Raw genomic sequence first — 54426 nt, 5'->3', positions numbered from 1 at the left:
TCGCCAAGCTGACGGGCGACTCCCCGGCGGCCGAGTTCGACGGCACGGGCAAGCTCCCCTCGGACGGCGAGTTCGACGGCAGCGGCGTCTGGATCCCGCTGGCCACCGGCGACACCTCGCACGTGCCGGGCATGACGGCCGACGAGGTCTACGTCTTCACCCGTCTGGCCGGTGACAAGGTCGGTGCCACGAAGATGGACCGCCCGGAGGACGTCGAGCCCTCGCCGCGCACCGGCCGGGTCTACATCGCGCTCACCAACAACACCGACCGGGGCAAGGCGGGCAAGGCCGGCGCGGACGAGGCCAACCCCCGCAACGCCAACAAGCACGGCCAGATCCTCGAACTGGCGGAGCACTGGGACGACCCGGCGGGAGACGGTTTCGCCTGGCGCCTGTTCCTCGTCGCGGGCGACCCGGAGGACCCGTCGACGTACTTCTCCGGCTTCCCCAAGGAGAAGGTCAGTCCCATCTCCTGCCCGGACAACGTGGCCTTCGACGACCACGGCAACCTGTGGATCTCCACGGACGGCAATCAGCTCGGCTCGCACGACGGGCTGTTCGGCGTCGCCACACAGGGCGAGCGCCGGGGAGAGCTCAAGCAGTTCCTGACCGTGCCCACGGGGGCCGAGACCTGCGGTCCGGTGATCCAGGACCGTCGCGTCCTGGTCGCCGTGCAGCACCCGGGCGAGGTCGACGGAGCCTCCGTGGAGAAGCCGGCGAGCGTCTGGCCGGACGGGCCGGGCAGGATCGTCCGGCCGTCGGTCGTGGCCGTGTGGCGCAAGGACGGCGGCGACATCGGGGTCTGAGCCGGACCCTCCTCCGGACGTGCCGGTGCGGTGCGGGACCGGCTGCCGCCGTCCGGACGCATGCCGGTGAACGCAGGCGTGTTGTCGCCCGCGTGACCGGCCGGTGGTCCTGATGCCCTGTCAGGGCCACCGGCCGGTACACCGGCGCCCACGGAGGACCACCGCAAGGGGACGGCGGGCTCGCGGAACCCGCCTCGCGGCCTGTCCCGCCGGTCGCCCGAAGGCGGCCTCGTGCGTCTCGCCGGACCGGGAGGGACACGAATCACCTGATCCGGCGAGCACGTCCGGGTCGGAGGCTGCTCCGGGTGCGGGCGGGAGACGGACTGCTGCCCCGTGTACGGACATATGCCCTGTGTCCGAGGGCATCGGGGACTTCGCTTCCCGGCCCCGTCCGCGGCGCCTCACCGCATTAGAGTCGGACGCATGGTTTCCGGTGAGGCGCCGCAGGCGGAGGGAAGTGTCCGGGTCGATGCCTGGATCTGGGCGGTCCGGCTGACGAAGACCCGGTCGCAGGCGGCTGCCGCCTGCCGCGCGGGGCATGTGCGGGTCAACGGCGAGCGGGCCAAGCCCGCGCAGGCCCTGCGCACCGGCGACGAGGTGCGGCTGCGGCACGCGGGCCGGGACAGGATCGTCGTCGTCTCCAGGATCGTGAAGAAGCGCGTCGGGCCGCCGGTCGCGGCGGAGTGCTTCGTCGACAACAGCCCGCCCCCGCCGCCCCGCGAGGCGGCGGTCCAGGTGCCGGTCCGCGACCGGGGCACGGGGCGCCCGACCAAGCGGGACCGCCGCGAGATGGAGCGCCTCCAGGGGCGGGGCCCCGACCAGGGCTAGGTCTCCCGCCCCCGGCCGCCCCGGGGTGGTTGCTCGGCCCTGCGGCCTCAGGCCCGGTCCAGGTCGGACAGGTCCAGGACGAACCGGTAGCGCACGTCGTTGCGGCCGAGCCGGTCGAGGGCCTCGTTCACCCGGGCGGAGGGGAGTACCTCGATCTCGGCGGTGATCCCCTTCTCGGCGCAGAACTCCAGCATGGCCGCGGTGGCGGGCCGGCCTCCGCTCCCCGCCGAGCTGAGCTTCTTCCGGCCGATCAGCAGGTCCATGGTGTTCACGGTGACCGGTCCGAGATGCCCGAGGTGGCTGAGAGTGCCGTCCAGGGCGACCAGCCGCAGGTACGGGCCGAGGTCGTGCGGGGCGGAGACGGTGTCGATGACGACGTCGAATCCGTCCCGGGCCGCCTCCATCTGTGCCTCGTCGGTGGAGACGACGAGGCTGTGGGCGCCGAGGCGGCGTGCGTCCTCGGCCTTGTCCGGGGAGCGGCTGATGACCGAGGTCGTCGCGCCCAGGGCCACGGCCATCCTGACCGCGAGGTGGCCCAGGCCACCCAGCCCGGCCACGCCCACGCTGCTGCCGGGGCCCACGCCCAGTGCGTGCAGGGGCTCCCAGACGGTGATGCCGGCGCAGAGCAGGGGTGCGGCGCCGGCCGGGTCCAGCCCGGGCGGCAGCCGGTGGGCGAACGCGTCGCGGACGACGTACTCGCGGGAGTAGCCGCCCAGCGTGACGGTGCCGTCCTGCCGGTCGGTGCCGCCGTAGGTCAGGGTCGGGAAGGCGCGGCAGAAGTTCTCCTGGCCGGCCAGGCACATCGGGCAGGTGCCGCAGGAGTCGACGATGTTGCCCACCGCCACCGGGTCGCCGACCGCGAACCGGGTGACGGCGGATCCGGTGCCGGTGACGACGCCGGTGAATTCGTGTCCCGGTACGAGCGCGGGTTCCTCCGCGTCCCCCCGGTCGCGCCAGGCGTTCAAGGCGTGCAGGTCGGAGTGGCAGACGCCGCAGTGGTCCACGCGGACCGCGAGGTCGTCGGGGCGCAGGTCGCGGCGCTCCAGTGAGGTGAGCCGGAGTGCTCCCGTGGACCGGTCGGCCTGCCAGCCGGATGTCGTACGCACAGTGGAGCTCCTTCAAACAGACTGTTCTGTCTATTCGACAGTAGGCGCACCCCTCGCGAGAAGCAAACAAACCGTTCTGTCTGGTAACGTCACGGGCATGGTGGACCAGCCCATGACCTCGCGTGGCGCCGCGACGTACCAGCGGATCCTGGACGCGGCGACGCAGGAGTTCGCCGCGTACGGGATCGCCGGTGCGCGCATCGAGCGGATGGTGGCCGCCGCGCAGACCAACAAGGCGCAGCTCTACGCCTACTTCGGCAACAAGGAGAAGCTCTTCGACGCGATCTTCTTCGCCTCGCTGGAGCGCATCATGAACGTCGTCCCGATCGATGCGGACGATCTGGCGGACTGGGCGGTGCGCCTCTACGACGAGTACCTCCTGCGCCCCGACCTCATCCGGCTGGCCACCTGGGCGCGCCTGGAACGCCGGCCGGCCGGCCCCCTCGCGCCGGAGAGGCGTGGCCTGGAGGACCGCAAACTGGGTCTCATCGCGGAGGCTCAGGAGGCCGGCCGGGTGCGGCAGGGGGATCCGTTCGACGTGATGGCCCTGGTCATCGCCATGTCGATGGCCTGGTCGCCGGTCAGCAATGTGTACGCGGCGACGGCCGACGAACCCGCCGAGGTGCACGAACAGCGCCGCACCCTCCTGCGCGCGTGCGTGCGGCAGGCCACCGCGCCCGAACAGCCGGGTCCGGGGCAGGGTGTCCGGGCCCCGGGCCCGGCCTGAGCGGGAGCGTCCGAGGTCCGCGCGGCGGCCGTCCGTGGGTCGCCCGGGGGGCGGGGAGGCTGAGGGCCCGTCCCGATACGGCGCCGTCGACCGTGCGCATTCGCCGCGTGCGATCCGAAGCCACCTCCGCCGACGTGGGATGCGCGCCGAACCGGTCGTCGCTCGTCAGGCCGCGCTCCGCCGTGCCGCCGTTCCCGTGGGGAGCCGACGCCGAGGGGGCTCTGCTACCGGATCAGGAAAGGGAAACCTGGGAGGCTCCCCCGGACCGTACCTCGAAGGGATTACTTCGAGTGACAGAATCGCCATGATCCGTCACTCTGTGTATATGGTCGAGGTGGAATCGTCACCCCCACCTGGAGATGCCATGGCCCGCTTCCGTACCCGTCTCGCCCTGTTCAGTTCGGCCGCAGCCCTCGCCGCCGTCCAGCTCGGCGGTGCCCAGCCCGCGGCTGCCGCTGATCTCCAGTGGGTCGCTCTGGGCGACTCGTACACCGCCGGTGTCATCCGCGCCGCGGGTGACATCTTCGAAGTCCCTCGTGACGGCTGTGAGCGCACCGACCGGTCCTACCCCCTGGTCATCGAACGCGACTTGGGCGGCCTCTTCGACCTCACCGACGTCAGCTGCGGCGCCGCCACCATCGAGAACGTCACCGACACCCCCCAGAACCCGATCGGCCGTCACCTGCCGCCCATCTCCGAGGACCCGGACTATCCCTTCCCCGCAGTCGCTCCGCAGTCCGAGGCAGTGGGCCCCGACACGAACGTCATCACCGTCGGCGTGGGCGGCAACACCCTCGGCTTCGCCGACATCCTCGCCAAGTGCCCGGAACTGGGCGGCGAGAACGACGGCAGGGGAACCCCGTGCAAGGACGCCCTGGGCTCCGGCATCCAGGCCCGGCTGGACAGGGTGAGCAAGGAGTACGACCGCATGCTCACCGTGCTCCACGAGCGCGCGCCGAAGGCGAAGATCCTGGCCATCGGCTACCCCACGATCGTCCCCGAGGACACCACGAAGTGCGCCTACGGCGACATCACGAAGTTCGGCACCATCACCCAGGGGGACCTGGCGTGGCTGCGCACCGACATCCTGGAGCCGTTGAACAAGGCCATCGAGAAGTCGGCCGGCACACAGGAGGCCGCGAGCTTCGTCGACCTCTACACCTCTTCCAGGAACCACAGTGTCTGCGATGACGCCAAGTGGGTCGAGGGCTTCGTCACCCTCCCCGACCAGTTGTCCTTCGTCCATCCCAACGCCCGCGGACACCGCAGTGCCGCCGACCACGTCGAAGAGGCGATGCTGAACACCATCGCCTGAGCCGACCCCCGACGCACCCCTGGGGCGATCCGGCAGCGAGACGGCCTCCGGCGCCGGCCGGAGGCCGTCTCACGTTCCAGGCCCCCCTTGGACCCGGCGCCCCACGTCCCGGAGAACTGACCTAGCTCTGGTAGCCCTCGACCTCGTCGGCCGGGCGCACCCTGGCCTCCGACGGGTCCTCGCCGTACTCGCTGAGCGCGCGGCGCTGGCGCAGCAGGTCCCAGCACTGGTCGAGACGGACCTCCACCTCGCGCAACCGTGACCGCTCCTCGGAGGAGAGGCCCAGCGCCGCGGTGGAACGGGCGCGCAGGGTGCGCTCCTCGCTGATCAGCCGGTCGATGTCCTCGAAGATGTCCTGGTCGGCCATGAGCCTCTCCCGGTCGGGTGTTCTTCGTGCCTGTCAGATGACGAAGACGGTCTTGCCGCGCGCCCCGCCCGCACGGTTCTGGGCGAGTGCCTGCGGAGCCTTCTCCAGGGGGAGTTCCATGTCGACGGGGACTCCCAGCTCCCCACGGGCCACCTCCGCGGCCAGCTCCTCCAGCAGCACGGCGCTCGGGGCGAGCCGGAAGTCGGTCCAGGCGACGCCGGGGGGTGCGGGGACACCCCGGGTGGTGACCGTGACCCCGCCGTCGCGCACCAGGGAGGCGTACGCGGCGAACGACGCGGCGTCCGTGGAGACGAGGTCGACGAGGGCGTCGACGCCGTCCGGGTACAGGTCGCGCACCGCCGCTTCCATGGCCTGCGCACCGGCCGTCGTGTCGACGGTGGCGGTGGCGCCGAGCTCCCCCATCCGCCGGCCCTCGTCCCCCCGTACGGCGGCGACGACACCGGTGCCGCGGGCGGCCGCGAGCTGCGTCAGGAAGCTGCCGACACCGCCCGTGGCCCCGACGACCAGCAGGCTCAGCCCGCTGCGCACGGCGGTGCTCGACAGGATCTGGGCGGCGGTCGTCCCGGCCGAGGGGAGCGCCGCCGCGATCCGGAGCGGCAGGTCGGGCGGGACCAGGGCGATCGGGGAGCGCTGGGGGACGCACACGTACTCCGCGTACGCCCCGCACCTCCCCAGAGGCGGTGCCGTGACCCGCCCGAAGACCGGGTCGCCGACCCGGAAGATGTTGTCGCCGCTGCCGATCATGTCCACGCGGCCCGCGAAGTCGGTGCCCAGGACGAGCGGGAACACATGCGGGACGGCGCCGCCGGGCGGGCCGTCGGCGGTCTGCCAGTCGAGCGGGTTGAGCGCCGCGTACTCCACTTTCACCCGCACCTCGCCCGCCTCGGGATCGGGCTTCGGGATCTCGACGAGACAGGGCTCCGCACAGAACGCGCTGACAGCGATGGCTCGCATACGGCAGACCCTCTCAGTCGCCCCCTGCACTCACGCATCCCACTGTCGCCCGGCCCACGCACCCGCGCATGTCGGGCCCGTACCGCGGGTTCGGCCGCTGCGGCACGCACCTCGGGGCGAGCGGGCCGGCACCGCTGGTCACGCGGGGGTCCTGGCGCGGCGGGCCGCCACGACCCGGCCTGCACGCACCTCGGGACGAGCGGGCCGGCACCGCTGCTCACGCGGGCGCCCCTGCCGCGGCGGACCGCCACGACCCGACCCGCACGCACCTCGGGGCGAGCGGGCCGGCACCGCTGGTCACGCGGGGGTCCTGGCGCGGCGGGCCGCCACGACCCGGCCCACGATGCCGCCGACGACCAGGACCGCGCCCACGAGCAGCACGATCCACGCCGTCGTCCGCAGGGAGGACGTCAGGGCGTCGAAGACGGCGGAGGCCCCGTCCTCGTCGGTGCCCGGCACCTCGTCCAGCACCCGGTCGCGGCCGACGGCCACGGCGATCCGCAGCAGGGCCGCGCCGAGCACGAGACCGCCGCCGACCACGGCCGTGGTCGTCATGAAGGCCCGCAGGCCGCCGCGCACCAGGGAGAGGCCCAGGACCAGGACGAGCAGCACGACCGTCCCCACGGCCGGCCAGACACTGCAGTACCGCAGCCACTGGAAGGAGGACCGGAGGTCGTCGGCGCGGTCGGCGGGCAGCACGGTGATCGAGGTCTCCTGGACCGGGATCTGATCGGCGAACGGCACCCCGCTGCTGACCAGTTCCTTCTTGACCTCCTCGATCACCGGCGCCAGATCGATGGTGACGGCCTGCCCGTCGTCCCCGTGCAGCGAGTCCGTCACGGCCTGGTGCGCCGCGCGGTTCGCGCTGTCCCAGACACGCTGGAACGCCTCGGTCGTGGTGAACGACAGGGCGGTCTCGTGCAGGAACTTCCTCACGGTCTCCTGGAGCGGCCCGGCGTCGATGTTCTTCATCGCCTCGTCGGTGACCAGGGTTGCCACGGTGTCCTGCACGTCCGCGTCGGAGGCCAGCGGGGAGACGGCGGCGAGATACCGGTCGGTGTCGTCGAGCTCCAGGTCGACCCAGGCGGAGAGCGCGCTCAGCGGCACCAGCACGGCCAGCAGGACGAGCAGTGCCGCGGACAGGGCCACCGAGAGACAGTTCCGCACAGGCACCAGCCAATCCCGTCCGGGGGCACAGAGCCGGGGACCGTACGCCATTCGAGTTGCCGGGTGGCCCGGCCGGGTGTGCGCTGGAGGAACACGGGGGCGACGGAAGGAGCTGTGCGCCATGGCCACACACGCAACGATGCCGACGCGCCGACCAGCGCGGGCCCCCGCCCCCGAACGCCAGGTCCACGGCCACACCCCGCTCGCCTGGGCGACGCCCCTCGCGCTGGGTGTGATCCTCGGCTTCTGGGCCTTCTTCATCAAGCGGGACGGCGGAGCGACCACCGGTGGGCAGATCTGGCTCGGTGTCATCTCCGGGGTCGCCTTCGCCGTGCTCTGCTACGCCCTCGTGCAGGTGAGGTGGGCGCTGCCGCGCGAGCTGCGCGCCGCTGCGTTCGGCGTGCTGGCCGGAGGTGCGGTCGGCTTCCTCTACAGCCTGCACGGCAACAGCGTGCTGGCCTCGGGCCTGCTCGGACTGGTGGTCGGAGCGGGGATGTTCTGCACGATGTTCTACCTCTACTACACGCGCGAGAACTGACCTGGAGGTCCTCGCAGGAGCGAGGGGCGCGGGGCAGGGTCACCCTGCCTCGCGGGGCCGACGACGCGCCCCGCACCGCCCGCCCGGCGCGGAGGCGCGCGCGAGCGCGGTGCGGGCGGGGACGGATGCGGGGCGGCGTACGGTCAGTCGTGGACGACTGTGACCGGGCAGGTCGCGTGCTGGGTGACGTGGAGGCTGACCGAGCCGAGCAGCGTCGCCTTGAAACCGCTGTAGCCACGGGCGCCGACGACCAGCAGATTCGCACCCTCGGAGCGGTCCAGCAGGGACTGGGCGGGGTTGCCGATCACCACGATCTTCTCGACGGCCGCGGCGCCCTCCGCGCCGAGGGCCTCCTCCAGCGCCTCGGTGAGGGCCACGGTCGCCACCGCCTGCGGGTCGAAGTCCTCGGGCATGCCCGGCATCATGGACGCCCAGCTGGTCGAGGGGTACTCCCAGCTGTTGACCGCCTCGACGGTGTCACCGGTCAGCTCGGCCTGGCGTACGGCCCAGCGCAGTGCCTTGACCGACGCGTCCGATCCGTCCACGCCCACGACGATCCTGCCCATGTCTGCCTCCAGCTCGTTCGGACTTTTCCGGCATCTCATGACAACTCTAGTCACGGTGGTCGTCCGGAGGTCCGGTGGTCCCGAACGTCAGGCGGCGGCGACGGCCTGTTCGACGAGGGTCACGGAGGCTCGCGGATCGGCGGTGCCGACGACGAGGCGGCTGTACGGGGCGCCCTCGGCGAGTTCGATGACGACGGTGTCGGCCGGCTTCCGCACCGCCCAGAAGACGAGTTCCCCGTTCCGGCGGAACCGCCCGGCCGTGATGACGCCGGGCATGTGGGTGCCTCCGAGCTTGGCGCCCTTGCGTTCGTGGGCCATGCCGGGGTCGTGGGTGGCGCCCCGCACCAGGGCGAGCGGCACCTCGACCCGGCCCTTGAGCGCCCACAGCCTGTCGAGGCCGGTCAGTCGGACGGTCAGCGTGCCGCGTACGTGGTCGACGGCGATCAGAGCCATGTCAGTTCCCCTGCGGAGTGGTCGGACGGGCGCGCAGGCGGAGCCGCGTGCCGATGACGGTGGAGGTGACGTGGGCGGCGTCGTCGGGGTGGGTGGCGCGAAGGGCGTTCTCCAGCGCCGTGAAACCCTCCGCGACCAGTTCGGCGACCTCCGGGTCCTGCGGCGCGCGCTCGACGGCGGCGAGGAGGAGGAGTCCGGCCGCCGGGCCGCCGTCGAACGCGGCGGTCGCCGACGCCCGCGCCTGCCCGGCATCGGTGAGGGAGCCGACGGCGGCGGCGCCCGGAAGGATCTCGTGGTCCATATGGGCACGGAGGGCGGCCAGGTAGAGGCCCCGCTTGGAGCCGAAGACGTTGTACAGGCTGCCGCGGTGCATGCCCGTGGCGGTGGTGAGGTCGTCGATGGAGGTGCCCTCGTAGCCGCAGGTGGCGAAGAGGGCGGCCGCGGCGCCGACGGCCCGGTCGGTGTCGAATGCACGGGGTCGTCCCATGTCCCGACGGTACACAGTTTGAGAACGATCGGTCAAGAATGATCGTTCTCAAACTGCCGGGGTGTCTGCCGTCAGCTGATCCGCAGCTCCGCCAGCTGCTGTGCGAACGGCACGACCGTGTCCTCGCCGTCGTCGAGGGTGAGGGTCCGCGAGGCGCCGGAGACGGTCCGTCCCGTGACGGCGGAGGCGAGCTCGCCGCCGGCGCGCCGGATGCGGGAGGGCAGGCCCTCGGTGTACTCGTCGCCCTGCGAGCCCCAGTCCTCCGACGCCGCGTACACGGAGGTCGGGAGGACGACGGCCCGGAGGTAGGCGAAGAGCGGGCGCATCGCGTGCTCCAGGACCAGCGAGTGCCGGGGCGTTCCGCCCGTGGCCGCGATGACGACGGGCTTGCCCGTCAGTGCCGTGTTGTCGACCAGGTCGAAGAAGGACTTGAACAGGCCGCTGTAGGAGGCGGTGAAGACGGGCGTCACGGCGATCAGGCCGTCGGCCCCGGTCACCGCGTCGATCGCCTTCTTCAGGCCGGCCGGCGGGAAGCCGGTGACCAGGTGGTTGGCGATGTCGACGGCCAGGTCGCGCAGTTCGACGACCTCGACCTCGACGCGGCGGTCCTGGGTGTCCGCCAGTCGCTCGCGCGCCGCCTCGGCGAGCCGGTCGGCCAGCAGCCGGGTGGAGGAGGGGCTGCTGAGGCCGGCGGCGACGGCGACGATCCTCAGGGGGGCGGTGACGGGCACGGTGCTCAGAGCTCCTTCGGGTCGGCGGTGGCGGCGGCGCGTGCGGCGGCGACCGCGGGGTGGACGGGGGCGTCCGGCACTCCGGCCGGGCGCAGGCGGGCGAACTCCTTGCGCAGGACGGGCACGACCTCCTCGCCCAGGATGTCGAGCTGCTCCAGGACCGTCTTGAGCGGCAGGCCCGCGTGGTCCATCAGGAACAGCTGGCGCTGGTAGTCGCCGACGTCCTCGCGGAAGGAGAGGGTCCGCTCGATGACCTCCTGCGGGGAGCCCACGGTCAGCGGGGTCTGCTGGGTGAAGTCCTCCAGCGAGGGCCCGTGCCCGTAGACCGGCGCGTTGTCGAAGTACGGGCGGAACTCCCGCACCGCGTCCTGCGAGTTCTTCCGCATGAACACCTGGCCGCCGAGTCCGACGACGGCCTGTTCGGCGGTGCCGTGGCCGTAGTGGGCGTAGCGGCGCCGGTAGAGGTCGACCATCTTCCTGGTGTGCTCCATGGGCCAGAAGATGTTGTTGTGGAAGAACCCGTCGCCGTAGTACGCCGCCTGCTCGGCGATCTCCGGGGAGCGGATGGAGCCGTGCCAGACGAACGGCGGGACGCCGTCCAGCGGCCGCGGGGTGGAGGTGAAGGACTGGAGCGGGGTGCGGAACTTCCCCTCCCAGTCGACGACGTCCTCACGCCACAGCTTGTGCAGCAGCGCGTAGTTCTCGATCGCGAGCGGGATGCCCTGGCGGATGTCCTTGCCGAACCAGGGGTAGACCGGCCCGGTGTTGCCGCGGCCCATCATCAGGTCGACGCGGCCGTCGGCCAGGTGCTGGAGCGTGGCGTAGTCCTCGGCGATCTTCACCGGGTCGTTGGTGGTGATCAGCGTGGTGGAGGTGGAGAGGATCAGCCTCTCGGTGCGGGCGGCGATGTAGCCGAGCGTGGTCGTCGGGGAGGACGGGACGAACGGCGGGTTGTGGTGCTCACCGGTCGCGAAGACGTCCAGGCCCACTTCCTCGGCCTTGAGCGCGATCGCGAGGGTCGCCTTGATCCGCTCGTTCTCGCTCGGTGCCGTCCCGGTCGTGGGGTCGGTGGTGACGTCCCCGACGGTGAAGATCCCGAACTGCATGGCGCCCGCCTCCAGAGTATTTGTTGAACGTTGAACTATGTGAACACACCCTACAACGGGGTGCCCCCCTTCTCTATTCCGTCCGTCGCCGGGTCCGGCACAGCGGGGGCGTGTGGACCCGTTCTACGCCGACGGTCGCGCCGGCGGGTAGCTGATCAGCGCCGGGCGGTTGCCCGTGCGTGCACGGTCGTGGCGGTGAGCGGTTCCCGGTCCGCCCGTGCCCTTTTCACCGGCCCGGGGAGCCGGTGCGCGCTAGACTCGCCGCATGACCTCCGTACCGTGCCGTACCTGGTGGCGCTCCTCCTAGGAGCGGCCACCCCACCTGCGCGGAACCAGGGCCGTTCGATCTTCGGACGGCCCTTCCTGTTGCCCCGGTGCCCCCGGCGGGCCGTCCTCCACGCGTACACCACCAGCGAGGAGAGCCCCGTGACCACGACCACCGACCTGCCCGCCACCCCTGCCGCACGCCGCAGCGCCGAGCTGGAGCGACAGCTCGCCGAGGACCCCGGCCGCTTCCGTGTCCTCACCGGCGACCGGCCCACCGGGGCCCTTCACCTCGGGCACTACTTCGGCACCCTCCACAACCGGGTGCGGCTCCAGGACCTCGGCGTGGACGTCTTCGTCCTCGTCGCCGACTACCAGGTCCTCACCGACCGGGACGTCGCCGAGCGGCTCACCGAACACGTGGAGGGTCTGCTCCTGGACTACCTCGCCATCGGGATCGACCCCGCCCGCAGCACCGTGTTCAACCACAGCGCGGTCCCGGCCCTCAACCAGCTGATGCTGCCGTTCCTCTCGCTGGTCTCCGTCGCCGAGCTCGGACGCAACCCCACCGTGAAGGACGAGATCGCGCACTCCCGGCAGTCCGCCGTCAGCGGTCTCATGTACACCTACCCGGTGCACCAGGCCGCCGACATCCTGTTCTGCAAGGGCAACCTCGTTCCCGTGGGCCAGGACCAGCTGCCGCACCTGGAGATCACCCGCACCGTCGCCCGGCGCTTCAACGAGCGGTACGGACACGTCTTCCCGGAACCCGACGCACTGCTCTCCGCCGCGCCCCTGCTGCTCGGCACCGACGCCACCAAGATGAGCAAGAGCCGGAACAACTCCATCGCCCTGCGTGCGAGTGCGGACGAGACCGCCCGGCTGATCAGGGGCGCGACCACCGACGGCGACCGGCACATCACCTACGACCCCGAACTGCGGCCGGGGGTGTCGAGCCTGGTCCTTCTGGCCGCGCTCTGTCTCGACCGCGATCCGCACGAACTCGCCGACGAGATCGGGGACAGCGGTGCGGCCGGTCTGAAACGGACCGCCACGGAGGCCGTCAACGGCGCGATGGCCCCGATCCGCGCCCGGCGGGCGGAGTACGCCCAGGACATGGGCTACGTACGGGACGTGCTGCGCGCCGGGAACGAGCGGGCGAACGCCGTGGCCGAGGCGACCCTCCAGGAGGTGCGGGAGGCGATGGGCATGTTCCGTTAGCCCGGCAGGTCACGGGCCGCCGCACCGGCGGCCCGTACGCCTCCACCCGAGGCCGGGCCGTCCGCCTCCACCCGGGGCCGGGCGGCCCGGCCCTGCCTCACTTCCGCCAGAACAAGTGGTGCGTCACCCCGCTCGGGCTGGGGACGACGTCCTGGTGGAACCGGTCGAGCAGCTCGTCGGGGGACTCCCACAGCCGGGCCCCCGAGCCGAGCTCCGTCGGCAGGACCACCACGTGCAGGGTGTCGACGAGGCCGGCGTCGAGGAACTGCCGGATGACGGTGGCCCCGCCGCCGAGCCGGACGTCCTTGCCCCGGGCGGCCTCCTTCGCCCGTGCGAGCACCGCGGCGGGCTCGCCGTCGACGAAGTGGAACGTGGTGTCGGAGAGCGTGAACGACGGACGCCCGTGGTGCGTCATGACGAACACCGGCGTGTGGAACGGCGGCTCCTCACCCCACCACCCCTGCCACGTGTGGTCCTGCCAGGGTCCGCGCTGCGGCCCGAACTTGTTGCGGCCCATGATCTCGGCGCCGATGTTACGGGCGTGGTCCCGCGTGAAGTAGTCGTCCACTCCCCGGCTGCCACCGGCTCCGGAGCGGGGGACGGGCGGGTGTGCGGTGGCCATGGCCCAGGCGAACATGTCCCCCGGATCGGCGTGGCCGAACGGCGTCTCCAGGCTCTGGCCCTCGCCGGCGCCGAACCCGTCACCCGAGACGGTGAAGCTCTGGACCCGCAGTAGCTGACTCATGGTTCTCCTTCTGTTCGGTGCCCTCGGACGACGGGCGAAGGGTGGACCGGCCGGGCCGGCGGAACTCGTCGCCGTGCCGGGTCCTTCCCGTCGAGCATGTACGGCAGCCGAGGGCCCACGGTGCGGGCGTCCCCCGCCGTGGGTTGCCGCTCAGCGCCGGATCACCGACCGCTGCCCGCGCAGCAGTTCGGCCAGACCGCGCCGGGTAGCGGCGATGACCACGCGGTCCTCCCGCCGCAGCACGTAGCCCGGGTGCAGGTCCCACACCAGGCCGCCGTGCCGGTCCGGGGGCCCGCTCGCCGCCGGGTCGAGCGGGTCGTACGGCGGAACGGCCGCCAGGTCCGGGAGGCGGTCGGCAGGCGGGGTGGCGTCCAGGGCCAGGACCCGCCAGGCGCCGGCCCGGAACGCCTGCTCGACGGTCCGGCCCTCCAGCTGGGGGTGGCCCTCCACCAGCAGGGCCGCGAACAGCATCACCTTGCGCTCGACCGGGATCGCCCCCAGGATCTGGCGGCCCATCATCGCTCCTGCGAACGCGGGGGCGGCCAGGTGGGACACGGACCGGGAGCGGGTCACCGCCCCCGGATGGGCGGTGCGCAGGGTGCGGTAGACGGCCGTGGCGAACTCGTCGTCGTACAACCGCAGGGCCACGTGCAGGTCGGAGACGACGGAGCGCGCGTACAGCGTCGCTTCGAGGTTCGTGGTGTCGACGCTCGTGAGGGCGAGGAGGGACCGGGCCCGGTGGATCTTGGCCGCTTCCAGGACGCCCTCCTGGGTGGCGTCGCCGATGACCGTGGGGACGCGCAGGCTGCGGGCCAGCGGGATGCCGCGCGCCTCGGGGTCCTCCTCCACGACCACCACGGGGATGCCCATCTCCCGCAGCCGCACCAGCACCCTGGTGCCGACCTTGCCGAGGCCGAGCAGCACCACGTGGCCGGACAGTCCGCGCGGCGGGCGGCGCAGCGAGGACGCGCCGCGCAGCGTGCCGAAGGCCTCCAGGACGGCGGCGACCAGCAGGGGCAGGAGCAGGAGTCCCGCCGTGCCGGAGAGGAGCTGGATGATCTGCCGGGACACCGGGGCCCCGTCGGCCGCCGGGTCACCCATCGCGAACAGGTCGAGCAGGGTCAGGTAGGTGGCGTGCAGCGGGCTGTCGCCGGTGGTGACGACGGAGGCGACGGCCAGCCCCAGGACGGCCGAGAAGACACCCGCCGCCGACCAGCGCAGCCTGCGCGAGAAGATGTGGCCGAGCGGTGCGCCCCGGCCGCCCATGTGCCTGGGGCCCCGGTCGGCCCCCGCCGTGCTGACGGTCTCCAGGACGACCGTGCCCCGGCCGGTGGCGGCCGCCACCGTGGCCCGGTCCGGGAGGAGCTGGGGGCCGTCGGCGCCGCTGCTGTCGGAGCCCTCGGCGCCGGCCGGGTCGTGGGAGGTGGAGGAGAGCAGGGCCAGGGTGCACAGCCCGGGGTCGGCGAGCTCCCCCGGCCGGGGCGGGGTGCGCTCGGCGGCACGCAGCAGGAGTCCCTCGGCCTGGATGACCTTGCTGCTGCCGGTCACGGCGGTGGCGGCCAGTGCCGGGGCCGCGGTGTCGGCGTCGGACAGGACGGTCGTCGACGCGTCCAGCGCCGCCTGGTCGATGCCGGGCGCGGCGAGCGCCGCCGCCTGGTCGAGCAGCGTCTCCAGGTGCTGGCCGAGCTTGCGGTTGTAGAGCCGGATGACGAGCCGGAGGTGCGGATTGAGACGGCGGGCCGTCAGGGCGGCCCGGATGTTGCGTTCGTCGTCGTCGTGGACCAGGGCGAGCGCCGCCGCCCGGTCGACGCCCGCCTCGGTCAGGACGTCGTCGGACGGTTCGGGTGCCTCCATGATGCGGACGGATTCCACCCCGGCGTTCGTGTCGCCCTCGCCGGGTGCGCCGTTGCGGTTCATCGCCGCCGACATCCGGCCGAAGAGAGCGGCGGCGCGGGCCCGTTGGGTCAGCGGAAGCTCGGGACGGGCGGTCTCGCCGCCCGGCGGGATCACCAGCGTGACCCGCTCGCCGTAGACGTAGCGGAGCTCCACGGCCAGTCGGCGGGCGAGGGCGTCATCACCGCAGACGACCATGTGGCCCTCGGACGGCGGGCGTTGGGGCGGCTGAGGGAGTGGGGACACGAAACCCAGCATGCCTGGTGCTCCTTCCGGTGTGGCCGTGAGGGGGTGTCAGCACTCCCGTGGCCCGGGAGTGGGAGCGGTGAGCAGCCGGCGCGGGCCGGCCGCGCGCTCGACGGCCGTCTCGACGGCGGCGATCCGGTCGGCGAGCAGTCCGGCGCCCCGACCGCCCGGGCGGCGGGGTCGCCGTCCGGGCCGCCGAGCGCCTGCGTGCGCACGTGCGCGGAGGTGATCGCACTCCAGCGGTCGGACTGCTCCGGTGCGAGCGTGCCCCGCAGGGCGGGCCGGCTTCAGCAGGTTCGTCTCGGCGCCGACGGCCTGGGCGACCGTGATGACGTCCTCGACGGTCTTGTCGACCCGGACGAAGAAGGTGATGTGGACGTCCGCCCGGTTGTTGTCCTGGCAGATCAGGCCCTCGCGTCCGGTTCGCCGGATCTCGATGGTCTTCACCGAGATGTCCATGGTCTCGGCCTTGTGCAGCACTGGCAGGACCACGGCGCCGGTGAAGGTGACGTCGACCTTCTTTGTCTTGGAGATGATCAGCGCCTTCCCCTGCTCGACCTTGCGGAAGAGCCGGGTGATGACGAAGAGCAGAGCGACGGCGATGAGCACGCCGATGCCCCAGGAGAGGGCATCCATGTCGGTCCTTGGCGGCTGGTGGGACGTACGAAGCGGGAAGGGGCCCGCACGACTGCATGCGGAACCGGGGCCCGGGGGCCCGGAAGGCGATGAGCGGGGGTCAGCCCGCGGTGCGTGGCAGCGGGCGCGGGGCGAGCGCCGCGTCGTACGGCGAGACCCAGAAGAACTCGCCGTCGGCGTCGTACGCGTAGAGGAGTCCCGTGCTGCCGGAGGTGAACACCTCGGCCGGTCCGGACACCCGCAGCGGCTGCCGCACCTGCACGACGGCGGTCGATCCGTCGGCCGCCGCGACCTCGGCCCGGCCGAAGTCGGTGCTGACGGACCCCGTGCGGATCGTGCAGACCTGGCCCACGAAGTCCTCCCGGGACGGTGGAGGCTCCGCGGGGAAGAACCGGCGGAATCGGCGTACGAGCATGCGGACCACCCCCCAGGCGACCAGAAGCGCACCGGCCAGGACGGTGAGGTGGAGAGCGGCCCGCACGGTACCGGTGGCTCCGCTGCGGAGCACCAGGACCGAGCCGGTCAGGCCGGCGAACCAGGCGAGGACGACGAACAGCGACACCGACACGGAGACGGGCACCCCGCCGAAGCCGACCGCGTCGCTGTCGAGGTCGGTGTCGAAGGAGTCGGGTGCGGCGGCTCCGGCCAGCACCAGCAGCCAGAAGCAGACGACGACCACCAGGGCCGCACCGAGGACGACGGCCGGGAAGGCGACTGCTGCGGAAAGGAATTCGGTCATCCGGCCCACCCCCTGTGGCACGTCACGCTGTACGGTCCGGGGCAGGGCGACGGCGGCGGGGCGCCGGCGCTGCGACACCGCGAACGGTCCCGCAGCAACCGGTTCCTTCCCCCGTGATCCCCCGTGATCCCCCGTGCTTCCCCCGTGTGTTGCTGGACCGATGGTGACAGTCGGAGCCTCCTCGGCGCACTGCCGGAATCCGGCAGGCTTCGCGGGTGCCGGCTGCCGGGCACTGGAAGCCGGTCGTGCGCGTTGGGGAGATGACGGAGCAGAGGTACGGAGGAGTGAAGCGTGGAGCCCGAGATCCCCGAGAGGTTCCTGGAGGGGTACGCCCGCGTCCTCGCCGAGGTCGCGCAGACCGGCCGTCGGCTCACCCGGGACGAGCTGGAGGCGCGGCGCACGCTCGGGCGTGAGGCCGCGGAGGCCGGGCACCAGCTGCGTGCCCTGGTGCGCCGCCATCTCTCGGAGACCCGCGCAGCCTGGTCGCGTGCCGTGCCGGGGGTCTCCGGCGCCGATGCCGTGCTGGGGGCCGTGGAACAGGCGGTGGACGCCTTCGCGGAGGGCTTCGAGGGTGCCCAGCGCCTCACCGTGCGGCGGGAGGAGGCGGCGCGGCGGGAGTTCATCGACGACCTGCTGTACGGGCGCAGCGACCTCGGCAGGCTCGCGGAGCGTGCCACCCGGTTCGGGTTGAGGCTGTCCCGGGCTCATGCCGTCGCCGTGGCCGCGGGCCCCGAGGCGTACACCGAGTCCGACTCCGTGCCGCGGAGTGTGGAGGCGGCGCTGCTCGCGCGCTTCGACGGCCGGAAGATCCTGCTGACGACGAAGGACGGGCGTCTCGTGTGCCTTGCCCCCGGCAGCCAGCCCGACGTCCTGCGGTACTTCGCCAAGCAGGCCCACGCCGCGACGGACGGGGGCGTGGTCGCGGTCGGCCGGCCGCACCGCGGTCCCGGCGGCGTGGTCCACTCGTACGACGAGGCGCTGGACGCGCTCCACCTGGCGCAGCGGATGGGGCTCGACGACCCGGTGCTGTACGCCGCCGACCTGCTGGTCTATCCGGTGCTGACGAGGGACCGGCAGGCGATGGCCGACCTGGTGCGCAGTGAGCTCGGACCGCTCAGGCAGGCGCGGGGCGGCGCGGAACCCCTGCTGCGTACCCTGTCGGTCTACTTCGACGCGGGCTGTGTGGCCGCCGAGACGGCCCGGCGTCTGTCGCTCAGCGTGCGCGCGCTGACGTACCGGCTGGAGCGGATACACCAGCTGACCGGCTCCGATCCCACTGACCCCGCGCACCGCTACACCCTGCAGACGGCGGTGATCGGCGCCCGGCTGCTGGACTGGCCCGCGACGGAGCTCTGACGGCCGGCGGGGCCCTTGAGGCGTACGGGTGGGCGGGCCCGCGACGGAGCTCTGACGGCCGGCGGGACCCGCGAGGCGTACAGGCGGTGCCCTGGGACGTACGGGTGGGAAGGCCCGTGAGGCGTACGGCCCGGGGGCTCCGGTCCGTACGCCCTCCGCGGACGTCCTACAGGTCGAACTCGTGCGGCGGCAGGTCCAGTGTGAAGCAGGCCTCCCGGACGACGGCCTGCTCCGACTTGTCGAAGTCCCCGTCGGCACCACCGATGACGATGCCGATCTGGATGACCGCGCGCGCCTCGGCGGGCTTCTTCTTCGCCTTGGCGATCTCCTGGAGCACGCTGACCTTGCCGAAGGCGAAGTCCGCGGTCAGCTTGTCCACGTACGCGTTGAACCGGCGCTGGAGATCGTCCGCCGGGAAGTTCTGCAGAACGTCGTTGGTGGCGATCAGGGAGGCGACGCGCTGCCGCTCGGACGGGTCGATGGTGCCGTCGGCGGCGGAGACCAGGGCGCACATGGCCATGCTCGCGTCCCGGAACGCCCCGCTCTTGAGGTCGTTCTTCTTCGCCTCCAGCTGCGTCTGCATCGTCGACGCGGATTCCTTGATCCGATCCCAAAGGGCCATGACGTCTCCATACGTTGCGTTGACTGTGGTCGGGAACCACTGGAACTCTACAGCGGTGTAGAAGAACGGCGGATGGACGGCGGCCGACAGGCCGTTCGACGGCCACTCAGTAGGATGCGGCGGATGAACAGGCCCACAGGTACGGACGACGGCGGCACCCAGGACGGCCCACGGCTGCCCCGGCGCGGCCAGGGACAGCTGGAGTCCCAGGTCCTGACCGTGCTGCGCTCGGCGGGCGCCCCCGCGACGGCCGGCTGGGTCCAGGAGCACCTCGACGGCGACCTCGCCTACACCACGGTGATCACGATCCTGTCCCGCCTCCACGCGAAGAAGGCCGTCACCCGCACCCGCCAGGGCCGCTCCTACGTCTGGACCCCGGCGTCCGACGTGGCAGGTCTCGCCGCCCTGCGGATGCGCCGCGTCCTGGACGGCGAGCGCGACCGGGAAGCCGTGCTGGCACGTTTCGTCTCCGCGCTCTCCCCGGGCGACGAGGCCAGGCTCCGCGCACTGCTCGACCGCGCGGCCGAGGACCCCGGCCCCCACGACGACTCCGCCGCCCCGGAAGGCTGAGAGCCACCACGATGGGCGTCTTCGTCTACCTGCCACTCGTCCTGCCGCTGACCGCGCTGCCCATGGCGCGTCTCGCCGAACAGCATCTGCACCCCCGGAGCGCCACCCGGCTGCTGGCCGTGGTGGGTTCGACGCTGGCCCTGTGCAGCACCCTGTGCCTGGCCCTGCTCATGGTGGTGGGCACGGCCCAGCTCCCCGGGAACCCGCTGCCCGACGGCTGGTCGGACCCGGAGGTGCGGGCCGCCGTGCCGTACGAGGAGAAGGCGGGCCTGTTCGCGATCGGCGTCCTGGGCGCGGTGCTGGCGGCCTGCGGCTCCACCCTGCTGCGGCACACGAGGACCCGGGCGCTCGCCACCCGTGCCCTGCCGCCGTCGACGGGGCCGGGTGACGGCGGGGACCTCGCGGTGGTCCCGTCCCCCGACCCCTACGCGTACGCCCTCCCGGGCCGGCGCGGGCGCGGCGGCCTGGTCGTCGTCTCCACCGCGATGATGGAGTGTCTGGGAGCCCGCGAACGGCGGGCGCTCGTCGCCCACGAGCGCGCGCACCTGACCGGCCGCCACCACCGCTATCTGCTGGTCACGCAGCTCGCGGCACGCGCCAACCCGTTCCTCCTGCCCCTGCGCACGGCGGTGGCGTACAGCACCGAACGCTGGGCGGACGAGGAGGCGGCGTACGTGGTCGGCAGCCGCCGGGCCGTCGCCACGGCGGTCGGCCGGGCGGCCCTGGTCTCGCACCTCTCGCCGGGCCCCGCCGTGCTCCCCGCCTTCGCGGCCGCGGGCCCCGTGCCCCGCCGGGTGGCGGCGCTCCTCGACCCGGAGCCCTCGGCCGGGCTCTGGCCCCCGGCCTCGGCGCACCTGGCCCTGGCGGCGGTGACCGCGACGGTGGGGACGGCGGCCTCGGCGCTGTCGTCGCTCAACGCGACGGTCACGCTCGTCTCCATCCTCCACGCGGCCACCCCGCTCTGAGCGGCTGCCGGAGGCCGCCTCAGTCGGAGTCGCGCCCCGCGTGCTCCGGCGTGAGGTCGTCGTGCGAGGGCATCGGCTGGTCCCCCGCGGGGACCTGCTTCTTCCGCTTCCCGGCCAGCGCGGCCTGGAGCTTCGAGGCGACCGGTTCCGTCCACCGGGCGGTGAGCGGCCCGGCGATCACCAGGATCAGCACGTAGGCCGTCGCGATGGGCCCGATCCGCGGTTCCGTGGCCACGGCCAGCCCGGCGATGACGATCGAGAACTCCCCGCGCGCGACCAGTGTGCCGCCCGCGCGCCAGCGGCCCCGCGGGCCGATCCCGGCGCGCCGGGAGGCGTACCAGCCGGTGCCGATCTTCGTGAAGACGGTGACGATCGCCAGCAGCGCCGCCGGAAGCAGCACGGGCGGGATCTCCGCCGGGTCGGTGGACAGCCCGAAGAAGACGAAGAAGACGGCCGCGAACAGGTCGCGCAACGGCGTCAGCAGCTTGCGCGCGCCCTCGGCGACCTCGCCGGAGAGGGCGATGCCCACGAGGAACGCGCCGACGGCGGCGGACACCTGGAGCTGCTGGGCCACTCCGGCCACCAGGACGGTGAGCCCGAGGACGACGAGGAGCAGCATCTCCGGGTTGTCGGAGGACACCGCACGGCTGATGAGCCGGCCGTGACGCAGCGCCAGGTACAGCACGAAGCCGACGGTCCCGAGAGCGATCAGCAGCGCGATGCTGCCACCGGCGAGACCGACACCGGCGAGCATCGCGGTGAGCAGCGGCAGGTAGACGGCCATGGCCAGGTCCTCGATGACGAGGACACCGAGGATCACGGGCGTCTCGCGGTTGCCGAGCCGCCCCATGTCGGTCATCACCTTGGCGATCACACCCGACGACGAGATCCAGGTGACCCCGGCCAGGGCGACGGCCCCCACGGGCCCCCATCCGAGCATCAGGCCGGCGATCGCACCGGGTGTCGCGTTGAGCACGAAGTCGACGACCCCGGACGGATACTGCGTCTTGAGGCTGGTGACCAGCTCCGAGGCGCTGTACTCCAGGCCGAGCAGGAGCAGCAGCAGGATGACGCCGATCTCCGCCCCGATGGCGGTGAACTCCTCGCTGGCCCCGAGAGGCAGCAGACCGCCCTCACCGAACGCGAGTCCGGCGAGCAGGTACAGCGGGATCGGCGAGAGGCCTATGCGGCCGGCGAACCTTCCGATGATGCCGAGCCCCAGGATGACGGAGCCCAGCTCCACGAGCAGTGCAGTCGTGTCGTGCACGGTCAGCCCTCCGCAATGATCTCGGAGAGCGTGTCGACGCCCTCACGCGTACCTACGACGACGAGCGTGTCCCCGATGGCCAGCCGGAAGTCCGGACCCGGCGACGGGTGCGCGCTGTGGGTGCGCAGCACGGCCACGATCGAGGCCCCCGTCCGCGTCCGCGCCCGGGTGTCGCCGAGCAGCCGCCCGCCGTACGGGGAGCGGGTTCCGAGCGGGATGTGCTCGGTGACCAGGTCGATCCCCTCGGTCCGCACGGCGTCGATCGGCGCCGCGTCGATGAGGTGGGCGAGCCCGGTCGCCTCTGCGGTCGTCAGGGGTACGGAGAGCACGCACGAATCTGGGTCGTCCTGTTCGTAGAACCCGAGGAACCGCCGCCCGTCGTGGTGCACGACCACGGAGATGTGCTGTCCCGACTCGGTGGTGTAGTCGTACTGGACGCCGACTCCTGGCAGCGATGTGCGGTGGGTTCCCATGGCTTCCTCCCGAGGGGCGCGCGGCGGCAGGGCGACGCTTTTGATCATCTCTTTAGCTGCTCATTACCCTAACCGGAGGCCGTGTCCGGCCGTCGGGGATGCCGGGACGCGAGGCGGGTGCGGCCCGGGAGACGACTGACGCACGGTGCCGGTCAGAAGCCTGCGACCCTCGCGGCGGCATGGCTCACGGGGACGGTGTGGGTGACCCAGGCGGCGTCGCCGGCGAGATGGAGCAGGAAGCTGGTCGGCTCCGGTGCGTAGGGGGGTACGGCGTCCCGCAGGACCAGGCCGCTCTGGAGGTGGGTGCTGGGGGCGGTGGCCACGACGCTGCCGGCGAAGGCGCCGACGACGGGGCGGTGCACGTGACCGGCGAGCACCCGCGTGACGTTGTCGTGGCGGGTGAGCACGGAGGCCAGCTCCTCGCCGTTCTCCAGGCGCATCCCGTCGAGGAACGGGATGCCGACCGCGATCGGCGGGTGGTGCAGGCAGACGACCGCCGGGAGGTCCGGTCTGCGGGCGAGCGCCTTGTCGAGCCACGCCAGCTGCGGGGCGCCGAGGCGCCCGCCCGGTGAGCGCGGCACGGTCGAGTCCAGGACGACGAGGGTGAACGCCGGGTGGTCCACCGCGTAGTGGGTCTGCGCCCCCTCGCCCAGGAAGCGTGTGCCGGCGAACTCGGCCAGCAGCTCTCCGGGGTCGTCGTGGTTGCCGGCCACCAGGTGCAGGGGCAGCGGGAAGCGGTCGATCACCTGGTGGAACGCCCGGTATTCCTCCGGTTCGCCCCGGTCGGCCAGATCGCCGGTGATCACCACGCAGTCGGGCTGCGGGTCGAGCACGAGGACCCGGCCGAGCGCTCGGCGCAGCCCTTCCGCGGGGGCTCCGGCGAGCGGGCCCGTCGTGAGATGCGGGTCGCTGAGGTGCGCGATGGACGCGGGCATCCTGCGATGATCCAGGGGCGGTCCGGACACGGCAACGGATTCAGCCTGAGGTGAACCACGAGGGCCGGTCCGATGTCCCGCCACGGGCGCGGTACATCAACGGGGCGGGGGACCCGGAGGACGGAGCGTCGCGGTCACCGCATCGGCGAAGCGGTGGGCGACGGTGCGCCAGGTGTCGGTGGCCGACGGTTCGTCCCGCAGGGCCAGGGTGTGCAGCGTCTCCGGGGCGGGGGCGCCGTGGCGGGCCAGCCGGTCGCGGTTCCAGCCGAGGATGCGCTCGGCCGTCGTCTCCGGGTGGAACTGCACGCCCCATGCGGCGGGGCCGACACGGAACGCCTGGTAGGGGCAGTGCTCGCTGCTGACGAGCCAGTGGGCGCCGGCGGGGAGCGCGGTGACGGCGTCGATGTGGTTCTCGATGGCAGGAGGATGCGCGGGCAGTCCGTGGAACACCGGGTCGGCCGCCGCCTCGGGGCGCAGGCTGAGGCGGGTGCTGCCGAACTCGGGCGTCCCGTGGTTCCCGCGTACCTCGCCCCCGGCGACCTGGGCGAGCATCTGGCCGCCGAGGCAGATGCCGAACATCGGTGTCTCCCGGTCGAGTGCCTCGCGTACGAGTGCCCGGGTCGCGGGCAGCCAGGGCGCGTCGACGTCGTCGTCGGGCAGACGGGCACCGCCGAGGACGACGAGTGCGCTGTGCTCCAGCCGGTCCGGGACGGGTTCGCCCTCGTACGCGTGGACCACGCGGGGCGTCACGCCCCGCTCCGTCAGCCACTCCGTCCAGCGGCCCAGCCCTTGCCCGGGCTGGTTCTGGACCACCAGTGCCGTGGCCCTCGTGCCGCTGACGCTCATGGGGTGCTCCTGCCCTCGTCCATGGAGGGAATATGCCCCGGTCACCCCCAGGTGTGAACGTCACGCCGGAGGCCGGGCGGAGGGTTTTGACTGCGGTAGCGTGATCGCGTCATCACGCTGCGTGTGCAGACGTACACGTGGCGCGGTCCCCGGATGTGTTAGCAGCACAGCCCGAGGACCTTCACCGCCAGTGGAAGAGACCCACCACGATGCTTTGGCATGCTATCCCGCCGTCCCGCGGCTACACGAAGGCCGCGAACGAGCTGATTCGCAGTCAGCGTCTGAGCAGTGACGCAAAGATCCTCCTTCTCTATGTGCAAGGGCTCCCCGCCGACCGGCGCGGTGCGGCCCTCAGTGAGCACGCGCGGGCCCTCGGGATCACCGGACGGGCCTACCAGAAAGCCAAGCAGCAACTGGTCGCCCACGGACACCTCCACGAGTGGCGACGGCAGGGCGGTAAGGGCTTCTGGGTCACCGAACAGCTCCTCGCGAACGTCGTCCTGACCCCGGAAGAGGCGAGGGACGCCCGGGACGGGGGTTCGGCCGTGCCGGGCGTGTCTCCGGGTGAGCGCAATCCGACGGTCGGGCATCCGGGGGCTCGCGTGGCCGGTCGTCAAAGACCGGTGGATGAAGAACGTGAGAAGAACTCTCCCCGCCCACCCTCCGAAACAGCGTCGGCTCCCGCTGAGTTGGCCTGCGACGAACCGGAGGCGGCGGAGGCCGAGCGGGTGCTGCTGTCCCTGCGGCACGCGCACCGGTCGCTGCACCTGGGGGTCGCGGAGGCCCGCAAGTTGGTGAAGCTCGCCGTGGTGTGGCTGCGGCGTGGCGTCACGGCGGGGGAGATGCGCCGGGTGTTGGCAGGTGACCTGCCCGCCGACGGGGTGAGGTCGGCCGTGGGCTTCCTGCGGCACAGGCTCGTGCAGAAGCTGCCCGGGGAACCGCTCCCCGCGCCGCGACCCGAACCGGCGCCTTCCATGGTGCCGTTGGTGGTCTGCGCGGGTCCGGGCGAGGAGCACCTCTTCCGGCCGGGGCCGGGTGACGACGACGGGACGCGGTGCGGGGCGTGCCGCAGGCAGGCGGCGCGGGACGCGTGGGACGAGGCCATGCGGGCCCGACTCGCCGCAGAGGCAGCCGGACTCGCGGATGCCGATGACGATCCCCGCGCCCGTACCCCGTGGCGGGAGAGGTTCGCCGCCGTCCGGGAGGCAGAGGCAGAGGCAGAGGCGGGGGCGGGGGCAGGGACAGAGGGAGGGGCAGGGGCAGAGGCGGGCGCGGACACGGACGCGCGTGCGCCCGGCCGGTGAACCTCCGCCGGCCGGGCACCTGGGGACGCCTGGTCAGTCCTTGATCTCGATCTTCTCGCCGTTGGCCGCGGCGGCGGGTACGGCGGGCGTGGCGCTGCCGCCCGCCTTGCCCTGGAGGTTCCGGAGCAGCGCGCCCAGGTCGACGCCCGTCGTGGAGTTGAGGAGCTCCAGGCCTTGGGCGACGTTGTCGGTGACCGTGCGGGACAGCTGGCTCGCACCGTCCGTCGAGATGACCGTCATCTTGTCGATGGCGCTGAGCGGCTCGGACGCCTTGGCGACGACCTGGGGGAGCACCTCGACGAGCATCTGGAGGACGGCCGCGTCGCCGTACTGCGCGAAGGCGTCCGCCTTCTTCTGCATGGCCTCGGCCTCCGCGGCGCCCTTCGCGGCGATGGCGGCCGCCTCGGACTCACCCTCGATGCGTACGGCGTCGGCGAGGGCCGAGCGGTGCAGCTTCTCGCCCTGACCGGTCAGGCGGGAGCGCTCGGCGTCGGCCTCGGCCTCCTTGACCTGGGCGATGCGGCGGGCCTCGGCCTCCTGCTCCGCCCGGTAGCGGGCGGCGTCGGCGGGCTTGCGGACCTTGGTGTCGAGCTCGCGGTCGGTCAGGGCGGCCTGGCGCTGGGCGACCTTCTCCTGCTCGGCGAGGACCTCCTGCTGACGGGCCGCCTCGGCGAGCGGGCCCGCGGCGTTGGCCTTGGCCGCGGCGGCCTCGGTCTCCGCCTTGATCTCCGCCTGCTTGAGGTAGAACGTCCGCTCGGCGATGGCGATCTCCTCGGCCGCCTTCAGCCGGGCCTGCTCGGAGGCACGCCGGGCGATGGCCTCGGCGATGTCGGCCTCCTGCTTGGCGCGGGCCGCCTCGGGACGGCCCAGGTCCTCCAGGTAGGAGCCCTCGGTGGTGATGTCCTGGATCTGGAAGGCGTCCAGGATGAGGCCCTGGCCGGACAGGCTGGCCTCCGCCTCCTCGGCCACCTGGCCGGCGAACGCCGCGCGGTCGCGGATGATGTCCTCGACCGACATGCGGCCGACGATGGCGCGGAGCGCTCCGGAGAGCACCTCCTGGGTGAAGCCGACGATGCCGTTCTGCTGCTGGAGGAAGCGCTGGGCCGCGGCGCGGATCGCGTCCTCGCTGCCGCCGACCTTGACGATCGCGACGCCCTCCAGGTTGGACTTCACCCCGCGCAGGGTGACGGCACCGCGCACGGCGACGGGGATGTGCCGGCTGGAGAGGTCCAGGGTGAACTTCTGCTGGACGAAGGGCACCACGAAGACACCGCCGCCGACGACGACCTTCTGGCCGCTGTTGTCGATGCTGGTGCGGCCGGTCACCGGATCGGTGGACTTCTTGCCGCGGCGGCCCGTGATGATGAAGGCCTGGCTGGGCCCCGCGACCTTGTACCGGGTGATCACGGCGAGAGCGAGGAGTACGAAAAGGACGACGATGCCGATGACGGCGATGACTACTGGACTCATGAGAGGTGTCCCCCCTGCCCTCCCGACGGGACGGCAGTGTGTTCGCTGTACGGGTTTCGGACAGGCGTGCGACTCGCTGGTGGGTCAGCGCTCGACGGGGCGGACGGTGACCGAGGTGGTCGAGAGGGTGGCCTCCACCCAGACCTCCGCGCCGCGTTCGACCGGGGCGGCGCTCTTCGCGGAGTACTTCACGGTCTGTCCCGCGAGCCGCAGCAGGACCTCGCCGTAGCCGTCGGCCGGGATCGGTGTGACCACGGATCCCGAGGTGCCGACGAGGTCGTCGCCGCGCGGGGTGGCCGTGGTCTGGTCCCGCATCAGGGCCTGGCTGAACTTCCAGGTCAGCCAGGCCGCGACGAGGCCCGCGAGGGCGCCCGCCGCGATCGCCACCGGGAGAGCGGCCCCGGTGGTGCCGAGGACGATTGCTCCCCCGAAGCCGAGCATCGAGAGGAAACCGGCGATGACGGGCAGGGAGAGCAGACCGTCGAAGAAACCGTTCAGCAGCCCGCCCAGCGCGTCCCCGAGAAGTCCTTCGAGGATCCCGTCGAAGATCAGGGAGAGCGTGAGCAGCGCGATCCCCGCAATGCCGAGGCCGAGAAAAACGGTCACGTGATCACTCCCCCGATGCGCGGTGTCCCCCGACACGTTTCCGTCGAACTGACTGAATGGTCCCATGCGGGACCCCGCGGGGGTACTGCCGGAGTCCGGCAGTTTTCAGGGAGTTCTGATGCCGGAGAGCTGCCCCGCGAGCGTGTCGAGGGACTGGAAGGTCGCGCCCAGCAGCGCGACGTGCTTCCACCGCAGCACCCCGTCCGGTCCGATCAGGAAGACGGAGCGGCGTACCTCGATGCCGGGCGCGGCGACCCCGTAGGCACGGGTGGTCTCCCGGTCCGTGTCGGCCAGCAGGGGCATGCGCAGGTTGTGGCCGAGGGCGAAGGACTCGTGGCTGTCCACACCCTGTGGACTGATTCCCCAGACCTCGGCGTCGAGGCCCTCGAAGGTCTCCAGGCCCGAGGAGTAGGAGCAGAGCTGCTTGGTGCAGACGGCCGTGTTGTCACCGGGGTAGAAGGCGAGCACGACGGCCCGGCCGCGTGCGGCGGAGAGCGTGTAGTCGCGCCGCTCGAATGCTTCGTCGGAGAGCACGCCTCCGGGCAGGGTGAAATCCGGTGCCGGCTGGCCGATCTGGGGTCCTGACGCCATGTCGGGGGCTCCTCGGGTCGCGTACGGGAACGATTCGTGCCTCGTACAGTGAACGGCACTTTCCACGCATCGACACGTTCGACCCATCCGCACGCCGTCCGGCACCGAACATGGGGTGAGTGCGCGGGCGCCGGCCCCGCACCCCGATCAGGAGGTACGTGTGGCCGAAAGACCGCCGTCGGCAGCGGTGCTCATCCTCCACGGCGGCTACGAGACGGGGCTGGCGGCGCCCGCGCCGGGCGCCATGAACCTGCCGGGTCTGCGCATGCTGCCGGTCGCCCGGGTCGTGGCCCGCGCGGTGCGCGGTGACTCCGGGGTGCGTGTGCAGCGGATCCGCTACACGCACCGCGGCTGGAACGGGTCCCGCGAGGACCCGCTGCACGACACGGTACGGGCGCTGGACGCCCTGCGGCGCGAGGCGGGGGACATCCCCGTCGTCCTCCTCGGCCACTCCATGGGCGCCCGTGCCGCCCTCCATGCCGCCGGGCACCCCTTGGTCCGCTCGGTGGTGGGTCTCGCCCCGTGGTGTCCGCCCGGCGATCCGGTGACGCAGCTGGCGGGGCGTGACGTCGTGCTGCTGCACAGCACCCGGGACCGGGTGACGAGCCCCCTCGCGTCCCAGTCGCTCACGGCCAGGGCCCGCCGTGCGGGTGCCCGCACCTGCCTGGTGACGATCCCGGGCAGCGACCACGCGATGATCCGCCGGGCCCCGGCCTGGCACCACCTGGCCGGCCTGCTGGTGAGCGGGCTGCTGGGGCTCTCACCGGTGCCGAAGCGGGTCGAGGACGCCTTCGGCCTGCCGCCGGGCGCGGCGGCCTCGGAGGGCACCCTGCCGCTGGACGGACTCGACGCGGGGGCCCCGCTCCCGCGGAGATGCGGGGCGGCGCGGGGCGGCAGAGGATGAGGGACCGGGTGCTCGTCGACCGGTGAGGGCCGACGGCCCGGCACCCGACGGGACGCATCCCTCTGGAGGCTCCGTTGCAGGCCGAAGAGCACGCCGACCCGCCGCGCTTCGACGCGGCCGAGCTGGCCGAGCTGATCGGCAGCAGCCCGGCCGGTGTGGCAGTCCTCGACATGGATCTCCGCTACATCTACGTGAACCAGGCACTCGAACGGCTCAACGGGGTCCCGGCCTCCGCGCACCTGGGCAGAACCGTCGCGGAGGTGCTGCCGGACATCGCCGCCCGGACGGACGTCATGCACCGGGTGCTGGCGGACGGACTGCCCCGAGAGGTCACCGCCAGCGGGCAGACCTGGGTGGAGTCCGTCATCAAGCGGCGGTTCTGGCGGGTCGCCTACCACCGTCTCGAGCGGGACGGACGTGCGTGCGGGCTGGTCGCCATCGCGCAGGAAGTCACCGCCACCGATGACGAGCGCGAGGAGTTGCGGCGGGCCAGGGCCTATCTGACGCTCCTGGACAACGCGGCCGTCAGCATCGGTACGACGCTCGACGTGGAGACGACCTGCCAGGAGCTCGCGGAGTTCGTGGTCCCCGTGATGGCCGACGTGGCCGTCGTCGAGCTGCTCCGCGGGGACGAGGACCACAGTCGGCGTGAGCCGCCGTCCGGGGTGCTGCGGCTTCGAAGGGCGGGGGTGGCCACCGTCCCCGAACTGGCCGACTCCATCGCCGGGTTCGGTGGACCGGGCACGGACATCGACTACCAGGAGGACGCTGCGGTGCCCCGCAGCCTGGCCGCCGACCAGCCGGTGATCGTGGACCTGCTCGACGACGAGCGGATCGCCCGTGCCGCCCCCACCCCCGAGCGGGTCGCCGCCTACCGTGCCATCGGGCTCCACTCGGCCGTCGCCGTGCCGCTCACCGCTCGCGGACGCCCGCTGGGGGTGCTCAGCCTGCTGAGGGCGGGGGACTCGCCCCCGTTCACCGAAGGGCTGGACGTCGTCGTCGCGCGGACGCTCGCGGGCCGCGCTGCTGTCGACGTGGACCACGCCCACCGCTACACGCACGAGCACCGCATCGCCCTGGAGCTCCAGCGCTCCCTGCTCTCCGACCCGAGGGTGCCGAACCCGGGCATCGAGATCGCCTCCCTCTACCTCCCCGCGGGCGAGGAGGCGGTGGTCGGCGGTGACTGGTTCGACGCCATCCCGCTCCAGGGCGGACGCCACATGAAGGTGATGGGCGACGTGATGGGCCACGGCGTGGAGGCGGCCGTCGCCATGAGCAACTACCGCTCGATGCTGCGCCTCATGGCCGAGGACGACCTCCCCCCGCACCGCGTCCTGGAGCGTCTCGACAAGGCCGTCGAGCGGTCCGGCCTCGACCGGGCGGCGACCTGCTGCATCGCGGTCGTCGACCGGCGGGAGGGGGTCTGTGAGGTGGCCAGCGCGGGCCATCCGCCTCCGGTCTTCATCGATCCGGGGGCACCTGGCGCGCGGGTGGCACGGATGTCCGTGGGGCCGCCGCTCGGAACGGGCTTCGGCGGGTACAGGACGACGGTGCTGCCGTGCGGCCCGGGGACGGTGCTGTTCATGTACACCGACGGCCTGGTGGAGCGCAGGGGCGAGGACATCGACGTGTCGATCGAGCGGCTCACGCAGCTCACGATCCCGGCGAGCGGGCGCCTGGAGGACCTGCTCGAAGAGGTCGTCGACCGGTTCGCGGACACGGCCGAGGACGACATCGCCGTGCTCGTCTCCCGGAGCCGGGGCTACTGAACGTCCCCGTGGAGAGCCGCCGTTGTCAGTGGCGGCTGAAAGGATCCGGGGCATGGAACCTCTGCTCCTGACCGATATCGAAGCAGCCGTCCGCAGCAGCTGGTCCGCGGACACCACGACCCCCGCGCACCGGCCGCAGTGGGACCCCGGCAATCCGGCCAGGGACCAGTGCGGCGTGACGGCCCTCGTGGTCAACGATCTGCTGGGCGGCGACCTGATCCGGGGCGAGGTGCGGGTCGACGGCGAGCGCGTCGACCACCACTGGTGGAACCGGCTGGGCATGGGTGTGGAGATCGACCTCACGCGGGAGCAGTTCGGCGCGCACGAGATCGTGTCCGGGGGCGTGGTCGTCGAGCGGCCGCCGGAGATCGTCCGCCTGCGCGAGGAGTACGAGCTGCTGCGCGCCAAGGTGCTGGAGCGGCTGCGCGCGCGGACACCGGCGGGGGCAGCCTGAACCGGGCGCCCGGCCCGTCGCGCGGCGGGCCGCAGCCCTACCCGGCAGGTCGCCCGGTGGGCCGGCGGCCCGAGCGGCGGGCCCGCCGTCTCACGCGGCAGGCTGCTGGGGGTGTCCGCGCAGCCGGCGGGCCACGAGCAGGGCGGACGTGATCAGGGGCAGCAGCCCGGCCACGGCGTTCGCGGTCTCCAGGCGGTCCTGCTCGCCCCGCTTCCTGCGCATCCGGTTGACGGAGCGGACCACGGCGATCGTGCTGCTGCCCAGACTCAGCACCAGACCCGCCTTGGAGTTCGGTTTCCTGGCCATCGGCGTGCCTCCAGGTGACATCGCGGCGCGGGCCCCGCTTCCACGTAACCGGCTCCCGGGCCGGTCCGCAATCGGGGCCGGGGGGCGTCCCGCGTGGCTCAGACGAAGAGGAACGCGGCGGCCGTCGAGGCTCCTGCCGCCGCCCCCGCGGCGGTCTGGGCCACCGAGTGGTAACCGAGTGCCACCCGTGACCAGCACACGGCGAGGGCCGGGACGGCGGCGCACAGCCACCACGGGGAGTGCGTGACGCAGAGCAGGGCGACGACGGCGGACGCGACCGCCGAGTCCACCGAGATCTTCCAGAGCGTGTTGACCGCCAGGAGCACCGTCGTCATGACCCAGAGGGAGACCATCGCGACCAGGATGCCGAGCGGCGCGCCGCCCAGGACCATGATCAGCGCGCCGGTGCCGAGCGAGGCCAGGATCACCAGGAAGATGGGCGCCCGCTGCGTCCGGTCCACGACGTGGCGGTCCCCCCAGGTCCCGCGTCCGCGCTCCCACTCGATGTAGCCGGCGGGGACGAGGCCGGCGCAGAGGGCCCCGAGGAACCCCCAGGGAAGCCCGGTCCAGTCACCCGCGGACGCCGCCCCGACGGCGAGCATGCCGACGAGCAGCACGTTGCGGGGCTGCAGGACGTCCGTGACCGTCCGTGCCACCGCCGAGGTCCTGTCCGTGCCGTTCATACCGTCCGTGCTCCGGGTCGCGCGGGTGCGCCGGCCAGGGAGGACCGCTGTCCGCGCGTGAACGTAGCCCTTCACGACGGGGGATGCGTGAAGGGCTACGAGTGCAGTATGACCGTTCGCCGGTCCGCCGACAACTGACCGGTCGGTCAGTGGTGTTGGGGTGTCCGGGCGGTCACGGGGGGCCTTCCCGGGCCGGTCGCGGAGAGGAGCCGTGCGCGGGCCACGCCGGGGACGGAGGAAACCTGCTCCGGCGGCGATAGACATGACCTACCCCTACGCCTAGGGTTTCTTGTGCAGTCAGGCCACATCGGTGGTCCGGTGCGCAGCAGAAGAGGTGCAGATGCCCCCGGAATCCCCGTCGCACGCCACGGACCGTCTCGACGACGACGACTACCCCGCGTACACGATGGGGCGAGCCGCGGAGATGATCGGTGCGACTCCGGGCTTCCTGAGGGCCATCGGCGAGGCCCGCCTGATCACCCCCCTGCGTTCCGAGGGCGGCCACCGCCGGTACTCGCGTTACCAACTCCGCATCGCGGCCCGCGCCCGTGAACTGGTCGACGGCGGCACGCCGATCGAGGCCGCCTGCCGCATCGTGATCCTGGAGGACCAGCTCGAGGAGGCCCTGCGCCTCAACGAGGAGCTGCGCCGGCCCGCGCCGGGCCGGAGTGGCGTCGATTCCTGACCGGTGCGCGGGTGTATATCTGTTTCCGTGGGCACAGAAATACGCGCAATGAGCGGTGAGAGTTTATGCCGTGCGCGGTGGAGCGCCGCCACAGTGATATGGCGTACAGCTCACTTGTGCCCGAATCGTGCTACTGTTGATCTCAGTTGCAGTTGTGGTTCCCAAAACTTCAAGTGCTCTCGCCGTTTTCACTCCGGTGGGCGCACTTTTGTATTTCCGGTCTCTTCCGGACGGGGCAATCATTTGCGGCGACGTAGGACTCACACAGTGTGGGTCCACGGGCAACGCCCCGAAGGAGATATGACATGGCTACTGGCACCGTGAAGTGGTTCAACGCGGAAAAGGGCTTCGGCTTCATCGAGCAGGAGGGTGGCGGCGCTGACGTCTTCGCCCACTACTCGAACATCGCCGCCCAGGGCTTCCGCGAGCTGCAGGAAGGCCAGAAGGTGAACTTCGACGTCACGCAGGGCCAGAAGGGCCCGCAGGCGGAGAACATCACCCCCGCCTGATCGCTCAGGCGTACGGCGCAGCTGGGGCCCGCACCTTGGGGTGCGGGTCCCAGCTCGTTGTGTTTTCCCGGCCGTCGCCGCGCCGGCCGCACCGGCGAAGTAATTCCCGGTGCGGGCGGGCTGCGGCACGGCGGTTATATGCAGTCATATGGAGTGCCGAATCCGGCTGGTTCATCCGGCGGGCGGACTTCGTTTTTCGTAATTTCACCGGCTCGTTCTTGCGATTCTTGGCGCCGTACATGGCTGCAGCCGCCCGGAAAGAATCCCTCGACACGTGCCATTCGAGGGAAGGGTTCTCCATTGAACCGCGATCGCACCGCTCGCACGAACGACCGATTTTCCCGGACACGGTCCGGCGGATCCGCAGGCAGTCGTACCGCCAACGGATTCCGCTCGGCGGGGTCCGGCCGGCCCGGTGCCTCCGGTGGGCAGGGCCGCTCCGGCGGGCCGAAGCGCTCCGGCGGCTACGGCCGCCGCTCCTCCGCCGTCACGGGTGAATTCGCCCTGCCGGTGACCATCACCCCCGCCCTTCCGGCCGTCGAGACCTTCGCGGACCTGGACATGCCCGAGCCGCTGCTCGCGGCGCTGGGCGCCGAGGGCGTGACCGTGCCGTTCCCCATCCAGGGCGCCACCCTGCCGAACTCGCTCGCCGGACGTGACGTCCTGGGCCGCGGCCGCACGGGCTCGGGCAAGACGCTCGCCTTCGGTCTCGCCCTGCTCGCCCGCACCGCGGGTAACCGTGCCGACGCCCGCCGTCCGCTGGCCCTGGTGCTCGTACCCACCCGTGAGCTCGCCCAGCAGGTCACCGACGCGCTCACCCCGTACGCCCGGTCGCTGCGGCTCCGGCTGGCCACGGTCGTCGGCGGCATGTCGATCGGCCGCCAGGCCAGTGCGCTGCGCGGCGGCGCCGAAGTCGTGGTCGCCACCCCGGGCCGCCTCACGGACCTCATCGAGCGCGGCGACTGCAAGCTCGACCGGGTCGCCATCACGGTCCTCGACGAGGCCGACCAGATGGCCGACATGGGCTTCATGCCCCAGGTCACCAAGCTGCTGGACCTGGTGAACCCCGAAGGCCAGCGGATGCTGTTCTCGGCCACCCTGGACCGCAACGTGGACCTTCTGGTCTGCCGCTATCTGAACGACCCGGTCGTCCACTCGGTGGACCCCGCGGCCGGTGCGGTGACGACGATGGAGCACCACGTGCTCTACGTCCAGGGCGCCGACAAGTACGCGACGACCACTGAGATCGCCGCTCGTGACGGCCGGGTGATCATGTTCCTGGACACCAAGCACGCGGTGGACAAGCTCACCGACCACCTGCTGCACAGCGGTGTCCGGGCGGCCGCGCTGCACGGCGGCAAGTCGCAGCCGCAGCGCACCCGCACCCTGGACCGCTTCAAGACCGGTCACGTCACGGTGCTGGTCGCCACGAACGTCGCGGCCCGCGGCATCCACGTCGACAACCTCGACCTCGTCGTCAACGTCGATCCGCCCAGCGACCACAAGGACTACCTGCACCGCGGCGGCCGTACCGCCCGCGCCGGGGAGTCCGGCAGCGTCGTCACGCTCGTGCTGCCCAACCAGCGCCGCGAGATGACCCGGCTGATGGCCGATGCCGGGATCACACCCCGGATCGCCCAGGTCCGCTCCGGCGAGGCCGAGCTCAGCCGCATCACCGGGGCCCAGGCACCGTCGGGCGTGCCCGTCACGATCAGCTCGCCGGTGACGGAGCGCAAGAGCAGCGGTTCCGGTCCCCGAGGCCGACGCGGCGCGCGTCCCGGACAGGGGCGCCGCAACAACGCCAACACGGCGACGCCGCAGGCGCGTGCCGCGGCGGCCCAGCGCCGGTCCAACAAGGCCGCGTAGCCACCCGGCCGGAAGCCCGGCCGATCCGTTCCGGCATTCTCTTCGACCTTGTTGAGGCACCATGCGCTGTGTCATCGCCCGTTTCCCCTTCGATCTGTTCAAGAACGAGGTGGAGGACTCGATGAAGGGCATCAAGCCCGAGCCCGTCACGGGTGACGCGGTGGTCATCAGCCGTCGCGTCTACCCCGTCAAGCAGGTGGGCGAGATCATCACCCGGCAGGACCGGCGGGACTTCACCGCCGGCGAGGTGACCAGGGCGCTGACGCGTCTCGGTTTCACCTGCCGCCCCGCGGAGGTGCCCGCCCCCGTGGCGCCCCTCACCCCGCTGGAGAACGCGTCCGCGATGCTCGGGGCACCCGGCGACGCCTGAGACGCCGGTCCCGCACCACGCATCCGCACCCCCGAAGCCCTTGCGGCCCGGGGGTGCGGTGCGTCCGGGGGCCTTCCGGTGTCCGCCGAAGCGGGGACGTCTGTAACAGTCCACCGGCACCCGGCTCGTGTCCGTGGCTCCGTCCCGGCCGGGGACGAGAAGATCGTTTCCGGGCCGCACGGACGGCCCGGAGAGGGGACGGGACGACATGAAGAGCAAGCTGACGGTGCTCGGGGCGGCCGTGCTGGCCTCCGTGCTTCCGGCCGGAACGGCTCAGGCCGACGAGACCCACACCGACGCGCACAACGGGCCCCAGGTGGCGCTGATCGCGACGGGCCAGATCGACGACCCGCTGGAGGACGTCCTGGAGCACGCCACCGTCCTCGGCACGACGTACGTCCTCGGCTGACGCCCGTCCGGACCCGCTCAGGACGCCGGGGCCGGCTTCCTCGCCCGGTCGAGCCGGGGTTCCACGACATACCGGAGCACCCGCCGGACCGGCGGGGTGCAGAGAGCCGTGACCAGGACGGCGGCGATCGCGGACACCAGGATCCGGCCCAGCGGGGTGGAGACGACGTCCACCTCGAAGAGGTCCAGCTTGACCGCGCCCTTGATGAGGAAGCCGTGCAGCAGGTAGCCGTACAGCGTGCCTGCCCCGAGAGTGGTCATCCACAGCCTCCGGTTCGGCACCCAGGCGAGGAAGCAGGCGCTCAGCACCACCGCGCACGCGAAGAGGAAGAGGGTCACGGGGAGGCCGCTCCAGGCGGGTGAACCGAGCTGTTCGGCGCCGTACCGGCGGAAGAACCACGAAGTCGTCGTGCGCGGCACCGCCCAGTAGGCGGCGGCCAGAGCCACCAGAGCGACGGGGACGGACGCGATACGCACCGCGCGCCGGCGTACGAAGTCGAAGTGGGCGGGCCGCAGTTGGAGGCCTAGCACGTAGTACGGCAGGAACTGCAGGATTCGTTGGAGCTGCAGGTCCCCGCCGATGTTGCTGGTCACCGCCCCCAGGGCCGCGACGCCCAGGGCCACCGCCACGGGCCATCGGACTGTCTGCCAGAAGGGGGTGGTGAGGCGCCAGAGGAACAGCGCCGGCAGGAACCACAGAAGCCAGTACGGAGTGAGCGGGCTCAGCGGGAACTCCGGGGAGCCCGTCAGGCGCTCGAAGAGGGTGTACGCGACCTCGAAGATGATGTAGGGCACGACCAGGCTGGTGACGAGCTTCCAGACCCGGTCGGACCGCAGCTCCAGGCTGCGCGAGAGGTATCCGGCAATGATGATGAAGACCGGCATGTGGAAGGTGTAGACGAAGGTGTAGAGCGTCTCCACCACGCGACCGCTGCCGGGCAGGGGCTCCCACGCGTGCCCCATGGCGACGAGGACGATGGCCAGGTACTTCGCGTTGTCGAAGAAGGGGTCGCGTCCGGGGCGGGGCCGCGCGGGGGCCGGCTCTCCGGCTCCAGCGGCGGCCGGGCCCGGGGAGCGTGAGGTCAAGGAGGGCATCCGGCCACCCTATTCTCGCCGGATCCGCTCAGGGAGTCAGAACGACCTTCCCGGTGGTCCGGCGCGCGAGCAGGTCCTCGTGGGCGCGGCGTGCCTCGGCGAGCGGATAGCTGCCGCCGGCCACGGGCCGGAGACGGCCCTCGGCGACGAGGCGGAAGAGCTCCTCGAGGGGGCCGTCGACCGCGCCCGGGGCGGCTAGGGCGGGGCGCAGCCAGAATCCGGTGACGGAGGCGTTGAGGCGGCCGAGCCGGGCCGGGTCGACCGGGGTGAAGCCGGTGCGGGCGGCGTTCCCGTAGGTCACCAGCCGGCCGAAGGAGGCCAGGGAGTCCAGAGCCCGGTCGAAGAGCTCTCCGCCGACGGCGTCCAGGACGACGTCCGCCTTCTCGGCGAGGGGGTAGGTGATCACGGCGTCGGCCCCGAGGTCCAGGGCGAGCCGCTCCTTGGCGGGGGTGGAGACCTGGGCGAGGACCCGGCCCGCGCCGAACTCCCGGGCCAGCTGGACGGCGAGGCTGCCCACTCCGCCCGCGGCGGAGTGCACGACGACGCTCTCGCCGGGCTGTACCCGCGCCGCCGAACGCAGCAGGTGCCATGCGGTCAGCCCCTGCATCATCAGGGCGAGGGCCTGGGCCGCGCCGAGATCCTCGGGGATCCGCACCAGGCCGGACTCCTTCGCGGTCACCTGCTCCGCGTAGCCGTGCGACACCCGGGCCAGCACCCGCCTGCCGTCGGGGGTGCGTCCCACGACCTCGCTGCCCGGCACGTACGGCAGGGCGTCGGCGGCGAGGTAGGAGCCGTCGACCTGATGGGTGTCCGCGAAGTTCACCCCGGCCGCCTCGACGGTGACGAGCACCTCTCCGGGGCCGGCCACGGGCGCGGCGACCTCAACGGGGCGGAGTACTTCCGGACCACCGAAGCGGTCGAACTGGATGGCGAGCATGCCGCACGGTATCGCGGGCCCCGTACGGGCGTAGGGTCTGCTGCCGGCGGTCGGTCTCCGGCGAGAGGGAGGCCGCAAAACAGGACATCCGGTCTGTTTTCGTGAGCGTCCTGCATCGCCTGCCCAGGGCGGGGACCGGGCAGCCGTCCCCAGGGGCCCCGCACACAGGAGCCGGGCGGGACCGCGCGATACGCGAACAGCCATGGTCGTGCCGCGCCCGGCCTGCCAGACTGCGGCCATGAGCGATCTTCTCCACGACAGAGTCGTCCTGATCACCGGGGCGAGCAGCGGTATCGGCGCGGCGGCGGCACGCGTGTTCTCCGAGGAAGGGGCGACGGTCGTCCTGGCCGCACGCAGGGAGGACCGACTGTCCTCCCTGGTGGCCGAGTTGAAGGACAAGGGAGCGCAAGCCTCCTACGTCGTCTGCGACGTGACGGTGGCCGAGGACGCCGCGCGCGCCGTCGCCTTCACCGTCGACACCTACGGCCGTCTGGACTCCGCCTTCAACAACGCGGGACTCGGCGGCGACCGGACTCCCCTGCACCTCATGGGCGATGAGGTCTACGACGCGGTCATGGACACGAACGTGCGCGGCGTCTGGAACTGTCTCCGCCACGAGATCGCGGCCATGCTGCAGAACGCGCGCGGTTGCTCCATCGTCAACAACAGCAGTGTGGGAGGGCTGGTGGCCATACCGGCCGCCGCGCCCTACATAGCGGCCAAGCACGCGGTCGTCGGCCTGACCCGGGCGGCCGCCGACGAGTACGCCCAACAGGGCATCAGGGTCAACGCCGTTGCGCCCGGCACCACGCGCAGCGAGATCACCGCCGACTGGTTCGGGCGCAACCCCGGCCTGGAGGAGATGGTCAACAGCATGACCCCGCAGGGGCGTACGGCCGAGCCGGAGGAGATCGCACACGCCGCCGCCTGGCTGCTCAGCGACCGCTGCCCCTTCCTCACGGGCACGGTCATGCCGGTGGACGGCGGGTTCGTCAACCAGTGAGCGGCTTCAGCCGCAGGGGCCCGTCAGCCGGCACCGGAAGACCGTCTCTCCGTCCTGCGTCGCCGTGACCAGGACCGAGGTCTCTCCGGGGTCGGCGGGCAGGACCTCGGCGCTGATCCAGCAGGGGCGGTCGAACTCGGTGTACCGCTCGAACGTGCTGGTGAAGGAGGTGAGTTCGAAACGCGCGGGGTGAAGCAGGCCGTGTGCGGCCTGTTCGGCGGCCTCCACCAGGGCGAGCCCCGGGACGTGGTCGACGGGGTGGTCGTAGAGCACGGTGTTGTCCACGTCGTGGCGCAACTGCCAGTGCCCGGCGCGTTGTCCGGCCGCCAGGGTCACGTCGGCCGGGGCGTACCGGCCCACGGTGCGGGGATCGACGGGAGAGGGCAGCGGCCAGGTGTTCCAGTCGACGACGGTGAACCGTTCGCCTCGAAGCCGCTGGTAGACGCGCGTGGAGAGCCAGCCGAACTCGGCGTCCGCACGGACCACCATGCTGCCGTGCAGGAGGACGCGGAACTCCATGTCGAGTGAAGTGACCTTTCTGCCGCGCTCCTTGGTGCCCTTGACCGTGACCTCGACGGCGAGGTCGCAGGGTTCGCCGGACGGCACCGCGAACCCGGGGGCGACGGTGAAGTCGAAGTAGTTCAGCAAGGTGTGATCGGAGAGGGATGCACCGTAGGCGGCGTGCGCGATGGTCAGACCGCTCTGCCGGATGGTCTGCGCGAGCATCCGCGGGTCGTAAAGGAGACCGGTGGCAGGGGCCGGCCAGGTCGCGGACAGCGAGAACTCGCCATCTTCCCTGCGCCGCCAGGAAGTGAGGAGCACCATGTCGGAACGTCCGAGGTGGACGTACTCCTTGCGGATGCCGTTCCGGCCATCGGCCGCGGGGAGCGGGGAGCTCGGAACTGCGGGTATGTCGGGCACGGTCCTCCCGGACATGGCGCAAAATGGTCATTACGGCGCTGATATGATACCGGCTCACCGGTACTTTTTGAAGTAGCGTCCTGCAACGTTCAAAGGGGAGCGCGAGTTGGCACGACAGCAACGGGCGATCCGCACGCGCCGCATCTTCCTGGAAGCGGCAGCCGAGGTCTTCGACGAGCACGGATACGACGCCGCCACCATCGCCGCGATCCTCGACCGGGCCGGTCTCACGCGGGGCGCCCTCTACTTCCACTTCACGTCGAAGGAGGAGCTGGCCCGTGGTGTCCTCATGGAGGCCGTGACGTCGGACGGCGTCACCCCGCAGACCTTCAAGCTGCAGGAATGGGTGGACATGGCGCTCCTGCTCGCCTACCGGCTGCCCCGGGAACCCCTGCTCAGCGCCTCGATCCGGCTGTCCGTGGACCCGCGGGCGCGCGGGCTCTTCGGTACCCGCTGGCCGGACTGGATCGCCATCGGCACGGAGATCCTGACCGAGGCCAAGGAGCGCGGTGAGCTCCTCCCGCACGTCGATCCGGAGGTCACGTCCCGGCTGGTCGTCGGGGCGTGGACCGGGGTGCAGTTGGTGACCGAGTCCATGGCCGAGCCCCCGGACCTGGTCGCCGAGATATCCGCACTCTTCGAGCTCATCCTGCCCAACAACGCGGTCCCGGGTGTGCTGGCCCGGCTCGACACGTCCCCGCACCGCGCGGAACGCATCATCGAGCAGCACCGGGCGGTCGCCGTCCCCTGACCGTACGCCGTCGTCATCGTCACCCGATCGGGTGCGGGTGCCTGCGAAGTGGCTGGTCAGCACGCATGGTGGCCCTATGTGGCTTCGCCGAACAGCCGTGTGCGTCATGGCCGTGCCGCTGGCTCTCCTGGTGTTCCGGGATGCGCCGGTCCGGCTCGCCGCGCCCGATTCGGCCACCGCGAAGCCGGCGGACGCGGCCGCGGCCCAGCGGCCCCGGATCGTCAGCCGGGCGCAGTGGCACGCGGACGAGAGCCTGGTGCGGGAGCACGCGGTGTACACGGGGACGGTCAAGGCCGTCTTCGTGCACCACACCGGACACACCAACGGATACGACTGCGCCGACGCCCCCGAGATGCTCCGGGCGATGGAGGAGGCACACGTCCGGGGCGAGGGCTGGGACGACATCGGCTACAACTTCGTCGTCGACCGGTGCGGGACCGTGTACGAGGGCAGGGCGGGCGGCGTCGGGCGTTCCGTCCGCGGGGCCCACACCACCGGGTTCAACGCGCACAGCGTGGGGATCGCCGCCCTCGGCACCTTCGGCCCCGGTGTACCGGTGCCGAAGGCGCTCCTCGAGGGGATCGCGAAGGTGGGTGCGTGGAAGCTGGACCCGTCCGTCGACCCGAGGGGCGTCGTGCGGATGGTCTCGACGAACGACGACAGCCGGTACAGGCGTGGTGAGGTCGTCTACCTCCATGCCGTCGCCGGCCACCGGGACACCTTCTCGACGTACTGCCCGGGCGAGGCCCTCTATGCCCAACTGCCCGCGATCAGGGCGGAGATGGCCCGGCTGCGGGCCCGGGATCGGTAGGGACTACGCGGCGACGTACTGGGTGAGGACCGCCTGGACCTCGTAGATGTCGACGCCCTTGGTGAAGGTCTTCTGGATCGGGGTGGCGGAGCCGGATATCCAGATCTTGAGCTCGGCGTCCAGGTCGAAGGTTCCCGCCGTCTCCACCGCGAAGTGCGTGATGCTCCGGTACGGGACGGAGTGGTACTCCACCTTCTTGCCGGTGATGCCCTGCTTGTCGACGAGGACGAGCCGGCGGTCGGTGAACAGGATCGTGTCGCGGATCAGCAGGTACGCGGCCTGCACCTGCTCGCCCGGCCCGAGGAGCCGGGCGTAGTCGCGCTGCGCGGAAGCCGGATCGACGGTGTGCGCGTTACCGAACAGTGCCATGGGAGACCCTCCACCCGAGTGAATGTGCGGACGTTGAACGCGTCAAAGCCCGCTGAAAAGAATATCGGCGGCTTATCTGTTCGTGCCCTTGCACACCTTCCGGAGCACAGCGGAGGAATACCGTCATGCCGGCATCACCCCTCGCCAAGCGGCCCGTCGAATCGGTGCTCGCCCTTCTGCTCGTCCTTCTGAGCGTGCTGGGCCTCTCCGGCCGCAGCGCCGCGGCCGTCCCGGCCCAGGTCCCCGCCCAGCCCGTCCAGGCGGTACCGGCTCAGGCTCCCGCCCAGGCCGCCCTCGCCCCGACCGTCACCGCCGTCGTGGCCGGTACGGACTGGGACCGCATCGCCCAGTGCGAGAGCAGCGGCCGCTGGAACACCAACACCGGCAACGGCTACCACGGCGGCCTTCAGTTCGCCCCCTCCACCTGGCGGGCCTACGGCGGTGGGAAGTACGCGCCCCGCGCCGACCTCGCCACCCGGTCCGAGCAGATCGCGGTCGGCGAACGCGTCGCCCGCTCCCAGGGGATGGGAGCCTGGCCCACCTGTGGACGCCTCGGCGCCGGCGGATCGTCGAGTTCTTCGTCGTCCTCGTCGTCCAGTGGTTCCGACCGGAGCGACTCGGTGCAGTCGGCGCCCGGGCGTCAGTCGTCCGGCAGTTCGAACAGTGGATCGTCCCAGGGCTCTTCGTACAGCGGTTCGGCCTCGGGCAGTTCCGCGGGGAGCTCGCACCACAGCCGTGACGACAGCTCGGCCGGCAGCGCCAGCGGCGCGACGCGCTACTCCGAGGACCTGGCCGACGAGGAGACGTACGTCGTCGAGCCCGGTGACGTCCTCTCGGTGATCGCTGAGCGTGCGGACGTGTCCGGTGGCTGGCCCGCGCTGTACGAGCTGAACCGCGAGGTCCTGGACCAGGGCCCGCACCTCATCTTCCCTGGTCAGCGTCTGCGCCTGAACGCCTGAACGCCTGAACGCGTGAACGCGTGAACGCGTGAACCGCTCAACGCCTGAACTGCTCAATGGCTGAACCGCTCAACGCGCGAACCGCTCGATGTCGGGACCGCTGAACGCCTGAAGCGCTTCCACAGCGGTGAGGAGCCATGGGCGTGCTGTCCGGTCGTGCCGGCCGAGTCGCACGCGAGGAACGGTCCGGCGAGTCCGTGACCGGAGCGACGAACAGTCCACCACCCAGGCCGCTTTCGAAGACTTTGCAGGTGACCGCGCAGTGTGGCCGGCGTATTCGTGCCGGGTCCGCGCGATTCACCTCGACCGACCGCCCCACCGGGGCAGTACCGCGAAGACACGTACAGGAGCCCCGCGCACGAGGCGGGCCGGAGCCGGGAGAGAAGTGTGACGGAGTCCGACGCACCACCCGCGGGTCCGGCGGGCGACCGCAGGTGCGGGCAGAAGCATCGGAAGGGTGTGGCGAGCACCCCTGCCGGTGCAGGAGGAGGCGTCACGGGTCATGGACGTGCAGCGCGCGGCGAGGACTTCGAGCGCGCGCGGTCCACGGGGTGTGACCGGGGCCCGTCCAGGGGGCCGGTGCCCGCTGCCAGGTCCTCGGCAGGGCGGTTCGGCGATCGGTGGGATCCCTCAGCGGTCCGCGGGATGTGCGCCCCGGGCGGCGTCCGCGGCTTCCCCGGGCGCCACGGATCTGTGGCACGAGGGGTTGTGACACGGCCCCGGTCCCCAGTGCGGGACGAAGATGCCCAGGGTCTTGTGCCGCGCCAGCTCGGTCGCGACGGGCTGCTTGCAGGCCGGACACGCGTACTCCGCCTGCCGGCCGGTCTGACGCTCGGTTCTGGCCATGCCTTCACGGTAGTCCCGAAGCGGACATCGGGAAACTTGTCCGACATTTTACCCGGGGTGATCTCCGGGCGGATCCAGGAGCGGGCCCCGGGACCCACAAGGGGCGTGCCTGCCCGGAACCTGGTGCCATGGAACCGGGGGACGTCTCGACGAAGGGACCACCCGGTCATGGCACGCGCACCGTCACCGGCCTCAGTCCTGCTCTCCGTGCACGCCGTCGTCTTCGACACGGACGGGGTGATCACCGACTCCGCCCCGGCGCACGCCGCGGCCTGGAAGGAGGCGTTCGACGCCTGTCTGGCCTCCCACGAGGGGCAGCGGCCCTTCGACAAGGCGGAGGACTACCGGCGCTACGTCGACGGGAAGGCGCGCAGGGACGGCGCAGCAGCCTTCCTCGCGTCCAGGGGCCTCGACATCCCCGAGGGCAGCCCCGACGACCCCCCGGGCACCGGGACGGTGTGGGCCGTCGCGGCGCGCAAGGACGAGGCGTTCACCCGGAGTCTCCGTACCGACCCGATCGCGGTCTGGCCGGGCACGGTCCGCCTCCTGCACGTGCTCCACGACGCGCGTGTGCCCTTCGCCGCCGCGTCCGCTTCCCGGCACGCCACCGAACTCCTGGCCGGGGCAGGTCTCCTGGAGCTGTTCACGGCGGTGGTCGACGGCAACGAGGCGCGCCGCCTGGAACTGCCCGGCAAACCGGACCCCGCGCTGTTCATCGAGGCGGCACGCCGTCTCGGGGTCCCGCCCGGGGAGACCGCGGTCCTGGAGGACGCTCTGGCCGGGGTGGAGGCGGGCCGGCGGGGCGGCTTCGGGCTGGTCGTCGGCGTGGACCGGACGGACAGCCCGGAAGGCGCCGGTGACCTGCGCCGCCACGGCGCGGACCTCGTGGTGGCCGATCCGGGAGACCTGCTGATCACAGGGGAGGACTGATGCCGCGCGGCTGGACCTGGTCCTACGAGGGATACGACCCGGCGAAGGAACGGCTGCGCGAAGCGCTGTGCACCCTCGGCAACGGGTACTTCGCGACCCGGGGCGCCGCACCCGAGACACCGGCGGGCGACGCGCACTACCCGGGTACCTACGTCGCAGGCTGCTACAACCGGCTGACCTCGTCCGTCGAGGGCCGGCAGGTCGAGAACGAGGACGTGGTCAACCTCCCCAACTGGCTCCCGCTGCGCTACCGCATCCGACCCGCCGGAGCCCGCCCCGGCCCGTGGCTGCACCCCGACCACAGCTTTCTGACGGACCACCGGCAGTCGCTCGACCTCCGTGGCGGCACCCTGACGCGCCGCTCCGTGTACGAGGACACGGCAGGCCGGCGGCTGATCGTGGAGCAGGAGCGCCTGGTGCACATGGGCGACCCCCATCTCGCGGCGCTGCACACGGTGTTCAGCGCCGAGGGATGGTCGGGCGAACTGGAGGTGGAGGCCGGGATCGACGGCGACATCCGCAACAGCGGTGTCGCGCGCTACCGCGCACTGGCCGACCGCCACCTCACCGGCTGGGAGACGGGGACGGAGCCGGGGGCCATGGTGTGGCTGCGCTGCCGCACGGTGGAGTCGGACATCGGCGTCGCCCTCGCCGCCCGCACCGTGGCCTCCTGCGGACCGGAGCGCGACGGCGACCACCGGGCCGAACCGGAGCAGCAGCCCCGCGCGGTCCACCAGCGGCTGCTGCTGCCGCTCAGCCCGGAGGCCGGCGCCGTCGTCGACAAGACGGTCGGCCTGTACACGTCCCGCGACCCGGCGATCGGCAGCCCGCTGAAGGCCGCCGTCTCCGCGGTGGCCGAGGCTCCGGCCTACACGCGGCTGCGGGCCTCGCACCGCAGGGCCTGGAAGGACCTGTGGCAGCAGGTGAAGCTGGAGGTGCCGGGCGAGCCCGGGCGCATCCTGCGGCTGCACCTCTTCCACGTGCTCCAGACGCTCTCGCCCCACACCGCTGAGCTCGACGTCGGGGTACCGGCCAGGGGGCTGCACGGCGAGGCGTACCGGGGGCACGTCTTCTGGGACGAGCTGTTCGTCCTGCCCTTCCTGAACATGCATCTCCCGGAGGTCTCCCGGGGGCTGCTCGACTACCGTCACCGGCGCCTGCCCGCGGCCTGCGCGGCGGCGGAGGCCGCGGGCAGACGCGGCGCGATGTACCCGTGGCAGAGCGCCGCCGAGGGGCGCGAGGAGACCCAGGAGCTCCACCTGAACCCGCGGTCGGGGCGCTGGCTCCCCGACCGTTCACGGCTCCAGCACCACGTCGGCTCGGCCGTCGCCTACAACGTGTGGCAGTACTGCCAGGCCACCGGCGACACGGAGTACCTCTACTCCAAGGGTGCCGAGACGATCCTGCAGATCGCCCGCTTCTGGGCGGACAGCGCCGAGTGGGACGACTCCCTCGGGCGCTACCGCATCCGCGGGGTCGTCGGGCCCGACGAGTACCACGACGCCTATCCGGACTCCGACACCGCGGGGCTCGACGACAACACGTACACCAACGTGACGGCGGCCTGGGTGCTCGAACGGGCCGGTGAGCTCTGCCGCACGCTGCCCCCGAGCCGATGCCGGCAGCTCCTCGACCTCATCCGCATCGATCCCTCCGAGCTCGACCGCTGGGAGGACGTCTCACGACGGCTGCGGGTTCCGTACCACCAGGGTGTCATCAGCCAGTTCGCCGGTTACGGGGAGCTGGCGGAGCTGGACTGGGCGGCCTACCGGCAGCGCTACGGCGACATCAGGCGCCTCGACCGGATCCTGGAGGCGGAGGGCGACACCGTCAACCGCTACCAGGCCTCGAAACAGGCCGACGTGCTGATGCTCGGCTACCTGTTCTCCCCCAAGGAGCTCGCCGCGCTGTTCCGGCGGCTCGGCCACGACCTCGACGACGAGACCTGGCGGGCCACCGTCGACTACTACACGGGGCGTACGAGCCACGGCTCCACCCTCAGCTCCCTCGTCCACGCCTGGGTGCTCGCCCGGGTGCACCGCGACGACGCCTGGACGTACTGCGAGGAGGCACTGATCGGCGACGTCGCCGACATCCAGGGCGGTACGACGGAGGAGGGCATCCACCTGGGGGCGATGGCCGGCACCCTCGACTTCGTCCAGCGGGGCATGACCGGTCTGGAGACCCGCGACGACGCCCTGTGGCTCGCGCCCGCCACACTGCCCCAGCTCTCGAAGTTCCGTATGCGGCTGCGCTTCCGGCAGCACTGGGACGTGGACCTGCGCCTGCGGGCCGAGCGCCTCAGGATCGCCGTACCGGACTCGGAGCGTCCGGGGGTGCGGGTCAGACTGGACGGCAGCGCGTACGTCGTCGAGCCGGGCACGGCGCGGTGGCTGGAGCTGCCGGCCGACATGCCCTGACGCGCGCGGGGGCAGGGGCGACGGGACGGGGTCAGGCGGGACGGGTCGAGACGAGCACGCCGATCCTGTCGATGCGGTGCTCCGGGTTGTGGTGCGCGTCGCGCCAGTGGTTGCCGGCCGCGTCGTCCTCCGGGGTCGCGCAGGTGGAGAGGGTGATCATCGCCCGGGTCGGCTTCTCTCCCGGCTCGCCGGGGACCTCGGCCCGCTGCTCGGCGAGTGAGCGTTCGGAACGGAAGGACGTCAGCCGGGTCTCCGTGATCCGGTACGTGTACACCGTGCCGCTCTCCGTGACGAGGACGGTGTCGCCCTTCCCGAGCGACGGCAGGTCGCGGAGCGGGCCACCGGCGGAGATCCGGTGGGCCGTCACCAGGTAGTTCCCGACCTCGCCCGGTCCGACGCCGCCGTTCTCGCCGTACGGGCTGGCGGCCACCCCGCGGTCCTGGACGCGGGTCCCCGGGGTGTCGTCCGTCGTCCCCTCGTACGGGACGACGCGCAGGTCCTTCACGCCGATGGACGGGATGGTGAGCTCCGCTGTCGCGGTGCGCGGGTCCGTACGGTCCGCGGGGACCGCGGCGGACGGACCCGCTGGTGCGGCCGCGGCCGCCGGAGGCCCGGCCGCAGCCACCGCCGCGGGGCCTCCGGCCGCCATCAGGACGACGCCCGCGCCCGCGAGGGCCCGGGAAACGCCCCGGAATCGATGAGGGTGCATGACCAGATCCGGATCGTCGGCCGGTGGTGTCGGTGCGGGCCCCGAACGCGGCCCGCACCTTCCAGTAGACCACCGGTCACCCGAGTGCGTCGGGTGCGCCGAGCAGCGCGTGCACCTCCTCGGCGTCGAGCTCCGTGAGCTCCTCGTCCACGAGCAGCCAGCGGGTGATGCCGACCGACTCCAGGAACGCCAGATCGTGGCCGGCGATGATCAGCGCCCCCTCGTAGGACGCGAGCGCGCTCGTCAGCTGCCGCACGCTCGCCAGGTCCAGGTTGTTGGTCGGCTCGTCGAGCATCAGCAGCTGCGGCGCCGGTGTGGCGAGCAACGTGGCCGCGAGGGCGGCACGGAAACGCTCGCCGCCCGAGAGGGTGCCCGCCGGCTGCTCTGCGCGCGCCCCCTTGAAGAGGAAGCGGGCGAGCTGGGCGCGGATCTCGTTGTCGGTGGTCCCCGGCGCCATGCGGGCCACGTTCGCCGCGACGCCCAGCGCGTCGTCCAGCACGTCCAGACGCTGCGGCAGGAAGCGCAGCGGGACGAACGTCCTGGCCTCGCCGCCGACAGGCGGGAGCTCCCCGGTGAGGGTGCGCAGCAGGGTCGTCTTGCCGGCCCCGTTGCGCCCGATCAGCGCGATGCGTTCGGGCCCCTGTACGTGGAGTTCCCCGTCGCGCAGGGTGCCGAAGCGGGGGCGCAGCCCGTGCACGCTCAGGACCGTGCGGCCCGCGGGCACGGCGGTGCGGGGGAGGCGTACCCGGATCTCGGCGTCCTCACGGATCGCCTCCGACGCCGTGTCGAGCCGCTCCCGCGCCTCCTGGAGCCGGTCCTCGTGCAGGCCGCGGAGCTTGCCCGCGGCCTCCTGGGAGGACCGCTTGTGCGCCCCCGCGACGATCCGTGGCGCGCGCCTCTCGGCGTCCATCTTCTTGTTGTGCCGCTGGCGGCGGGCGACCTTGACCCGGGCCTCCTCCAGCTCCCGTTTCTGACGGCGTACGTCGGACTCGGCGGCCCGCACCATGCGCCCGGCCGCCTCCTGCTGGGTGGCCAGCGCGTCCTCGTAGGCCGACCAGCCACCGCCGTACCAACTCAGCTCGCCGGCCCGCAGGTCGGCGATGCGGTCGACCCGCTCCAGCAGGTCACGGTCGTGGCTGACCACGACGAGCACGCCGGAACGCCAGGACTCGACGGCGTCGTACAGCCGCCGCCGCGCGAACACGTCGAGGTTGTTGGTCGGTTCGTCGAGGAGCAGGACGTCGGGACGCTCCAGCAGCAGCGCGGCCAGCCGCAGCAGCACGGTCTCGCCGCCGGACAACTGCCCCACGGTGCGGTCGAGTCCGACGCCACCGAGGCCGAGCGACCCCAGGGTCGCCAGAGCCCGCTCCTCGACGTCCCAGTCGTCGCCGACCGTCTCGAAGTGCCGCTCGGTGACGTCGCCGGCCTCGATCGCGCGCAGCGCCGTACGCCGCTCGGTGATGCCGAGGGCGTCCTCGACGCGGAGATCCGTGTCGAGGGTGAGGTTCTGCGGGAGGTAGGCGAGGTGTCCGCCGACGGTGACCGAGCCCGCGGAGGGCTTCAGCCGGCCGGCGAGCAGCCGCAGCAGGGTGGACTTGCCGGAACCGTTGGTCCCGACGAGTCCGGTGCGGCCCCGGCCGACGCCGAGGGAGAGCCCGTCGAAGACCCGTGTGCCGTCCGGCCACCCGAAGGACAGGGCGGAGCAGCTGAGGGACGCGGCGGGAGTGGTGGGATGGGACATGTGGTCCTCGCAGTCGCAAGCATGTGAACAGGGGCTTCGTGTGCGAGCACCACGCGGCGACCGGCCGGGGCAGGAAGGGGTGCGGTCCTCCGGAGTACGGGAGACGGCTCATGCACCGAGGTCGCATCCACGCGGTGGGTCACGCGGCGGCGGAGAGCCGACAGGGCGTGACGGGCTACGGCAGGGGCCGTACCGCGCGATGATCGCGGACCTCAGATGCGCAACGTCCACCTCTATCGGAGACAACAGGACTCGAAAACTGTACACGGAACCGGGTCCGGACGGCTCGGAAACGGGCACCGACGGCGGGTGAGCTCCCGCAGCGGTCGTCGCGCCCACCCAGGAGCGGAGCGACGGCGCAGTGGGGGGAGAGGAGGCGGCGGTCCGGCCGCCGCCTCCCCCCTGACCCGGCCGTGTCAGCGCAGGGTCGTGAGCATCTCCGCCCCGAACGGCGTGATGTCCCCGGTGCGCCCCAGCAGGGTCTTCGCCGCCCACTCCGGGTCGGCGATGAGCGCCCGGCCCACGGCGACCATGTCGAACTCGTCGCGCTCGATCCGGTCCAGCAGCTGGTCGACACCGGTGACCGAGGAGCTGTTGCCCTGGAAGGCGCCGAAGAAGTCACCGTCGAGCCCGACCGAGCCCACGGTGACCGTCGGCCTGCCGCTGATCTTCTTGACCCACCCGGCGAGGTTCAGGTCGGAGCCTTCGAACTCGGGCAGCCAGTAGCGGCGGGTGGACGCGTGGAAGACGTCGACGCCGGCGTCGGCCAGCGGCGTGAGGATGGCCTCCAGCTCCTCGGGCGTCCGGGCGAGCTTCGCCTCGTAGGCGTCCATCTTCCACTGGGACATGCGGAAGAAGAGGGGGAAGGCGTCGGAGACGGCCGCACGGCAGGCGGCCACGATCTCGGCGGCGAAACGGGTACGCGCGACGATGTCACCGCCGTACGCGTCGGTGCGCCGGTTGCTGCCCTCCCACAGGAACTGGTCGATCAAGTAGCCGTGCGCGCCGTGCAGTTCGACCCCGTCGAAACCGAGTCGCTCGGCCGCCGCAGCCGCGTCGGCGAACGCCGCGACGACGTCGTCGAGGTCCTTCTGCGTCATGGCGCGCCCCTTGGGCTCCCCCGACAGCGAGACGCCCGACGGGCCGACCGGCTCCGCGTCCGCGACGGGCGGCGCGCCCTCGGCGCGGGTGACACCCACGTGCCACAGCTGCGGGATGATCGCGCCGCCCTCCCGGTGCACGGCGTCCGCGACACCGGCCCAGCCGGCGAGCGCGTCCTCGCCGTGGAACACCGGGATCCGGTCGCTGGTGCCGGCGGAGGCGTGGTCGACGTAGGTGCCCTCGGTGATGATCAGCCCCACCCCTCCGGCGGCGCGGCGGGCGTAGTAGTCCGCCACGTCCTGGCCGGGAACACCGTTCGGAGAGAACTGCCTGGTCATCGGCGCCATGGCGATCCGGTTGCGCGAGGTCAGTCCGCGGACCGAGAAGGGGCGCGCGAGGGCGTCTGCTGCACGGCGGGCATTCTCGTCAGTCACTGCAAGTCCTGTTCGTCGGGTGGGGGTGGTCCACCCGGCGGCAACAGCCGAGGGGCGCGCCCGCATCCCCGCGCCGGGCCGGTGTGGCCAAGGTCTCCCGCACGCGCCCGCTCCCCGGCCCCTTGATCCCTTCCCTGGGATCCAGCAATCTTCGGCGGACGCCGAGGTGTTCGGCGCCCGCCGACGGGATGGACGGTCATGACCAGCGAGAACCACGGGCTGTACGAGAGCTTCGACGACCGGTTCCGTACGGGGCGGTGCATGAACGGCGACGACGGACTGGAGGTACTGCACACGGGTTGCCGCTGGGCCGAGGGCCCCGTGTACGTGCCTGCCTGGCGGCAGCTGGTCTGGAGCGACATCCCGAACGACCGGCTGCTGCGCTGGGACGAGGAGACCGGTGCGGTGAGCGTCTTCCGGCGCACCGCGGGACACACCAACGGCAACACCCTCGACCGCGAGGGGCGGCTCATCTCCTGCGAACAGGGCAACCGCCGGGTGACACGGACCGAACACGACGGCACGGTGACGGTGCTGGCCGACCGCTGGCAGGGCAAGCGCCTGAACAGCCCGAACGACGCGACGGTGAAGTCCGACGGCTCGGTCTGGTTCTCCGACCCGGACTTCGGTATCACCAGTGACTACGAGGGCTACCGCGCCGAGAGCGAGATCGGCGCCAACAACGTCTACCGCGTCGACCCGTCCACCGGTGACGTGCGTCTGGTCGCCGACTGCTTCGGTGCGCCGAACGGGCTGGTCTTCTCGGCGGACGAGCAGCAGCTGTTCGTTTCCGACACGAAGGCGGGGTTCGTCCGCGTCTTCGACGTAAGGAAGGACGGCACGCTGTCGGACGGCAAGATCTTCGCCGAGGCCGCGGCCCGTGGGGCGGCCCGGTTCGACAACCTCCGCTTCGACGACGGCGGGCGGCTCTGGGTCGCCGCCATGGGCGACGGGGTGCACTGCTACGACCCGGACGGCACCCTGATCGGCCGGCTCGTCGTCCCGGAGGCGGTGGCCAACATCTCCTGGGGCGGCGCCAAGCGCAACCGCCTCTTCATCACCGCGGAGACCAGCCTCTACTCGGTGGTCATGGGCGTCACGGGCACCCACCCGACCGGCCCCGGCCGCAGGCCCTGGCTGGACGCGGCACGGTGAACCAGGCCAAGGGGGTCCGTGGTGGTTCCGGTCCGGAGGTGCGTGCCTGAGGGGGGCGGCCCGGGGGTGCGTGCCTGACCGGGGGCCTGGTCCGGCGGGGCGCGGGTGACAGTGGCCTGGTCCGGGGGGCGCGTTCGGTGTCGTCCTGGTCCGGCGGTGCGTGGTGGTGTCCGCGTACCTGCCGGGACTGCGCACAGGCAACGCCGTGGCGCGGCAGTGACCGCGTCCCCGGGATTCTCCCCGGCGTTCGTGGCGTGGGTGCTGGGTGCTGGGTGCTCGGCAATCGGCAATTGGTATGTGACGCGTGGCGGGTGACCGGGCCTGCGGGCAGGGGTGCGGCCGCCCTGGCTTCTGCCTGTTCGCACGTTCCGTGGGCACACGACCCGATCGCCCTTTCCGGTCTCCGAATGTCATGTCGCGATGGTGCTTCTCCATGGTGAAGATATGAGTCCGCCTCGGCATTCAGTGATGCAGCGTCGAGCCGGTCGGGGCTGAAAGTGTGTAAATCTTCGAGAGCTGGCGACTTCCGGTTCTCCGTCCACGCAGAACATTTTCATCTCGTCCTTGTTCATGGCGTTCCGGACCGTTCGGAGTGTGGAGGGCGGGAACAGGTGAATGCGAGATGCGGGCGGTGCCGTCAGCAATGGGAGAGGGAGCGTCAGTGCTGTTCTTCTGATCGCCGGATCTGACCGGTCCACGCAAGGGAAAGATCGACGGATCTGCTGTGGGCTGCCTTGGTGCACAGAGGCGAAGTGCCTGATGGGAGAGTAGTCCGGCGGTGCCGTGACATGCTCGGTGGGGGCGCCGCGGGCCGGACCGTCGAGGTGCGGTCAGTCGGCCATGGGTCGACTCGGTTGCGGGATCGGCGCGGCTCGCATCGATTTCGCATTTCATCCGTGACCCGCCTCGGTTGTGAAAAGGATTTCCCTGGCGTCTTGTGGAGGAAATGCCCGGAGAGGGAGTCCTGTTTCCGCGCGCAGCGAGGCTGCGCGCGGAGGTCCTGAGGTCGATTGTTTTCGTGATATAGTCCTAATGAATTCACAGGACGCCACGAAAAAAGGGGAATGGCGTGAATACCGAGAAGGTTACGGCTCGACGTCTTGCGGCCGGAGACGTTGCGGAATTGGGCCCCCAGGACGCCATCTTCGTCTCCGCGGAGATGGATGGCCTTCCTCTCGACTGCTACGCACCGGCTTTCCTTGCCGAGCCCGGCAAGAACTTCGAGGGAGGGTCCTTCGTCGCGAGGACGATCTTCGGTAACGACATTCATGTCCTCCCGGACAACGCCGAGGAGCCCGGGATCTGGATCGCCGACAAGGCGGGTGAAGAGATCGAGGTCCTGCAGAGCGCCGGCGTCCTCCTGAACCTCGCCCTCTTCGTACCCGGCGGCAACAAGGAGTCCCTGGACGCGCTCTACTCCGCCGCGCGGGACGCGTTCGGCGCGGGAATCGTCCAGCGCTGGAGCGAGGAAACCGTCGAGGTACCGGACGTCAAGGTCGACCTCTACGAGGAGCCGGCCAAGGTGCGGAAGAACACGAACAACCAGAACCGCGACCGCCGCGCGCTCGACATCTACCCGACCCGCGTGCGGTTCCTGGAGCCCAGCGAAGGCTGGAAGTTCATCGTCGAACCGCACAAGGAGATCGTCGACGACACCCCGACGATCTGACCTGATGGCAGGTTAGGCCTTCACCCTTCGCGAGAGCCCGTCAGCCTGCTGGCGGGCTCTTCGCCGTCTGCCGGGGCGCGGAACAGGGGAGTTGACCGAGGGTGGTGTCCGGTCAGGCGCCGGATCCGTGTGCCCGCCCCTCCTGCTCCCCCTTCTGTCGCGGAACCCCCGCGTTTGTCGTGGGCCCCCTGCGGGTTCGTCCGCGATCGGTAACAGGGGGTTCTGGCCAGGACGTTCGTGTGAATTCATGAGGTCACGGCATCGGTGCGGGCGACCAGGGGGCGGACAGACATGGCAAAGCACAAGGGAAAGGGATGGCACGGCCGACTCCTCGCCGCAGGACTCGGAGTGACTGCGCTGGCCGCCGCCACCTCGGTGTGGACCGCGCAGGCCGACCCCGCCGGCGGGCGGCAGCCTCAGGAGCACGCCGCGGCCGGCGCCCGGCCCGTGGCCGAGGTGGCGGCGGACATCGCGCACGCCTCCGACCGCGGCGACCAGGGCGTCAACATCACCATCGACGACGGCCCGGACCCCGTCTGGACGCCGCAGGTGCTGCAACTGCTCGAGGACAACGGCGTGAAGGCCACGTTCTGCATGGTGGGCACGCAGGCCAAGGCGTACCCCGACCTGGTCAAGAAGGTCGTGGCCGACGGGCACAGGCTGTGCAACCACACGGTCTCGCACGACACCGCCATGGACA

The 54426-nt window shown here is 71.8% G+C and carries 57 protein-coding genes and 2 pseudogenes (2 of these 59 only partly in view); 27 read left to right on the top strand and 32 right to left on the bottom strand.

The features are described from left to right. Together ACFC51_RS22000 and ACFC51_RS21995 are read left to right on the top strand one after the other, a co-directional pair. Positions 1-806, top strand: the final stretch of a protein-coding gene (locus ACFC51_RS22000) for a PhoX family phosphatase (RefSeq protein ID WP_376530355.1). It extends 1255 nt beyond the left edge of the window; the window shows 806 of its 2061 coding nt (coding positions 1256-2061); the start codon falls outside the window, past its left edge; the stop codon is at positions 804-806. Between the two features lie 423 nt (positions 807-1229). Further along, complete coding sequence (locus ACFC51_RS21995) at positions 1230-1634, top strand: RNA-binding S4 domain-containing protein (protein WP_376367710.1); 405 nt, start codon at positions 1230-1232, stop codon at positions 1632-1634. A gap of 47 nt (positions 1635-1681) precedes the next feature. Here ACFC51_RS21995 and ACFC51_RS21990 read toward each other — a convergent pair whose 3' ends face one another. Then, the gene (locus tag ACFC51_RS21990) at positions 1682-2740 is read right to left on the bottom strand and encodes an NAD(P)-dependent alcohol dehydrogenase (RefSeq protein ID WP_376367712.1); all 1059 of its coding nucleotides are present in this window, start codon (positions 2738-2740) and stop codon (positions 1682-1684) included. Between the two features lie 97 nt (positions 2741-2837). Between ACFC51_RS21990 and ACFC51_RS21985 the strand changes: the two genes are divergently transcribed. Further along, a complete protein-coding gene (locus ACFC51_RS21985) occupies positions 2838-3467 on the top strand; it encodes a TetR family transcriptional regulator (RefSeq protein ID WP_376530353.1) in 630 nt (209 codons plus the stop codon). Between the two features lie 364 nt (positions 3468-3831). After that, complete coding sequence (locus ACFC51_RS21980; RefSeq protein ID WP_376530351.1) at positions 3832-4782, top strand: SGNH/GDSL hydrolase family protein; 951 nt, start codon at positions 3832-3834, stop codon at positions 4780-4782. A gap of 121 nt (positions 4783-4903) precedes the next feature. Here ACFC51_RS21980 and ACFC51_RS21975 read toward each other — a convergent pair whose 3' ends face one another. The 3 genes from ACFC51_RS21975 to ACFC51_RS21965 all read right to left on the bottom strand — a co-directional run bounded on the left by ACFC51_RS21975 (position 4904) and on the right by ACFC51_RS21965 (position 7291). After that, positions 4904-5149: a DUF2630 family protein gene (locus ACFC51_RS21975; protein ID WP_376367717.1), complete on the bottom strand. Its 246-nt coding sequence runs from the start codon at positions 5147-5149 to the stop codon at positions 4904-4906. A 33-nt stretch (positions 5150-5182) separates the two neighbouring features. After that, the gene (locus ACFC51_RS21970) at positions 5183-6124 is read right to left on the bottom strand and encodes an NADP-dependent oxidoreductase (protein ID WP_376530349.1); all 942 of its coding nucleotides are present in this window, start codon (positions 6122-6124) and stop codon (positions 5183-5185) included. Positions 6125-6421: 297 nt separating this feature from the next. Next, complete coding sequence (locus tag ACFC51_RS21965; RefSeq protein WP_376530414.1) at positions 6422-7291, bottom strand: hypothetical protein; 870 nt, start codon at positions 7289-7291, stop codon at positions 6422-6424. A 121-nt stretch (positions 7292-7412) separates the two neighbouring features. On the opposite strand from ACFC51_RS21965, the gene ACFC51_RS21960 reads away from it, so the two are divergent. Further along, positions 7413-7829 carry a hypothetical protein gene (locus tag ACFC51_RS21960; RefSeq protein ID WP_376367721.1) on the top strand — a complete coding sequence of 139 codons (417 nt, stop codon included), beginning with the start codon at positions 7413-7415 and terminating at the stop codon, positions 7827-7829. Between the two features lie 143 nt (positions 7830-7972). Here ACFC51_RS21960 and ACFC51_RS21955 read toward each other — a convergent pair whose 3' ends face one another. The 5 genes from ACFC51_RS21955 to ACFC51_RS21935 form a co-directional block, all read right to left on the bottom strand. Then, positions 7973-8395 carry a universal stress protein gene (locus ACFC51_RS21955; RefSeq protein WP_376367723.1) on the bottom strand — a complete coding sequence of 141 codons (423 nt, stop codon included), beginning with the start codon at positions 8393-8395 and terminating at the stop codon, positions 7973-7975. An 87-nt stretch (positions 8396-8482) separates the two neighbouring features. After that, positions 8483-8848 (bottom strand): hypothetical protein, encoded by a 366-nt coding sequence (locus ACFC51_RS21950; protein WP_376367725.1) that lies wholly within the window; start codon positions 8846-8848, stop codon positions 8483-8485. A 1-nt stretch (position 8849) separates the two neighbouring features. Further along, positions 8850-9335 (bottom strand): TetR/AcrR family transcriptional regulator, encoded by a 486-nt coding sequence (locus ACFC51_RS21945; RefSeq protein ID WP_376530347.1) that lies wholly within the window; start codon positions 9333-9335, stop codon positions 8850-8852. Between the two features lie 71 nt (positions 9336-9406). Beyond that, a complete protein-coding gene (locus ACFC51_RS21940) occupies positions 9407-10066 on the bottom strand; it encodes an FMN reductase (protein ID WP_376530345.1) in 660 nt (219 codons plus the stop codon). A gap of 5 nt (positions 10067-10071) precedes the next feature. After that, the gene (locus ACFC51_RS21935; RefSeq protein WP_376367730.1) at positions 10072-11172 is read right to left on the bottom strand and encodes an LLM class flavin-dependent oxidoreductase; all 1101 of its coding nucleotides are present in this window, start codon (positions 11170-11172) and stop codon (positions 10072-10074) included. Between the two features lie 426 nt (positions 11173-11598). Between ACFC51_RS21935 and trpS the strand changes: the two genes are divergently transcribed. Further along, positions 11599-12657: a tryptophan--tRNA ligase gene (trpS, locus tag ACFC51_RS21930; protein ID WP_376367732.1), complete on the top strand. Its 1059-nt coding sequence runs from the start codon at positions 11599-11601 to the stop codon at positions 12655-12657. A 97-nt stretch (positions 12658-12754) separates the two neighbouring features. On the opposite strand, the gene ACFC51_RS21925 is transcribed toward trpS, so the two are convergent. The 5 genes and pseudogenes from ACFC51_RS21925 to ACFC51_RS21905 form a co-directional block, all read right to left on the bottom strand. Further along, positions 12755-13402: a dihydrofolate reductase family protein gene (locus ACFC51_RS21925; protein ID WP_376367733.1), complete on the bottom strand. Its 648-nt coding sequence runs from the start codon at positions 13400-13402 to the stop codon at positions 12755-12757. Between the two features lie 150 nt (positions 13403-13552). Beyond that, positions 13553-15553, bottom strand: a complete 2001-nt coding sequence (locus ACFC51_RS21920) for an NAD-binding protein (RefSeq protein WP_376530343.1) — start codon at positions 15551-15553, stop codon at positions 13553-13555. Positions 15554-15589: 36 nt separating this feature from the next. Further along, positions 15590-15850 (bottom strand): annotated as a pseudogene (locus ACFC51_RS21915) (hypothetical protein); the annotation flags it as partial. Continuing rightward, positions 15842-16177, bottom strand: a pseudogene (locus ACFC51_RS21910) (flotillin family protein); the annotation flags it as partial. The pseudogenes ACFC51_RS21915 and ACFC51_RS21910, both read right to left, overlap by 9 nt. A gap of 100 nt (positions 16178-16277) precedes the next feature. Beyond that, a complete protein-coding gene (locus tag ACFC51_RS21905) occupies positions 16278-16916 on the bottom strand; it encodes a hypothetical protein (RefSeq protein ID WP_376530341.1) in 639 nt (212 codons plus the stop codon). Between the two features lie 291 nt (positions 16917-17207). Here ACFC51_RS21905 and ACFC51_RS21900 point away from each other — a divergent pair, with 291 nt between their 5' ends. After that, positions 17208-18272: a PucR family transcriptional regulator gene (locus ACFC51_RS21900; protein WP_376367738.1), complete on the top strand. Its 1065-nt coding sequence runs from the start codon at positions 17208-17210 to the stop codon at positions 18270-18272. A gap of 166 nt (positions 18273-18438) precedes the next feature. Here ACFC51_RS21900 and ACFC51_RS21895 read toward each other — a convergent pair whose 3' ends face one another. After that, the gene (locus ACFC51_RS21895) at positions 18439-18894 is read right to left on the bottom strand and encodes a tellurite resistance TerB family protein (protein ID WP_376367740.1); all 456 of its coding nucleotides are present in this window, start codon (positions 18892-18894) and stop codon (positions 18439-18441) included. 123 nt (positions 18895-19017) lie between these two features. Here ACFC51_RS21895 and ACFC51_RS21890 point away from each other — a divergent pair, with 123 nt between their 5' ends. Together ACFC51_RS21890 and ACFC51_RS21885 are read left to right on the top strand one after the other, a co-directional pair. Continuing rightward, complete coding sequence (locus tag ACFC51_RS21890; protein WP_376367742.1) at positions 19018-19464, top strand: BlaI/MecI/CopY family transcriptional regulator; 447 nt, start codon at positions 19018-19020, stop codon at positions 19462-19464. A gap of 11 nt (positions 19465-19475) precedes the next feature. Next, positions 19476-20429 carry a M56 family metallopeptidase gene (locus ACFC51_RS21885; RefSeq protein WP_376530339.1) on the top strand — a complete coding sequence of 318 codons (954 nt, stop codon included), beginning with the start codon at positions 19476-19478 and terminating at the stop codon, positions 20427-20429. Between the two features lie 19 nt (positions 20430-20448). Here ACFC51_RS21885 and ACFC51_RS21880 read toward each other — a convergent pair whose 3' ends face one another. From ACFC51_RS21880 to ACFC51_RS21865, 4 genes are all read right to left on the bottom strand, one after another. Further along, on the bottom strand, positions 20449-21696 hold the full coding sequence (locus ACFC51_RS21880) for a cation:proton antiporter (protein WP_376367745.1): 1248 nt from the start codon (positions 21694-21696) through the stop codon (positions 20449-20451). A 2-nt stretch (positions 21697-21698) separates the two neighbouring features. Continuing rightward, a complete protein-coding gene (locus ACFC51_RS21875) occupies positions 21699-22169 on the bottom strand; it encodes a TrkA C-terminal domain-containing protein (RefSeq protein WP_327116989.1) in 471 nt (156 codons plus the stop codon). Between the two features lie 152 nt (positions 22170-22321). Then, complete coding sequence (locus tag ACFC51_RS21870; RefSeq protein WP_376530336.1) at positions 22322-23104, bottom strand: phosphodiesterase; 783 nt, start codon at positions 23102-23104, stop codon at positions 22322-22324. 96 nt (positions 23105-23200) lie between these two features. Then, positions 23201-23950, bottom strand: coding sequence for a type 1 glutamine amidotransferase (locus tag ACFC51_RS21865; RefSeq protein ID WP_376530333.1), 750 nt, complete (start codon positions 23948-23950; stop codon positions 23201-23203). Between the two features lie 209 nt (positions 23951-24159). On the opposite strand from ACFC51_RS21865, the gene ACFC51_RS21860 reads away from it, so the two are divergent. Beyond that, on the top strand, positions 24160-25254 hold the full coding sequence (locus ACFC51_RS21860; protein WP_376530331.1) for a hypothetical protein: 1095 nt from the start codon (positions 24160-24162) through the stop codon (positions 25252-25254). A gap of 33 nt (positions 25255-25287) precedes the next feature. Here ACFC51_RS21860 and ACFC51_RS21855 read toward each other — a convergent pair whose 3' ends face one another. From ACFC51_RS21855 to ACFC51_RS21845, 3 genes are all read right to left on the bottom strand, one after another. Beyond that, the gene (locus tag ACFC51_RS21855) at positions 25288-26724 is read right to left on the bottom strand and encodes a flotillin family protein (RefSeq protein ID WP_376530328.1); all 1437 of its coding nucleotides are present in this window, start codon (positions 26722-26724) and stop codon (positions 25288-25290) included. A gap of 84 nt (positions 26725-26808) precedes the next feature. Further along, positions 26809-27330, bottom strand: coding sequence for an NfeD family protein (locus ACFC51_RS21850; RefSeq protein WP_376367755.1), 522 nt, complete (start codon positions 27328-27330; stop codon positions 26809-26811). 105 nt (positions 27331-27435) lie between these two features. After that, positions 27436-27921: a peroxiredoxin family protein gene (locus tag ACFC51_RS21845; RefSeq protein ID WP_376530327.1), complete on the bottom strand. Its 486-nt coding sequence runs from the start codon at positions 27919-27921 to the stop codon at positions 27436-27438. Positions 27922-28081: 160 nt separating this feature from the next. On the opposite strand from ACFC51_RS21845, the gene ACFC51_RS21840 reads away from it, so the two are divergent. The 3 genes from ACFC51_RS21840 (at position 28082) to ACFC51_RS21830 (ending at position 31048) form a co-directional block, all read left to right on the top strand. Next, positions 28082-28825 (top strand): alpha/beta hydrolase, encoded by a 744-nt coding sequence (locus tag ACFC51_RS21840; protein WP_376367759.1) that lies wholly within the window; start codon positions 28082-28084, stop codon positions 28823-28825. Positions 28826-28899: 74 nt separating this feature from the next. Beyond that, positions 28900-30594 carry a SpoIIE family protein phosphatase gene (locus ACFC51_RS21835; protein ID WP_376530324.1) on the top strand — a complete coding sequence of 565 codons (1695 nt, stop codon included), beginning with the start codon at positions 28900-28902 and terminating at the stop codon, positions 30592-30594. A 52-nt stretch (positions 30595-30646) separates the two neighbouring features. After that, entirely contained in the window at positions 30647-31048 is a 402-nt protein-coding gene (locus tag ACFC51_RS21830) for a hypothetical protein (protein WP_376530322.1), read from the top strand. 90 nt (positions 31049-31138) lie between these two features. Here ACFC51_RS21830 and ACFC51_RS21825 read toward each other — a convergent pair whose 3' ends face one another. Beyond that, positions 31139-31354, bottom strand: coding sequence for a hypothetical protein (locus ACFC51_RS21825; RefSeq protein ID WP_376530319.1), 216 nt, complete (start codon positions 31352-31354; stop codon positions 31139-31141). Between the two features lie 98 nt (positions 31355-31452). Beyond that, complete coding sequence (locus ACFC51_RS21820) at positions 31453-32037, bottom strand: hypothetical protein (RefSeq protein WP_376367766.1); 585 nt, start codon at positions 32035-32037, stop codon at positions 31453-31455. Positions 32038-32377: 340 nt separating this feature from the next. Here ACFC51_RS21820 and ACFC51_RS21815 point away from each other — a divergent pair, with 340 nt between their 5' ends. The 5 genes from ACFC51_RS21815 to ACFC51_RS21795 all read left to right on the top strand — a co-directional run bounded on the left by ACFC51_RS21815 (position 32378) and on the right by ACFC51_RS21795 (position 35876). Next, a complete protein-coding gene (locus tag ACFC51_RS21815) occupies positions 32378-32722 on the top strand; it encodes a MerR family transcriptional regulator (RefSeq protein ID WP_376367768.1) in 345 nt (114 codons plus the stop codon). A 305-nt stretch (positions 32723-33027) separates the two neighbouring features. Then, complete coding sequence (locus ACFC51_RS21810) at positions 33028-33231, top strand: cold-shock protein (protein WP_031090619.1); 204 nt, start codon at positions 33028-33030, stop codon at positions 33229-33231. A gap of 300 nt (positions 33232-33531) precedes the next feature. Next, a complete protein-coding gene (locus ACFC51_RS21805; RefSeq protein ID WP_376530317.1) occupies positions 33532-35097 on the top strand; it encodes a DEAD/DEAH box helicase in 1566 nt (521 codons plus the stop codon). Between the two features lie 61 nt (positions 35098-35158). After that, positions 35159-35467, top strand: coding sequence for an SCO5918 family protein (locus ACFC51_RS21800; protein ID WP_376367772.1), 309 nt, complete (start codon positions 35159-35161; stop codon positions 35465-35467). Between the two features lie 208 nt (positions 35468-35675). Then, positions 35676-35876: a hypothetical protein gene (locus tag ACFC51_RS21795; RefSeq protein ID WP_376367774.1), complete on the top strand. Its 201-nt coding sequence runs from the start codon at positions 35676-35678 to the stop codon at positions 35874-35876. Between the two features lie 17 nt (positions 35877-35893). Here the strand turns inward: ACFC51_RS21795 and ACFC51_RS21790 are convergent, their stop codons facing one another. Both ACFC51_RS21790 and ACFC51_RS21785 read right to left on the bottom strand, forming a co-directional pair. Then, a complete protein-coding gene (locus tag ACFC51_RS21790) occupies positions 35894-36970 on the bottom strand; it encodes an acyltransferase family protein (RefSeq protein WP_376530314.1) in 1077 nt (358 codons plus the stop codon). 28 nt (positions 36971-36998) lie between these two features. Continuing rightward, entirely contained in the window at positions 36999-37907 is a 909-nt protein-coding gene (locus ACFC51_RS21785) for a zinc-binding alcohol dehydrogenase family protein (RefSeq protein WP_376530312.1), read from the bottom strand. A gap of 238 nt (positions 37908-38145) precedes the next feature. On the opposite strand from ACFC51_RS21785, the gene ACFC51_RS21780 reads away from it, so the two are divergent. Beyond that, on the top strand, positions 38146-38910 hold the full coding sequence (locus ACFC51_RS21780; RefSeq protein ID WP_376367780.1) for a glucose 1-dehydrogenase: 765 nt from the start codon (positions 38146-38148) through the stop codon (positions 38908-38910). Between the two features lie 6 nt (positions 38911-38916). On the opposite strand, the gene ACFC51_RS21775 is transcribed toward ACFC51_RS21780, so the two are convergent. Then, the gene (locus ACFC51_RS21775; RefSeq protein WP_376530310.1) at positions 38917-39846 is read right to left on the bottom strand and encodes a ScbA/BarX family gamma-butyrolactone biosynthesis protein; all 930 of its coding nucleotides are present in this window, start codon (positions 39844-39846) and stop codon (positions 38917-38919) included. A 91-nt stretch (positions 39847-39937) separates the two neighbouring features. Between ACFC51_RS21775 and ACFC51_RS21770 the strand changes: the two genes are divergently transcribed. Next, positions 39938-40582 (top strand): ScbR family autoregulator-binding transcription factor, encoded by a 645-nt coding sequence (locus ACFC51_RS21770; RefSeq protein WP_376367784.1) that lies wholly within the window; start codon positions 39938-39940, stop codon positions 40580-40582. 76 nt (positions 40583-40658) lie between these two features. Further along, complete coding sequence (locus ACFC51_RS21765) at positions 40659-41393, top strand: peptidoglycan recognition protein (RefSeq protein WP_376367786.1); 735 nt, start codon at positions 40659-40661, stop codon at positions 41391-41393. A 3-nt stretch (positions 41394-41396) separates the two neighbouring features. Here ACFC51_RS21765 and ACFC51_RS21760 read toward each other — a convergent pair whose 3' ends face one another. Further along, positions 41397-41762, bottom strand: coding sequence for a PH domain-containing protein (locus ACFC51_RS21760; RefSeq protein WP_329230526.1), 366 nt, complete (start codon positions 41760-41762; stop codon positions 41397-41399). A gap of 125 nt (positions 41763-41887) precedes the next feature. Between ACFC51_RS21760 and ACFC51_RS21755 the strand changes: the two genes are divergently transcribed. After that, positions 41888-42721 (top strand): transglycosylase family protein, encoded by an 834-nt coding sequence (locus tag ACFC51_RS21755; RefSeq protein ID WP_376530307.1) that lies wholly within the window; start codon positions 41888-41890, stop codon positions 42719-42721. Between the two features lie 630 nt (positions 42722-43351). Here ACFC51_RS21755 and ACFC51_RS21750 read toward each other — a convergent pair. After that, on the bottom strand, positions 43352-43567 hold the full coding sequence (locus ACFC51_RS21750) for a hypothetical protein (RefSeq protein WP_376367790.1): 216 nt from the start codon (positions 43565-43567) through the stop codon (positions 43352-43354). A 168-nt stretch (positions 43568-43735) separates the two neighbouring features. Between ACFC51_RS21750 and ACFC51_RS21745 the strand changes: the two genes are divergently transcribed. Together ACFC51_RS21745 and ACFC51_RS21740 are read left to right on the top strand one after the other, a co-directional pair. Then, entirely contained in the window at positions 43736-44497 is a 762-nt protein-coding gene (locus ACFC51_RS21745; RefSeq protein WP_376530305.1) for an HAD-IA family hydrolase, read from the top strand. Then, on the top strand, positions 44497-46917 hold the full coding sequence (locus ACFC51_RS21740; RefSeq protein ID WP_376530302.1) for a glycoside hydrolase family 65 protein: 2421 nt from the start codon (positions 44497-44499) through the stop codon (positions 46915-46917). Before ACFC51_RS21745 ends, ACFC51_RS21740 begins: the two co-directional genes overlap by 1 nt. A 31-nt stretch (positions 46918-46948) precedes the next feature. Here ACFC51_RS21740 and ACFC51_RS21735 read toward each other — a convergent pair whose 3' ends face one another. The 3 genes from ACFC51_RS21735 to ACFC51_RS21725 all read right to left on the bottom strand — a co-directional run bounded on the left by ACFC51_RS21735 (position 46949) and on the right by ACFC51_RS21725 (position 50902). Continuing rightward, positions 46949-47626, bottom strand: a complete 678-nt coding sequence (locus ACFC51_RS21735; RefSeq protein WP_376367796.1) for a class E sortase — start codon at positions 47624-47626, stop codon at positions 46949-46951. A 76-nt stretch (positions 47627-47702) separates the two neighbouring features. Beyond that, positions 47703-49367: an ABC-F family ATP-binding cassette domain-containing protein gene (locus tag ACFC51_RS21730; protein ID WP_376367798.1), complete on the bottom strand. Its 1665-nt coding sequence runs from the start codon at positions 49365-49367 to the stop codon at positions 47703-47705. A 416-nt stretch (positions 49368-49783) separates the two neighbouring features. Next, positions 49784-50902: an NADH:flavin oxidoreductase gene (locus ACFC51_RS21725; protein WP_376530299.1), complete on the bottom strand. Its 1119-nt coding sequence runs from the start codon at positions 50900-50902 to the stop codon at positions 49784-49786. A gap of 198 nt (positions 50903-51100) precedes the next feature. Between ACFC51_RS21725 and ACFC51_RS21720 the strand changes: the two genes are divergently transcribed. The 3 genes from ACFC51_RS21720 to ACFC51_RS21710 form a co-directional block, all read left to right on the top strand. Further along, positions 51101-52057 (top strand): SMP-30/gluconolactonase/LRE family protein, encoded by a 957-nt coding sequence (locus tag ACFC51_RS21720; protein ID WP_376530296.1) that lies wholly within the window; start codon positions 51101-51103, stop codon positions 52055-52057. A 1069-nt stretch (positions 52058-53126) separates the two neighbouring features. Then, positions 53127-53726 (top strand): hypothetical protein, encoded by a 600-nt coding sequence (locus ACFC51_RS21715; protein WP_376530293.1) that lies wholly within the window; start codon positions 53127-53129, stop codon positions 53724-53726. 291 nt (positions 53727-54017) lie between these two features. After that, positions 54018-54426, top strand: partial view of a polysaccharide deacetylase family protein gene (locus ACFC51_RS21710; RefSeq protein ID WP_376530291.1) — the 5' portion only. It continues 359 nt past the right edge of the window; only the first 409 of its 768 coding nucleotides appear in the window; its start codon is at positions 54018-54020; its stop codon lies off the right edge, out of view.

Source organism: Streptomyces sp. NPDC055962 (assembly GCF_042270185.1).
GTDB lineage: Bacteria > Actinomycetota > Actinomycetes > Streptomycetales > Streptomycetaceae > Streptomyces.
The sequence above is the reverse complement of the archived record's forward strand: the minus strand, read 5'-3'. Positions and strand labels throughout refer to the sequence as shown.

What these genes read in the sequence shown, in the direction of transcription:
- ACFC51_RS21925 (WP_376367733.1), bottom strand. Translation starts at nt 13,402, where the DNA reads ATGAGTCAGCTACTGCGGGTCCAGAGCTTCACCGTCTCGGGTGACGGG.
- ACFC51_RS21860 (WP_376530331.1), top strand. Translation starts at nt 24,160, where the DNA reads ATGCTTTGGCATGCTATCCCGCCGTCCCGCGGCTACACGAAGGCCGCG.
- ACFC51_RS21955 (WP_376367723.1), bottom strand. Translation starts at nt 8,395, where the DNA reads ATGGGCAGGATCGTCGTGGGCGTGGACGGATCGGACGCGTCGGTCAAG.
- ACFC51_RS21775 (WP_376530310.1), bottom strand. Translation starts at nt 39,846, where the DNA reads ATGTCCGGGAGGACCGTGCCCGACATACCCGCAGTTCCGAGCTCCCCG.
- ACFC51_RS21730 (WP_376367798.1), bottom strand. Translation starts at nt 49,367, where the DNA reads ATGTCCCATCCCACCACTCCCGCCGCGTCCCTCAGCTGCTCCGCCCTG.
- ACFC51_RS21980 (WP_376530351.1), top strand. Translation starts at nt 3,832, where the DNA reads ATGGCCCGCTTCCGTACCCGTCTCGCCCTGTTCAGTTCGGCCGCAGCC.
- ACFC51_RS21815 (WP_376367768.1), top strand. Translation starts at nt 32,378, where the DNA reads ATGCCCCCGGAATCCCCGTCGCACGCCACGGACCGTCTCGACGACGAC.
- ACFC51_RS21895 (WP_376367740.1), bottom strand. Translation starts at nt 18,894, where the DNA reads ATGGCCCTTTGGGATCGGATCAAGGAATCCGCGTCGACGATGCAGACG.
- ACFC51_RS21885 (WP_376530339.1), top strand. Translation starts at nt 19,476, where the DNA reads ATGGGCGTCTTCGTCTACCTGCCACTCGTCCTGCCGCTGACCGCGCTG.
- ACFC51_RS21935 (WP_376367730.1), bottom strand. Translation starts at nt 11,172, where the DNA reads ATGCAGTTCGGGATCTTCACCGTCGGGGACGTCACCACCGACCCCACG.
- ACFC51_RS21795 (WP_376367774.1), top strand. Translation starts at nt 35,676, where the DNA reads ATGAAGAGCAAGCTGACGGTGCTCGGGGCGGCCGTGCTGGCCTCCGTG.
- ACFC51_RS21810 (WP_031090619.1), top strand. Translation starts at nt 33,028, where the DNA reads ATGGCTACTGGCACCGTGAAGTGGTTCAACGCGGAAAAGGGCTTCGGC.
- ACFC51_RS21870 (WP_376530336.1), bottom strand. Translation starts at nt 23,104, where the DNA reads ATGCCCGCGTCCATCGCGCACCTCAGCGACCCGCATCTCACGACGGGC.
- ACFC51_RS21765 (WP_376367786.1), top strand. Translation starts at nt 40,659, where the DNA reads ATGTGGCTTCGCCGAACAGCCGTGTGCGTCATGGCCGTGCCGCTGGCT.
- ACFC51_RS21740 (WP_376530302.1), top strand. Translation starts at nt 44,497, where the DNA reads ATGCCGCGCGGCTGGACCTGGTCCTACGAGGGATACGACCCGGCGAAG.
- ACFC51_RS21890 (WP_376367742.1), top strand. Translation starts at nt 19,018, where the DNA reads ATGAACAGGCCCACAGGTACGGACGACGGCGGCACCCAGGACGGCCCA.
- ACFC51_RS21720 (WP_376530296.1), top strand. Translation starts at nt 51,101, where the DNA reads ATGACCAGCGAGAACCACGGGCTGTACGAGAGCTTCGACGACCGGTTC.
- ACFC51_RS21905 (WP_376530341.1), bottom strand. Translation starts at nt 16,916, where the DNA reads ATGACCGAATTCCTTTCCGCAGCAGTCGCCTTCCCGGCCGTCGTCCTC.
- ACFC51_RS21750 (WP_376367790.1), bottom strand. Translation starts at nt 43,567, where the DNA reads ATGGCCAGAACCGAGCGTCAGACCGGCCGGCAGGCGGAGTACGCGTGT.
- ACFC51_RS21995 (WP_376367710.1), top strand. Translation starts at nt 1,230, where the DNA reads ATGGTTTCCGGTGAGGCGCCGCAGGCGGAGGGAAGTGTCCGGGTCGAT.
- ACFC51_RS21825 (WP_376530319.1), bottom strand. Translation starts at nt 31,354, where the DNA reads ATGGCCAGGAAACCGAACTCCAAGGCGGGTCTGGTGCTGAGTCTGGGC.
- ACFC51_RS21760 (WP_329230526.1), bottom strand. Translation starts at nt 41,762, where the DNA reads ATGGCACTGTTCGGTAACGCGCACACCGTCGATCCGGCTTCCGCGCAG.
- ACFC51_RS21790 (WP_376530314.1), bottom strand. Translation starts at nt 36,970, where the DNA reads ATGCCCTCCTTGACCTCACGCTCCCCGGGCCCGGCCGCCGCTGGAGCC.
- ACFC51_RS21830 (WP_376530322.1), top strand. Translation starts at nt 30,647, where the DNA reads ATGGAACCTCTGCTCCTGACCGATATCGAAGCAGCCGTCCGCAGCAGC.
- ACFC51_RS21735 (WP_376367796.1), bottom strand. Translation starts at nt 47,626, where the DNA reads ATGCACCCTCATCGATTCCGGGGCGTTTCCCGGGCCCTCGCGGGCGCG.
- ACFC51_RS21960 (WP_376367721.1), top strand. Translation starts at nt 7,413, where the DNA reads ATGGCCACACACGCAACGATGCCGACGCGCCGACCAGCGCGGGCCCCC.
- ACFC51_RS21780 (WP_376367780.1), top strand. Translation starts at nt 38,146, where the DNA reads ATGAGCGATCTTCTCCACGACAGAGTCGTCCTGATCACCGGGGCGAGC.
- ACFC51_RS21755 (WP_376530307.1), top strand. Translation starts at nt 41,888, where the DNA reads ATGCCGGCATCACCCCTCGCCAAGCGGCCCGTCGAATCGGTGCTCGCC.
- ACFC51_RS21945 (WP_376530347.1), bottom strand. Translation starts at nt 9,335, where the DNA reads ATGGGACGACCCCGTGCATTCGACACCGACCGGGCCGTCGGCGCCGCG.
- ACFC51_RS21920 (WP_376530343.1), bottom strand. Translation starts at nt 15,553, where the DNA reads ATGCTGGGTTTCGTGTCCCCACTCCCTCAGCCGCCCCAACGCCCGCCG.
- ACFC51_RS21820 (WP_376367766.1), bottom strand. Translation starts at nt 32,037, where the DNA reads ATGAACGGCACGGACAGGACCTCGGCGGTGGCACGGACGGTCACGGAC.
- ACFC51_RS21785 (WP_376530312.1), bottom strand. Translation starts at nt 37,907, where the DNA reads ATGCTCGCCATCCAGTTCGACCGCTTCGGTGGTCCGGAAGTACTCCGC.
- ACFC51_RS21975 (WP_376367717.1), bottom strand. Translation starts at nt 5,149, where the DNA reads ATGGCCGACCAGGACATCTTCGAGGACATCGACCGGCTGATCAGCGAG.
- ACFC51_RS21855 (WP_376530328.1), bottom strand. Translation starts at nt 26,724, where the DNA reads ATGAGTCCAGTAGTCATCGCCGTCATCGGCATCGTCGTCCTTTTCGTA.
- ACFC51_RS21875 (WP_327116989.1), bottom strand. Translation starts at nt 22,169, where the DNA reads ATGGGAACCCACCGCACATCGCTGCCAGGAGTCGGCGTCCAGTACGAC.
- ACFC51_RS21950 (WP_376367725.1), bottom strand. Translation starts at nt 8,848, where the DNA reads ATGGCTCTGATCGCCGTCGACCACGTACGCGGCACGCTGACCGTCCGA.
- ACFC51_RS21985 (WP_376530353.1), top strand. Translation starts at nt 2,838, where the DNA reads ATGGTGGACCAGCCCATGACCTCGCGTGGCGCCGCGACGTACCAGCGG.
- ACFC51_RS21800 (WP_376367772.1), top strand. Translation starts at nt 35,159, where the DNA reads ATGCGCTGTGTCATCGCCCGTTTCCCCTTCGATCTGTTCAAGAACGAG.
- ACFC51_RS21865 (WP_376530333.1), bottom strand. Translation starts at nt 23,950, where the DNA reads ATGAGCGTCAGCGGCACGAGGGCCACGGCACTGGTGGTCCAGAACCAG.
- ACFC51_RS21845 (WP_376530327.1), bottom strand. Translation starts at nt 27,921, where the DNA reads ATGGCGTCAGGACCCCAGATCGGCCAGCCGGCACCGGATTTCACCCTG.
- ACFC51_RS21745 (WP_376530305.1), top strand. Translation starts at nt 43,736, where the DNA reads ATGGCACGCGCACCGTCACCGGCCTCAGTCCTGCTCTCCGTGCACGCC.
- ACFC51_RS21970 (WP_376530349.1), bottom strand. Translation starts at nt 6,124, where the DNA reads ATGCGAGCCATCGCTGTCAGCGCGTTCTGTGCGGAGCCCTGTCTCGTC.